Here is a 57,671-nt window from a genome sequence, read left to right on the forward strand (position 1 = left end):
GCAAGCGGTTGGCGCATGAACCCTGTAGTGCCGAGCCATGCTCGGCAGAAGCCTTCCCGGTAACGCCCCAGCCGAGCATGGCTCGGCACTACAAGGGTGCCGGTTTGACTCTCCGTCGGTTACGCACTAATGTATTAGCACGCTATTACATTGATACAAATGAAAACTCGTCAGGAAACCGAACGTGACAAGGCCGCCGATGCCGCTCTGAAGGCGCTGGCCCGGGCTTTTGCCGCCCTCGACAAGCCGCAGGAGGCGCAGGCTTTCCTGCGCGATCTGTGCACGCCAGCCGAGCTGGAAGCCATGGCAGACCGCTGGCGGGTAGTGCCGCTGCTGCGCAAGGGCGTGCCCTACCGTGAGATCTACGACTTGACCGGGGTGAGTGTCACCACCATCGGCCGGGTCGCGCGCTCGCTCGAGCATGGTGCCGGCGGCTATGCCGTCGCCATCGAACGCCTCGCTACGCGCAAAACCGAATCCAACTGAGATAACCCCATGAGTGCTTCAACCACCGCCCCGGCACGTGACCGGCTGCGTATCGCCATCCAGAAAAGCGGCCGCCTGGCCGACCCCGCGCGCAGCCTGCTGGCGGCCTGTGGCCTGAGCTGGCGGCAGAGCCGCGACAAGCTGTTCTGCTTTGGCGAATCGCTGCCGGTGGACCTGTTGCTGGTGCGCGATGACGACATCCCGGGCCTGATCGCCGACGGCGTCTGCGACCTTGGCGTGGTTGGCCTGAACGAACTGGACGAGCAGGCCAAGGCGCGCCGCCAGATCGGCCTGGCGGACGCCTACCAGCCGTTGCGTGGGCTTGGCTTCGGCTCCTGCCGGCTGATGATCGCGGTGCCGGAAGAATGGGATTGGCAGGGCGTGCAGATGCTGCAGGGCAAGCGCATCGCCACCAGCTATCCGGCCATCCTGGCCGCATGGCTGAAGGAAAAGGGCGTGGATGCGCAGGTCGTGGAGCTGTCCGGTTCGGTGGAAATCGCGCCGAAGCTGGGCACTGCCGAGCTGATCTGCGATCTGGTCTCCAGCGGTGCCACCCTGGCCGCCAACCAGCTCAAGCCGGTGGAAACGCTGCTCGAAAGCGAAGCCGTGCTGGCCGGTCCGGTCCGTGAGTTGGACGACGCCCGCGCGGGCCTGATGGCGATGCTGCTACGTCGCCTGGATGGCCTGAGCAAGGTGCAGGATCAGAAACTGCTGATGTTCAGCGCCAGCGAAGACCGCGTCGAAGAACTGGCCCGCCTGCTGCCCGACGCTGAGCCGCTGCTGAGGTTGCCGGGGCAGGGCGATGCGGTGCGCCTGCAGACCATGTGCAGCGGCGCGCTCAGCTGGCAGCGTCTGGAAGAGCTGGAACGTGCTGGCGCCCAAGGCCTGATGGTGCTGGCGGTGGAGAAGTCGCTGGTATGAACATTCTCGATTGGAACGCGCTCGACGCCGCTGCACAGGCGGGTGCATTGACCCGCCCGGTGCAGACCGTTGCCGCCCAGACCCGCGAGTCCGTCGCCGGCCTGATCGAGCAGGTACGCAGTCGTGGCGACGCGGCACTGCGTGAAATCACCGAGCGTTTTGACGGCATCGCGCCGGAGCGCTTTGAAGTCAGCGAGGCCGAATTTGCCGCCGCCGAACTGGCAGTACCGGCAGAATTGCGCATCGCCATGCAGCAGGCTGCCGATCGCATCGATCGCTTCCACCGCGCCGGCATGGCTCAGCCCTATAGCGTGGAAACCGCGCCGGGCGTGGTCTGCGAAAAAGTCATTCGCCCGATCTCACGCGTTGGCCTGTACGTGCCGGCGGGTAGCGCCCCGTTGCCGTCCACCGCGCTGATGCTGGGCGTGCCGGCCAAGCTGGCCGGCTGTCGCGAAGTGGTGCTGTGCACGCCGCCGCGCAAGGACGGCAGCGCTGATCCCGCCGTGCTGGTAGCCGCGCGCCTGACCGGGGTGCACCGCGTGTTCAAGATCGGTGGTGCGCAGGCCATCGCCGCCATGGCCTATGGCACCGAATCGATTCCGTCCTGCGACAAGCTGTTTGGGCCAGGCAATAGTTTTGTGACCGAAGCCAAGCAGCAGGTCGCCCAGGCCGGTGCTGCCGCCATCGACATGCCGGCCGGTCCGTCCGAAGTGCTGGTGATCGCCGATGCCGGCGCCAACGCCGCCTTCGTTGCCGCCGATCTGCTGTCACAGGCCGAACATGGCCCGGATTCGCAGGTGCTGCTGCTCTGCGACGATGCGGTGATGATTGCCGCTGTGCAGGACGAAGTGGAAGCGCAGGTCGCGCAGCTCGCGCGTGCGGACATCGCCCGTCAGGCACTGACGGCCTCGCTGCTGGTCAAGGTTGAATCCATCGCGCAGGCATTTGAAATCTCCAACCGGTATGCGCCTGAGCACCTGATCCTGGCCTTGCGCGAACCGCGCCAGTGGCTGGACAAGGTGGAAGCCGCCGGCTCGGTCTTCCTGGGTGATTACACGCCCGAGGCGCTGGGTGATTACTGCTCCGGCACCAACCACGTGCTGCCCACTGCGGGCGCTGCCCGCGCCTATAGCGGCGTCAGCGTGGCCAGTTACCAGAACCAGATCAGCGTGCAGGCGGCCAGCCAAGCAGGAATCGCTGCCATCGGCCCGTGTGCCTTGACCATGGCCCGCGCCGAAGGCTTGGGTGCGCATGCCAACGCAGTTGCACTGCGGTTGGGGGTTGCGCCGTGAGCAGCGTGCTTGATCTGGTCCGCGATGATCTGCGTGACTTCGGCGGTTACTCGTCTGCACGCAGCGCCAAGCTGCAAGGCGAAGTCTGGCTCAATGCCAATGAATCGGCCTGGGCCAATCCGGGCGATGCGCAGGCCAGTTGTCGCCGCTATCCCGATCCACAGCCGCAGGCGTTGCGCGAGCGGCTGGCCAGTCTTTATGGCTGCCAGTCCGAGCAGTTGTTGATTGGCCGCGGCAGCGACGAAGCCATCGATCTGCTGGTGCGCGCCCTGTGCGTGCCCGGCCGCGACGCGGTGCTGTATACGCCGCCGGTGTTCGGCATGTACGCGGTCAGTGCGCGGTTGCAGAATGCGCCGGCGCTGGAAGTTCCGCTGCTCGATACAGATGCAGGCTTGGTGCCGGATATCGACCGCATCATTGCTACGGCAAAAGAGGGCAAGGCCAAGCTGGTGTTCCTGTGTTCGCCGTCCAATCCGGGTGGATTGAGCATCAAGTTACACCAAGTCGAAAGCGTGGCCAAAGCCCTGCGCGGACAGGCCTTGGTGGTGGTGGATGAGGCCTATGCCGAATTTGCCGACGAAGCGTCCGCTACCACCTTGATGGCGCGGTTCGACAACATCGCCGTGCTGCGCACCTTGTCCAAGGCGCATGCGCTGGCGGCCGCGCGCATTGGTTGCGTGATTGCCGATGCGTCATTGATCAGCGTGCTACGCCGCTGCCAGGCGCCGTACCCGATCCCGACGCCGTGCTCGACGCTGGCGCTTGCCGGTTTGGACGATGATGCGCTGGTGCAGACCCGTGCGCGCATTGCCACCGTGCGCAACGAGCGCGACCGCCTGCGCATTGCCTTGTCGCTGCAGCGCTGTGTACGCCATGTTTACGGCTCGGATGCGAACTTCCTGCTGGTGCGTTTCAACGATGCCGAAGCGGCCTTCCAGGCTTTGCTGAAGGCCGGCGTGGTGGTGCGCGACCAACGCGCCGCACCGCAGTTGCACGACGCCCTGCGCATCACCCTGGGCACCCCTGAACAGAACGACCGCGTCCTTGACGCACTTGCCACGCTGGAGCCGTCCGCATGACCCCCATCCTGTTTGTCGATCGCGATGGCACCCTGATCGAGGAGCCGGCCGACTTCCAGATCGATGCCTACGAGAAGATCCGCTTCGTCAAGAACGTGATACCGGCGATGCTCAAGCTGCGCGATGCCGGCTATCAGTTCGTCATCGTCTCCAACCAGGACGGGCTGGGCAGCGAGGGCTATCCGCAGGCCAGCTTCGACGGCCCCAATGACCTGATGCTGCAGATCTTCGCCAGCCAGGGCATCACTTTCCGCGACGTGCTGATCGATCCGAGCTGGCCGCAGGACAACAGCCCCAACCGCAAGCCGGGCATCGGCATGATGGTGTCCTATCTGCAGGACCGCAGCATCGACTGGGCGCGCTCAGGGATGGTGGGCGACCGCCCAACCGACATCCAGTTCGCCGACAACATGAATATCCGCGGCTTCCAGCTGCGCACTGAACAGTTCGGCGGCGAGTGGGACTGGGACGCGATTGCGCATGAACTGGCCGACGCCCCGCGCCGCGCCACCGTGCAGCGCGATACCAAGGAAACCCAGATCCGCGTCTTCGTCGACCTGGACAAGGTGGCCAGCTCCCGGATCAACACCGGCCTGCCGTTCTTCGACCACATGCTGGATCAGATCGGCCGCCATGGCGGTTTCGCGGTGGAAGTGGAAGCCAAGGGCGATCTGCACATCGACGAGCACCACACCATCGAAGACACCGGTCTTGCGCTGGGCCAGGCATTGCGGGAAGCGCTGGGCGACAAGCGCGGCATCGGTCGCTATGGCTTTACCTTGCCGATGGACGAAACCTTGGCCAGTGCCGCGCTGGATTTCAGTGGCCGGCCGTATTTCGTGTTCGATGGTGAGTTCAAGCGCGAGCGGGTGGGCGACATGCCGACCGAGCTGGTGCCGCACTTCTTCCGTTCGCTGTGCGATGCCAGCGGGTTGAACCTCAACCTCAAGGTGGAAGGGGAAAACGACCACCACAAGGTGGAAGCCTGCTTCAAGGCACTTGCGCGCGCACTGCGCCAGGCCATCCGCAAGGAAGGCACCGAGCTGCCATCCACCAAGGGGGCCTTGTGAGCAAGGTCGGTCTGGTTGATGCCGGCGGCGCCAATCTTGGTTCGGTGCGCTATGCGTTGGGGCGGCTGCAGGTTGACGTGCAGATGGTCCGCGAAGCGGGTGATCTGGAAGGTCTGGAGCGGGTGATCCTGCCGGGCGTTGGCGCGGCTGCGGAAGGTATGCGCCGCCTGCACGCGCAGGGCCTGGTACAACCGCTGCGCGAGCTGCAGGTGCCGTTGATGGGCATTTGCCTGGGCATGCAGTTGCTGTTCGAGCGCTCGGAAGAGGGTGATGTCGAATGCCTTGGCCTGCTGCCGGGCATCGTCCGCCGCCTGCACCCGGGCGTGGGTGTGCGCGTGCCGCATATGGGCTGGAACAAGCTGCTGGCGCTGCGCGACTCGCCGCTGCTGGACGGGGTGCCGATTGGTTCCAGTGCCTACTTCGTGCATAGCTATGCAGCACCGGTTACCTCCGACACGGTTGCCGCCTGCCACCACGGCGGCCTGTTTACTGCGGTGGTACAGCGTGGCCGTTTGTGCGGCGCGCAGTTCCATCCCGAGCGTTCGGCTGGGCCGGGCGCTCGCATCCTGCAGAACTTTCTTGAGATCGCCGCATGAGCTTTACCGTTTACCCCGCGCTGGATATCCGTGACGGCCGTGTCGTACGCTTGCTGCAGGGCGATTACGCCAAGCAGACCACTTACGGTGACGACGCCTTGCCGCGTGCGCAGGCATTTGCCGCCACCGGCGCCAGCTGGATGCATCTGGTCGATCTGGATGCGGCCAAGGCCGGTGGCTACACCTTGGCCCCGCTGCTGCAGCAGATCGCCGCGACCACGCCGCTGAAGGTGCAGACCGGCGGCGGCGTGCGGGGCCGCGACGACGTCGCCCGCATCCTTGATGCCGGCGCCAGCCGCGTGGTGATCGGCTCGCTGGCGGTGCGTCAGCCTGAGCAGGTGCTGGCATGGCTGGCCGAGTTTGGCGCCGAGCAGCTGACCATCGCGCTGGATACCCGCCAGGGTGAAGACGGTGTCTGGCGCCTGCCGGTACACGGGTGGACCGAGACTGCCGACGTCACTCTGGATGAACTGGCCAGCCGCTATGCGCAGGCCGGCATGAAGCACCTGCTGTGCACCGATATCTCCCGTGACGGCATGCTGTCCGGCCCCAACATCGCGCTGTACGCCCATCTGGCCAAGCTGCTGCCCGGCGTTGCCGTGCAGGCCTCCGGCGGCGTGCGCGATGCTGCCGACATCCGCGCCGCAAAGGCCGCAGGCTGCGGTGGCGCGGTACTGGGCAAGGCGCTGCTGGAAGGGCACCTGCAACTGGACGAGGCCTTGTCATGTTGAGCCGCCGCATCATTCCCTGCCTGGACGTGCGCGAAGGGCGGGTGGTCAAAGGCGTCAAGTTCCGCGACCACATCGACATGGGCGACATTACCGAATTGGCACTGCGTTACCGTGATCAGGGCGCTGACGAGCTGGTGTTCTACGATATTTCCGCCAGCCCGGAAGGGCGCTCGGTGGACCGCGCCTGGATCGAGCGGGTCGCCCGGCTGATCGATATCCCGTTCTGCGTTGCCGGCGGCATCCGCGACGTGGAAACCGCGCGCGACATCCTCAATGCTGGTGCTGACAAGATTTCAATCAACACGCCGGCGCTGGAGCGCCCCCAGCTGATCGAAGAGTTGGCCGACGCTTTTGGCCAGCAATGCGTGGTGGTGGGCATCGACTCCATCCGCGAGCCCGATGGCCAGTGGCGGGTGCGTTCCTATACCGGTGACCCAGCCAAGACCCGCGCTGAGGCCCGGCTGACCCTGGACTGGGTGCGCGAGGTGCAGCAGCGCGGCGCAGGTGAAATCGTGCTGAACTGCATGGACAGCGATGGGGTCCGCAAGGGGTACGATATTGCCCAGTTGCGCCAGGCCCGGGCGCTGTGCACGGTTCCGCTGATCGCCTCTGGCGGCGCGGGCACGCCGCAGCATTTTGCCGATGTGTTCGAACAGGCTGACGTTGACGGGGCTTTGGCCGCCAGTGTGTTCCACTCCGGCGCGATTGCCATTCCGGAACTCAAGCAGTTCCTGCGCGAACAACAAATCGAGGTTAGGGATGTCTACTGAAGTCAAACCGGTCGATCCGACCGCACTGGACTGGGAAAAGGTCAATGGCCTGATGCCGGTCATCATCCAGGACGCGGCCACGCTGCGTGTGCTGATGCTGGGTTACATGGACCGCGAGGCGCTGGACAAGACCCGCACCAGCGGCAAGGTGACCTTCTTCAGCCGCACCAAGAAGCGCCTGTGGATGAAGGGCGAGACCTCCGGCAACCATCTGGACCTGGTGGACATCCGCAGCGACTGCGACAACGACACCTTGCTGTTGACCGTGCGCCCGCACGGCCCCACCTGCCACACTGGCAGCACCAGCTGCTTCAGCGCCGCGCCGGGCAATTTCCTGGGCGCGCTGGATGCACTGGTCAAGCAGCGCGAGCATGACCGGCCGATCAACAGCTACACCACCAAGTTGTTCGAGCAAGGCCCACGCCGTATCGCGCAGAAAGTGGGCGAGGAAGGCGTGGAAACCGCATTGGCCGGCGTCGTACAGCGTGACGACGAGTTGCTGGGCGAATCGGCCGACCTGCTGTTCCACCTGATCGTGTTGCTGCGCTCACGCGGTCTGTCGCTGGAAGACGCGGTAGCCGTGCTGGAAGCCCGCCACGCCAAGGCTGCCGAAAAAGCCGCCAGCTGATGTAGTGCCGAGCCATGCTCGGCAAGGGCTTGCCCAACACCGGCAACGCACCGTAGCCCGGGTAAGCGCAGCGCACCCGGGGCTCTCCTCGAACAGGCACCGTAGCCTGAGTAAGCACCGTAGCACCGTAGCCCGGGTAAGCGCAGCGCACCCGGGGTCTCCTCGAACAGCCCCCGGGTGCGCAGCGCTTACCCGGTCTACAGTGGTCGCAGCGCGTGATTCCTGCCGACCTTGGTTCGCCAGCTGGCGCAACCCCGCTGCCGCATCCCGGGGCGATAATGGGCACCTGCCCACCGCCGCCGAGGACCCCATGCGCCCATCCCTGCTGACCACCGTGCTGCTGGCCTGCGCGCCGTTCGCCGCGAGCGCGTCGTGCATCGAAGGCGCGGTCTTCCTCGACAGCAATGGCAATGGCCAGCGGGATGCAGGCGAAAAGCCCTTGGCGGATATCCGCATATCCGATGGCGAGCACATCGTCAGCACCGGCAAGGACGGTCGCTATCAGCTGCCCGCATCCAGCCATCCCAATGTGTTCCTCATCAAGCCGGCCGGCTATAGCGCGACCAAGCGCAGCGACGGCTTGCCGGATATCTGGCGTCGGCAGGCAGGCGAGGGCGACGCGCAGTGCCGCCCGTTCGCACTGACGCCGGACAAAAGCGCCCCGAGCAGCTTCCAGGCATTGCTGGTGGCCGACAGCCAGACCAGCAGCGCGCTGGACGTAAGCTACTTCGAGCGTGACATCATCGAACCGCTGCGCGGCAAGCACCAGGCACGTTTGGGCATGACCCTGGGCGATATCACCAACGACGATCCCAGTCTTTATCCAGCCTTGACCAAGGCAGTGACGTCACTGGGCGTGCCCTGGCTGCACGTGCCGGGCAACCACGACATGGACCTGGGCGCGAGTACTGATGCCAACTCGCTGGACAGCTACCACCGCGCGCTAGGCCCCGACACCTACGCGTGGGAAGAAGCGTCGATGGTGTTCATCGGCATGGACGACATTCTTGCCCAGCCGGGCCAGAAGCCGGCCTATATCGGCGGGCTGCGCGAGGACCAGTTCGCCTTCCTCGAGGCCTACCTGCCCACCATCCCGAAGGACAAACTGGTGGTGCTGGGCTTCCACATTCCCTTGTTCGATCACGTCTATCGGGCCGAAGACCGTGCGCGTCTTTTCAAATTGCTGGAACAGGTGCCGCACCCGCTGATCCTCAGTGGCCACACCCATAACCAGAGCCAGAAGTTCTGGGGCGTGCAGGACGGTTGGAGCGGCGCCAAGCCGTTGCACGAATACAACGTCGGCGCTGCCTGCGGCGCTTTTTGGTCCGGGGTGAAGGATGCGCAGGGCATTCCTGATACCACCATGGCCGACGGCACGCCCAATGGCTACGGCCTGCTCAACATCCGCCCGCAAGGCCAGTACAGTGTCGAGTATCGCGTCGCCCGCGCTCCGGCAGATCAGCAGATCGCCCTGCACGCGCCGAAGGTTCTGCGCCAGGGCGCCTACCCGGCCTGGGGCATCTACGCCAACGTGTTCATGGGCTACGAAGGTTTGCCGGTGGAGTTCCGCGTAGACGGCGGCGACTGGCAACCAATGAAGCAGGTGCTGCAGCCGGACCCGCGCCTGCTGGTCGAAAACATCGCCGACGATCTTGCCGCGAACCTGCGCGGCTACGACCGCTCGCCGGAGGCCGTGCCGTCCAGCCATCTGTGGCGTGCAGCATTGCCGACCAAGCTGGCTGAGGGCGAGCACGAAGTCGAAGTGCGCACACGATTGAACGACATCGAATACCGCAGCAAAGCCCAGTACCGCTTACAACAAGCAACGCCGTGATAAACGAAACCGTGTAAGAGCGGCGTAAGCCGCCAAGCGAGTACTTCGTCCAATCACGAGCCGGTCTGCCGCCATCGTTCCCGTTGCGGTCAGCAGGGCCAGGCCGCGCTCGTTGCCGCCAAGCGCGTTCGCCTATTTGTGATTGCCCGCGCCAGTGTCGGCTTCGGCCGGCGCTGCACGGGGCTGATGCACAAACGGATATGGCACCGGCTGCGTCTCAGGCAAGCTTGCACGCCATCGCCCCCACACCTGCGCGATGTCCTTGCCCATCTCGAACTGCGGCACCGACGGCCGCTCGCCTTCCTCGCGCTCACGTATGCGCACGGTGGTGGCGGCCATATCGAACGCCTGCGTCAGGTCGGTGGTGGCGTTCAACGCTTCTACCAGGAAGGCGCGTCCAAACCAGGTGGCGCTGTCCGTGTTGCCGCAGCCAAAGGAAGGCCGGTCGCGACGGGCAGCCGCAATCACCGCATGTTTTGGCGAGCGGAGTGCCTGGACGAACGCGCCGGAATAGCATGCAGATACGACGATCACGGCGTTGCCGATCCCAGCCTTGTCGAGCATGCGTGCCAACTCATCGGGTGCAAGATATTCCTCCTGTCCCGGGCCGGTATGCAGGTAGACGCTGTTGTCGTCCAGGCCATGGCTGCTGAGGTAGAGGAACAACACGTCCTCATTCGGGTCCAGCACTTTGCCCAACGCGTTGAGCGACTGGCCGATAGTCTGGCGGGTAGCCCGTGGCATCGCCGGATCGCCACCGGCAGTAGCCGGGTGGTTGATCAAGCTCAGCATGCGCCCCTCGGCGTTCCAGCGCTTCGCCGACAGCTGCTGCAGGTACAGCACCTCATTGCGGAACACGTCTTCATCCGCGTCGCCGGCTACGCCCAGGATGTACATATCCGGCGTGCCGGGCCGCTGGGTGGGGAGGCGTGATATTTCTGCGTCCAGCAACGCGGCTTGCTGGTTCGCCTGTTTGATGCTGGGTTGGGCAGATGCCGCGTTGCCGATCGTCACGGAAGCGAGCAGGGCAGTCGCAATAGCGGTAGTTCGCAAGCGTGATAACAAATTCAGGGCGAGCGTTGCCGAAGTGGACATGGTGGCATCCTTGCAAGGTTGATGAAGCGTTGCAGGCTGGCGGTCGCTATGCAACAGGACGATGCGGACAGGAGGGGGCGTTCCCAATTTCACGTAGATGCACGCCATACTGGTTTGGTGCGCGGTGTTCATCTCGCTGCTTGCCGATTTGCCCGTCTTGCTCCACGGGTGCGTCGAGATAGCATCAATCAGCTGGTTATTAAAGTCACTTTTGTCCTTGATGTTATCCGAGAAAACATGATTTTTCGTTGAGGTAAAAAATTTTCAGAGAAACTTCGCCAAATGGAACGATTGTTTGTCAGTGGTGAGCGTTTGCCGCCAGCGCCGCGGAAACGTGCATCGTTGCGATAAGCGTTCTGAAATGTCTTGCATAAAGCGAAGTGCATTTACAGCGAATCGGCCAAATTTGTGAGTGTTTAATTGTTCGTGTAGGGGCATGCTGGAAGCGTGAACCTTGTGAATTTGCGAAATGATATCTGCGGCTTTGATCATCAACAGCGTAAGCCGTATTGGCCGACGCCTTCAAGGATATTTGATTTGTGCTTGACGTCGCCCGCATTGGGGGCGGGGTTATTTTGTTTAGTTGGGTAGTAGATGGATCGTGTTCTTGGCTTTTTTTGTGCTTCTGGGGAGGCGATTGCGCGTTCTTTCGATGTGCGATCGAGACAAGCGGCGGCTGATAGAGTGAATGGATATTAATATCCGGCCGCTCATCACTCCTTCTGTTCGTTTCTGGGTGACAGACTAAGTTGGCTAGAAGCTTCTAGGCGATAAGTACTGTTCCGAACTGGCCCGCTAAGTACATTGCGAGACAGATAACGTTGGTGCCGTCTGCCAGGTTCTGGTCCGGTTTCATGGCCGGGAAGAGGGGGGCGGTTGCCTTGGCACAGAGGTTTGCACGGAACCTTTTTGTCATCGATTGCGATCCCAAGAATCCTCTAGTTGTGCGCGATCCAAAAGTTGCGCTCGATGTTGGGAGCAAATCAATGCAGGCGTAAGGGTCAAGGTGGAGCTACCTTCGCCGGGGAAAGAGCCAGTTTGGCTATGCGAAGGCGAGCCATGGCGGCTGGGCCAAGGATTCAGTGCGGAGGTCGATCCTGCTTATCGCCAGAGTTATGAACGTGTGAAGCGGCAGCTGTTGCCGAAGATTGGAGCAGTAAACTCCAGATCGGAAAGTTTCAGCTGGCAGAACAAATTCTTGGGTGAAAGTTCGGGCTTTCATCTGGCAATCAGTTATGTCGTCTCAATCGCGTCGATAGGGAATGTCCGATTTATTGATCGGCGCCTCTGTTGGATTAATTGTTCTCTTGGCTTCTTGGGCTGCATGTGAATCTGTATTTCTGTTTCCCTGTGATCCTTGGCTAAGTAATTCTTTTCGAGGTAATCGAACGTTGTAATAGCGGGCTAGCGAGGGATTTCGCGTGATTAAAAAAATGGATTTTTCTTGTCTTGATTTCAACGTTTTCAGCGGCATTTGGCGACGACCCGATCCGGGAGTTGGAAGGATCGTAATCTTTGGTTCAGTGATTGCAATCGGCCTTGGTTCTGGCATGGGCAGGGCAGCAGCTGCTTCGAGAACAGAAGCTATTGTTTATCACGACAACACAACCAAGTGGGTGCTGGGTCAAGTAGCCAGCAGAACCGTCAATGGGATTGTTGCTGAGCAGATTACCTACGACGCCACCACCGCGCTTCCGCTACAGTTCCGAGCGTTCGGCAAGCTCAAACAAACGCTGACCTATAACAGTGACGGCACAATGGCGACCTCCAAGGATGGCAACAACAACGTCACTAAGTTGTCCGGTTGGAAACGTGGCATCCCAAAGTTGATTGCGTTCGCCGACGGAAAGACGCGATCAGCGGTAGTGAATGACAAAGGCTGGATCACCCGGGTTACCGACGAGAACGGTTTTACAACCCATTACGGCTATGACGCCATGGGGCGTTTAGCCAGGACGACTTATCCTGCAGGAGACGCAGTTACTTGGAACATTACTGCCCAATCCTTCGCGCAGGTCTCAACCTCTGAGTACGGAATTCCCGCGGGTCACTGGCGACAGACAGTAAGGACCGGTGCTGGAACGAAGGTCAGCTACTTCGACGCGTTGTGGAGACCCTTGCTCGTGCGCGAATACGACAACGGCAATGTTGCCGGTACCCAGCGTTTTACAGGCTACGAGTACGATCACGAGGGCCGCGTCGTCTTCACCTCCTATCCCTCCGCGGCGAGTAATCCATATAAGGGAGTCTGGACCACGTATGACGCGCTCGGGCGAGTGCGCTCGGTTGCGCAAGATTCCGAACAGGGGCTGCTAAGCACTACTACGTCGTATTTGAGCAACACTTCCGGTGCGTATACGCTTGTCACCGTTCCCGGCGGTGGTCAGACCCGCACTTGGTACCAAATGTTCGACAAGCCCAGCTATGACGCACCGGTCAAGATTACCCATCCGAAAGGGGCTGTCACTAACATAAATCGCGACGTTTTAGGCAAGCCGACATCGATTATGCGCGGCAACAGCACAGGCTCGGTGCAGGTCACTCGCACTTATACCTACAACGCCAATCAAGAACTCTGCCGTGTGGTAGAACCAGAAACTGGCACCACTTTGATGGGCTATGACACCGGCGGCAACCTCACATGGTCAGCTAGCGGATTGGGCGCTACTTTCGCCTGCCACGCCACCGGCCAGACCACCGCCATTCTGGCGCGAACCGCTGCCCGCACCTATGACCTGCGCAATCGCCTCAAGACGCTGAAGTTTCCGGATGGCCGGGGCAACCAAACCTGGACTTACACTCCCGACGGCTTACCCAATATCGTGCTTGCCGATAATGACGGTACCAACCTGATCACCACCCGGTACACGTACAACAGTCGGCGCATGTTGACGGAGGAACGGATGCTATGGAACCGTATAAGCTGGCCTATCACTTACACCTACAACGCCAATGGTCACCTGAGCGCCGAGAAATATCCTAATGGGCAGAGTGTGGCGTTCGCACCCAATGCGCTTGGTCAACCCACCCGGGCGGGCACCTTTGCCACCGGGGTGAGCTACTACCCCAACGGTGCCATCAAGCAGTTCACCTACGGCAATGGCATCGTCCACACGATGACGCAGAACGCACGACAGCTGCCGATCCGCAGCACGGACTGCGTGGTGGTTGGCTGTACGGCGGCTGCCGACAAGCGATTGGACTTGAGCTACGGCTTTGACAAGAACGCAAACGTCAGCCAGATCACCGACCACATCTCTGGGCGTCAGAATCGCAGCATGGCGTATGACGGGTTGGATCGCCTGACCTCGACCACCTCCGCGATGTTCGGTACGGCCACTTATGCCTACGACGTGCTCGATAACCTGACACGGGTCAACGTTGCCGGGGGCAGTGCAGCCCGCAATCATTTCTATTGCTATGACGCCAAGTGGCAGCTGACCAATGTCAAAACGGGCAGCTGCAGTGGTGCCAGCGTGATTGGTCTGGGTTACGACGTACAGGGCAATCTCAACAACAAGAACGGCAAGGTCTTCAACTTCGACTTTGGCAACCGCTTGCGCGGTGTTAATGGCGTTGCCAGCTATGTCTACGATGCTGCGGGGCGGCGCGTTCGCGACTACACCACGGCGAGCAAGTACAGCCTGTACGCCCAAGACGGGCGCCTGATGTATACGAGCGACAATCGGTTGGGTGTCAGCACACAGTATGTCTACTTGGGAGGAAGCCTGGTCGCGTTCCGCGAAGCGGTAGGCACGGTCATCACGCCGAAGTACCAGCACACCGACGCACTGGGCAGCCCTATCGCGGTGACTGGTGCAAATAAGGCGATACTGGAACGCAGCGAGTACGAGCCGTATGGGCAGGTGGTAAACGCAACGGCGAAGGATGGCCCTGGATTCACGGGCCATGTGCTGGACGCGGCCACTGGCATGAACTACATGCAGCAGCGCTACTACGATCCGCAGATCGGCAGGTTCCTGTCGGTGGACCCGGTGACTCCGCACGATAACGGCGATATGCGCTTTTTCAATCGCTACGTCTATGCATTGAGCAATCCATATAAGTTCACCGATCCAGATGGCCGTTGCCCATTGCCAGGATATAGCCTTTGCGGAAAATCATTTGAAACTATAGTGGCCCAAAGCGGCCATGCTGAAGATTTTGGCCCCCCCGCGAGTGGTCCAGTCAGTGGCAGCGGTTGGGGGCGCCAGCTAAGCCATCCCTATGTTGTCGGTCGTGAGGGAACTATAGTGCCGCCGGGCCCGGGGGGCAGCAGGGGTAAAGCTATCGAAGATCGTATTCCCGCAATGCACACCATGGGAACAATGCACGACAAGTTCGTGGATTTCGCCACTGGGCTTGGGCTCCCTGACTCAGCGGTAAATATTCCTTCGATGGTGCCGGCTTATGGCCTGGCAGTTTCAGCGGAGACGATAAATAGTTCGGTGTCGATTCTTAATAGAACGTTTGGATCTGATATGCCCGAACCTTTCGTGCATTCTCATAGTGAATCTTTCGAAGATCAGCAAGAAGAGTTTTATAAAAAAACTCGCGAGAGGGACTCTTACTACAAATGAGAATAATATTAATCTTCTCTGTGTTCTTCTTTCTTTCTTTGGTGATTCAAGGGTGTGATTTGCTGGCCGCAAAGTATGTGGATGCGACGGAAGATGCTGGGGTGCGTGAGATTATTTCGACGAGTGGTAAGACAAAAGTCAATTTGCTGATGATGGGCGTTGACTCGTATCCATCAAAAAAGAAGGTTGTGTACTACGTTCTGGTTCCAGCACCAGGTTTCGTGGGTCCGGAGGTTCTCTCTAGCTCTGTTTTGCCAAGAGGGACAAGCATTCAGATAACGGGAGCACAAAGGTGTGTGAACTGTTCACCAAATCGTGTGAGACTCAGTTTGAAGGCTGACGGAATTGTTGCGGAAGAGCCGGTTTACATGGATGCCGAATGGATTGGTTTTATAGAGTAATAATCGCGGGGTAAGGGCGGACATGGCTGCATGCTGAGGTTGGCTTTCGAGCTATGAGAATTCGTAGCGTCGACTTTCCAGAATTGATGGTGCGCCAATTTTGAGTTTTTTGGTTATTGTCTGTGGGTTCTCAGCAAGAATTTCAATCTGACGTCGCATGCTCTCTAATTATTCGTCGCCAATGCTGACTAAAGTGCCGAACTAGGCGCAATTCGTCTGATCTCCTAGGCTCGGAATGCGGGCTGGTTACATGGCATGGCGCAGGTGGGATTTATGATTATTTGACTGCATGAGCAGCGAGTATGGGGTAATACTGCCATCTGATGAGCGACCTTCGGCGTGCGCGTGTGTCTATTTAAATAATGTTTGGCTGGAGATTTCTCGGGGCTTATTGTCGGTTTTTATACAGATCTCTGGTGATGTGGGTAAATGGTAGAGTCGTCAGTGCTATTTAATGACGAATCGTTTTTATATGTTGGTTGGCTATGGTCTAGATGAGATTGGAGAGTGCTGAGTGTTGGCGCTTTGGTAGCTTGATTGGAATCATTGAAGGGTGGGTGATGCGTAAATTCCTTTTCGCTTTATTCGTAATTTTTTCAATCTCCAAATCTAATGCTCAAGGTGTACATTCACCGTCGCTTGCGGCTGCTGACAGGATTCGTCATTCATCAATCGTCGCTCCAGTTGAGGGTAGCTTTGTGGGTGAGATGGTCAGCGACGGAAGTGGCGCGCTTGAGATAGTTCAAACAGATATAGATATTCCTGGGAACAACGCGATTCCGGTGCGTGTGAGTAGGCGTTTTATTCCAGGAAATTATGGAAAAACAAATATATTTGTGAATTGGGAGCTCGATTTGCCCCACGCGTATGGCGTTTTCTCTCGGCTGGCTCCCCCCACCGGCTGGGCGGTAGGCTGGCCCGCGCCAAATCGGTACAAGCGTTGTTCGCTCTTCAGTACTCCAGCAGGCATTTCCTTCCAAGGGGGGCAATGGGATGCCGACGAATACTGGAATGGGAATTTCATTCATGTGCCTGGATCCGGGGACCGTGAGCTTTTAGCAAGAGGTAAGTACTCCCATGTGCCAAGCGACGGTTTCTCCTATCCAATAGTGACTAAGGAAGGAGACGCGGTGCGGTGCGTTGCACTTTCGACAACAAGTGAAGCTGGCTCGCGAGGAGAAGGTTTTGAGGTCGTCTCGTCTGACGGATTGATCTACACGCTAAACCATATGGTGAGCAAAATTCATAGTACCCTAAAGAAATCAAATCCCCTGCCAAAGAATTTATTAGGGAGAGCGAGTCTCAATTCTGCCAATTTTGAAATCTCGCCTTTAGTTTCAAACAACTATGTGCTCGCCAGAGTGCAGGTAAAAATTTTCCCAACGAAGGTGAGCGACCAGTTCGGAAATTTCGTTGAATACAACTGGAGTTCAAAAAACCCGTCGCAACTTCTTAGCATTGTGGCAAGTGACGGTAGGGCTATTTATTTCAATTATGATGATGCAAAAGCCGATTATGTTTCGACAATCACGGACGGGTCTCGTGTTTGGTCCTATGTTTCTGATCATGGGGATGCGGGGTTCCCGGTAACTTATCCGGATGGATCAAGGTATTCATTCTCTTTGGAGGCTCTGCATCGAGCATCCGCGCGTCCAATTTTTGCTGGTTGTGATGAGCATCGTTTTACGCCGGGGAGCTTTGTTGGGACGGTAACGGGGCCATCCGGCGTGTCTGTCGAATTTACACTTTCAAAGATCGAGTTTGGAAGGTCTTGGGTGCCGCGCGGATGTAATATAGACGTTGATGGCAACGAAAGTATTAAAGAGCATTTCATCCATACTTCGCTGGCATTAGTAAAGAAAGTCGTAAAAGGGCCTGGCTTGGCCAAGGGTGGGTTGATTTGGAATTATGAGTATGGACCCGCAAATAATTGTTGGTCGCCGGGTGGTTTCGGCGTTGATGGAAATGCATGTACCGCAGCTTCGCCAACTACGCGCACAGTTTCGGTGGTGGATCCCCGGGGGGGCATAACTCGAAGAACTTTTAGTAATAGATTTAGGGGGAACGAAGGGTTGCTGCTTCGTGAGGAATATGGGGTGAGTGGTGCTGCTGTTCTAAGAACTGTAGAGTACACGTACGGAAGCGTCGAGGCGGCTCCTTATAGGGCCTATAACGGGATATCTATAAGGAATGTGGGTGATTACGACACTACAAGCTTCTTTCGGCCCATTTCAGAGGTGAGAACCAGTGAAAATGGGAGGGCGTATGTTTGGCGCGTAGCATCAGACTGCGACGGCAATTCTTACTGCTTTGATACAAGGGGTCGGCCGGTTAAGGTGGTTAAAGAGAGCTTTCGTTAGCAATGGCTTATTTTCTTTTTTAGGATTTCCTAGTCATTTGACTGTATGTAATATTTTTTTGATCGCCTTCTGGAGGGGCTGAATGAAGATTGGTTCGTGTCATCGGCCGACAGCGGAGCACAGGTCGATGAGTAGCTGCGCGAGAAATGTGCAAAGAGGCGTTTGGAATGGTCCGCTAGGGAATTCGCCCTGAAATACACGTCCCACGCGAATGCCAAGGTGTTGTAGAACGCCGAATTTTCTATTTTGAAATGCACCGGGAGGAGGCATCAGTCAGCCGGAAACGCTTTCAGCGCAGCCCACACGACCGGCTTTGCCCATTCGGGTACCTGCCCGAACTCTTCCTGTTCGGTCGGGCAGAGGATGCGTCCCCGGTGTACTTCCAGCGCCAGGATTGGCTCAACTTGGCCATCGGCATCCGGCGGGCGGCTGTTGTCGTAGACGTGCAGGGTGGTGAGGTGCGGCAGCAGGTCGATCAGGTTGGTGCGGGAGCTGTCGTAGCGATGGCGGATTTTTTCTTCGGGAATGTCATGCCCGCCGGCGGCGACACGTTCGGCTACGCGCTGGAGGTGCAGCTCGATGCTTTCCAGCCCGCAGAACCAGATGGTGACCTCATGCTGCTGGCAGGCCTCGCGGAGCAATTTGGGAATGGTGTTGGCCCCCAGCGTGGTTTCGAAGGCATAGTCCCGGTCGTTCGCCATGGCCTCTTGCAGGCGGCGTGTGCCTTCCTGCCAGGCGGCGGCATTGGCTTCGGGTAACGGCCAGCCGCGCTCCACCAACTGTCGGGTGAAGGCGTCCGGGTTGAACCAAGTGGCTCCGTCCTGCTGCAGCATCATGCCCAGCAGCGAGCTTTTGCCGGCGCCGTTGACGCCGGCCAACACCAGAATGCGCGCCACCGGTTAGAGCGACTTGCCGGGGGTGAGTTTGAGGCCGCGGCGGGCAGGGCGGTTCAACGCCTTGGCAAGGCTGTGGCCATCGTTGAGCACGGCCAGGTGGGCGTCGAATTCGGTTTGCAGCTGCTTGAGCGACTGGGCGCGCTGGGTGGCTTCGGAAGCGCTGGCGGCCTGGGTAACCAGGCGTTGGTATTCCTCGGCCGATACCACTACCGCCTGTGGGTGGTTGTGGTTGGTGACTACCACTGCGCCGAGTTTGGTGACCTTGCGCATCAGCTCCGGCCAGCCCTTGGCCTTGACGTCGCTGGCGGGCGTCTTTTCAAGCTGCTGCAGGGTGAGGGAGAGGTCCATGGTGGCGGTCCGTTGGTGGGTATTGGGAAAATATCCCAAATTGCCCTAAATGGGAAATTTTGGATATTTATTGTTCAGGTGGGGCGGAGTGTTGGTGGTGCGTTCGGGTTTGGAGGGGCTGTTGTTGGGGATTTTGGTTGCTCATGGCGGTCTTGTGGCTCGGGTTGCAGGTTCGGGCCCGAAGCGGGAAGCCGAAAGCGGCCCTCACCCCAACCCCTCTCCCGTGAACGGGAGAGGGGCTTAGTAAGAAGAGGCCCTCACCCCAACCCCTCTCCCGCAAGCGGGAGAGGGGCTTTAGAAAGCAGAACGCCCGGTGCAGTGCACCGGGCGTTCTGTTGTCTCAAGCATCAGCAGAGGCGTGGATCAGCCGCCGCGCGGGCCGCGGTTGCCGCCACCACCCGGACGACCGCCGCCACCGGGGCGGCCTGCGCCGCCAGGGCGGTTGCCACCCGGGCGTGGGCCGCCGGCCGGACGACCGCCCGGTCCACGGTTGCCGCCGCTCGGGCGATTGCCCGCCGGGCGTGCGCCGTACGGGCTGAAGCCCGGGTTGGCGTGGTCGGACGGGAAGCTCGGGGCGTTGCCCGGATGACCGTAGGGATGCTTGCGCTGCTGACCCTGGCCCTGACCGGCACCTTGGCCGCCGCCCTGCGAACGCCCCTGACCGGGGCCGCCACGGCCGGCACCAGCTGCGCCACCCGGGCGCGGCTTGCCGTACGGGCGTGCCTGGCCATCAGCGGCCGGGCCGCGGCCCGGACCCCGGTTGCCACCGGGGCCACGGCCTGCGCCGGGGCCTGCATTGCGGTGGCCGCTCGGGCCGGTGCTCACGCCGTCCGGCACGTACCAGGTACGGAACGCAGCGGGGTTGCCTTCCGGCAGGCTGCGGTCGCCGCTGGGCTTGCGCTGCTTGAACGGCTTTTGCGATTGCTTGGCCGCGGCTTCGCCGCTGACCGTCAGGCCGCCCTTGTTGAAGCCGCCGCCCTTGCCGCCACGGCCACGGCCGCGGTCTTCACGGACGTTGTCGAAGCGGCGCAGTTCGCGGCCTTCGTCAGCGGTGTTGTGGCCGTTGACGTAGGCGTTGCCGCGGCCGCCTTCGCGCGAGACGCGCAGGGCGGTCTTGGCGGCGCGACGCTGGCCGATCACCGGCTGCAGGGTCAGGGCCGACGGGGTGCCTTCTTCCAGCTTCAGCTGGGTGCGCAGCGCGTCGACCTGCTGCTCGGTTAATTCGGTGGACTGGCCACGCAGCAACTCGCGCGGCAGTTCGATCTTGCCGTAGCGGGTGCGCTTCAGGCGGCTGACCTGGCAGCCCTGTGATTCCCACAGGCGGCGCACTTCGCGGTTGCGGCCTTCCTTCACCACCACGCGGAACCAGTCGTGCGAGTCGGTGCCGCCAATGCGCTCGACTTCATCGAACTTGGCCGGGCCGTCTTCCAGCGCAACGCCACGGGCGAGGCGGTCGACGATGTTGTCCGGCACCTTCTCTTCGCCTTCCGGGGCACGCACGCGCACCACGTACTCGCGCTCCACCTCGAACGAGGGGTGCATCATCGCGTTGGCGAGTTCGCCGTCGGTGGTGGCCAGCAGCAGGCCGGTGGTGTTGATGTCCAAGCGGCCGATCGCGATCCAGCGTGCGCCCTTGAGCGGCGGCAGTGCTTCGAACACGGTCGGGCGGCCTTCGGGATCGTCACGCGTGGTGACTTCGCCTTCGGGCTTGTTGTAGATCAGTACGCGCGACGGGTCGGTCAGCGCGCTGGCCACGAAGCTGCGGCCATCCAGGTCAATCTTGTCGCCGCTCTTGATCGACTGGCCGGTCTGGGCGATTTCGCCATTGACCTTGACCAGGCCGTCGGCGATGCGCTGTTCCAGCGCACGGCGCGAGCCCAGCCCGGCCTGGGCCAGGACCTTGTGCAGGCGTTCTTCAAGCTTGGGCTGTTCGGTGCTGGCTTCGCGCTTGAGCGAGAGCTTGTTCAACGACAGCTTGCGGGGGGTGTCACTCATCTATTTGCTCCGGCCGGCGTTTTCTGCGTCGGCCTCAGGTTCGGGATCGGCTTCGTCAACAGCCACGGTCGTCGTCGCGACGGCGTTGTTTCCGGTGTCTTCCACTTCCGCCGCGCGCTCTCCCGGCGCGGCGTCGGGTTCGCCCGTGAGGGCGGTGTTGCTGGCCTGGTCATCGGAATCGTTCGACTCTGATGCGTCGGCGGTATCTGGGGTGCCATCCGCGTCGGCTGCGTCGCTTTCAGGCGTTGCAGCGCCGGCGGTGAGCGGGGCGGCCGGTTGGCCGTCGCCATCCAGCGGCAGTTGTGGCTCAAGTTCGCCGATGTCACGCAGCTCGGACAGGGGCGGCAGTTCGTCCAGGCGCTTGAGCCCAAAGTAATCCAGGAAGCCCTTGGTGGTGCCAAACAGGGCAGGCTTGCCAGGTACGTCGCGGTGGCCGATGACCCGGATCCATTCGCGCTCTTCCAGTGCCTGGATGATGTTGCTGCTTACTGCCACGCCGCGCACCTGCTCGATTTCGCCGCGGGTGATGGGCTGGCGGTACGCAATCAGCGCCAGGGTTTCCAAGGTGGCGCGGGTGTAGCGGGTCTTGCGCTCGGTCCACAGCCGGGACACCCAGCCGTGCACTTCATTGGTGATCTGGAAGCGGAAGCCGGAGGCAACCTCCACCAGTTCCACGCCGCGCCCGCTGCAGCCTTCGCGCAGCAACTCCAGTGCGCGCTCGATGCTGCCCGGCGGCGCCGGTTCGTCTTCGGGAAACAGACCCTGCAGTTGCGCCAGGGTCAGCGGCTGGCTGGAAGCCAGCAGCGCGCCTTCGACTATGCGGTTGATCAGCGGTTGATCCATGCGTCCTGTTGCTTGTTCAGGCGGGGTCGGTAGCGTCGGCATCATCGAACTCGCTGGAGAATGACAGCGGTGCGTTGGTGTTGCCGGCGGCGAGGGACTTCACGTAGATCGGGGCAAGCGGTGCTTCCTGCACGATGTCCAGCAATTGCTCCTTGGCCAGTTCCAGCATGGCCAGGAAGGTCACCAGCACGCCAAGTCGTCCCTCTTCGGCGGTGAACAATGTTTCAAAACGGTAGAACTTGCCGTCTTCCAGGCGGCTGAGCATTTCCCCCATGCGCTGGCGCACGCTCAGGGCTTCGCGCTTGATCGCGTGGCCGCTGAACAGCTCGGCGCGCTTGAGTACGTCATGCAGCGCCATCAGCATTTCCTTCAGTTCCACCGGCGGCGGCAGCTTGATCGCTGCGCGTTCGGGGACGAAGGCATGAGCCAGGCTGGTATCGCGGTCCTGGCGGGGCAGGGTGTCGATGTCCTCGGCAGCCTGCTTGAAACGTTCGTATTCCTGCAGCCTGCGCACCAGCTCGGCGCGCGGGTCGGCTTCCTCACCTTCCACGCTGGGGGGGCGTGGCAGCAGCATGCGTGACTTGATCTCGGCCAGCATCGCGGCCATGACCAGGTATTCGGCGGCCAGCTCGAAGCGCAGCTCCTGCATCACGTTGATGTATTCAACGTATTGCTTGGTGATCTCGGCGACCGGGATATCAAGGATGTCCAGGTTCTGCCGGCGGATCAGGTAAAGCAGCAGGTCAAGCGGGCCTTCAAAGGCGTCAAGTATGACTTCCAGCGCGTCCGGCGGGATGTACAGATCCTGCGGGATCTGCAATACCGGTTGACCATGCACCATCGCCAGCGGCATTTCCTGCTGCTGCGGAACGTGGGGCGGCGCTGGCGGGTTCGCGACGTGCGCGAGTTCGGAAGTCATCAGGTCGACATAGGTATTGCGAGCCTTACGCGCCCCGGGGTTACGGTCCGGGATGGTTCCTGCCCTGGTATTGCGATCCATGCGCGCTGGCCGGCGCGCTTCCACACATCAACAACACGGCGTGCCGCATTGGAGCGGCACATCATTACGAGGAGGTCGTCATACGCGGTCCGGGAGGGTGAGCCTCGGTAGCGCGACGGGGCGTTGGCCTGCCGTCGCACCGAGCCGCTACTGGCCGGCCGTGTGCAATGCGTAAAGAGTAATCGTCGCAGGCAGGCCATGTCCAGTCTTGTGACGCTAGACTGGACACCTTTCCATTCAGCGGACAGGAGAACAGGCCCGTGTGGTACGTGATTGAAGGCTACGACGGCGAGCAGGTGCTGGAAGCACGCCTGCAGGCCAGGGCGGCGCATCTGGGCCGTTTGACGACCCTGCTGGACCAGGGCAGGTTGCTCCTGGCCGGTCCATGTCCTGGCATTGACGCCGAAGACCCGGGCCCGGCCGGCTTCAGTGGCAGCGTGGTGATTGCCAGTTTCGAGGACCTGGCCGCAGCCCGGGCCTGGGCGGAGGAAGATCCCTATGTGGCTGCCGGCGTCTACACCCGGGTGGATGTACGCCCGTTCCGAAAGGTGTTGCCATGAGCCGCGTTGAACGGATCGAGCAGGCGTTGCAACAGGCGTTGGCGCCGCAACTGCTGCAGGTACGGGACGATAGCGCCCGGCATGCCGGCCACGAAGGCGCGCGCGATGGGCGCGGTCACTTCAAGGTAATGGTGGTCAGCGACCAGTTTGCCGGTAAGGCCCCGCTTGCGCGGCACCGCATCGTATATGCGGCATTGGGCGAGATGATGCAGACCGACATCCATGCCTTGTCGATCAAGGCGCTGACGCCCACCGAACAGGCCGCACTCAGCTGAACGACGGGGTTTCGCAAAAATGAATGGACAGGAATTGTCTGTTCAGGACATCCTGCGATAACAAACTCTTTACACAGTGTCCTGAAAACGTTTACAGTCGTGCCCGACCCCGAAACGCGGAGGGCACGGCGGTGGCGAAGTCGGCAATCACCATCAAGGATGTTGCCAGAGAGGCGAATGTCTCTGTCGCCACCGTGTCGCGGGCGCTCAATGGCCACGACAATGTCGCCGAGCCGGTGCGCAAGCTGGTGCGGGAAGTCGCCAAGCGACTGCGTTATACCCCGCATGCCGCCGCCCGCAGCCTGAGCAGCCGAAGTACCCAGACCCTTGGGGTGGTACTGCCCGACCTTTACGGCGAATTTTTTTCCGAACTGATGCGTGGTATCGACGGCGTGGCAACAGCCCATCGCTGGCATCTGCTCGTGTCCAGCTACCACGGTGACGCAGAGCAGCGTGGCGCGGTGTTGCAGGCCATGCGTGGCCGGGTGGATGGCGTGCTGGTGCTGTCACCGTATGCCAGTGACACCGACGTGCTGGTGGAAGACCTGCCGGTGGATATTCCCTGCGTCCTTATCAATACGCCGCTGATCGATGCGGCTCGGCCGGTTTTCAGTATCGACGACCACGCCGGAGCGATGGCAATGACCTCGCACCTGCTGGCATCGGGTTACCGCCATATTGCGTTTATCGGCGGCCCGGACCGCAACCATGATGCGCAGGAGCGCTTGCGTGGGTTCCGCGATGCGATGGCCGCATTTGGCGAGCAGGCCAAGGCCATCGAGCTGCCTGGCGCTTTCGATGAGGCGTCAGGACATCAGGCGGGCTTGGCCCTGCTGGCATTGCCGCAGTTGCCCGATGCGGTGTTCGCCGCCAACGACATGATGGCCCTTGGGTGCCTGTATGCATTCCAGCAGGCTGGTGTGCAGGTGCCCCAAAAAGTGGCACTTGCAGGGTTTGATGACATCCCTCTGGCGCGCTTTGTTCACCCGTCCTTGACAACGATGCAGGTGAGCATCGCAGGACTTGGTGAGCAGGCGATGACGCATCTGCTGCAGCTGATACAGGATCCAGAGTCGATGAACGCTCCTGGTCTGACGTTGGTTCCAAGCCTTGTCGTGCGTGATTCCACTACCACGCGCGACCCTTCTTGAATGCTGGACCCGGCGATAGACCGGGCTGACAAACAACCTTCACCGGCGCTACGCCGCCACCTTGGGAGAGGTGAAACATGAAAAAGATTTCAAGGACGTCCACGCCCACACGCAAGTTGCTCAGCTGCGCGTTGGCCAGCTGCCTGCTGCTGGGCGCAGCGCCTGCGTTCGCGCAGAGCACCGGTGCCACCATCCGCGGTCAGGTAATGGCTGACTCGGCGCCTGCCGCGCAGGCCCAGGTAACCGCGACGAACATGGCGACCGGTTTGACCCGCAGCGTGCAGAGCACGGCCAATGGCGGTTACTCGCTGGCTGGCCTGCCGCCGGGCACCTACAAGGTGGATGTCAACGCTGGCGGCAAGACCACCACCCAGAACATCACCGTAGCGGTGGGGCAGACCGCCACGGTCAACCTGGGTGTGGGTGGCGTGGCTGAAACCGCCGGTGGTGCGGCTACCACGCTCGATGCAGTGCAGGTGACTGCGCAGGCGGCGGTGGAGACCAAGACCTCGGAGGTTGCAACCTATATCACCCAAAAGCAGATGCAAGCGTTGCCGCAGAACTCGCGCAACTTCCTGGCATTCGCGGATGTGGTTCCTGGCGTGACCTTCAACACGGGCAATGAGGGTTCCACTTCCATTCGTAGCGGCGCGCAATTGTCCAACGGCGTCAACGTGTTTATCGATGGCGTAGGACAGAAGGACTACATCCTCAAAGGTGGCATCACCGGCCAGGATTCCAGTCGCGGCAACCCGTTTCCGCAGCTGGGCATTGCCGAGTACAAAGTGGTGACCTCCAACTACAAGGCCGAATACGACCAGCTGAGCAGTGCTGGTATTACGGCGGTCACGCGATCCGGTACCAACGAGTTCCATGGCGACTTCTTCTGGGACAACGTTGCCAGCGGCTGGGTGGCTGACACGTTGCGTGAGAAGGACGGCAGAGACACCAAGGCACGGACGCATGATGAGCAGTACGGTGTCGCCCTGGGCGGGCCCTTGATCAAGGACAAACTGCACTTCTTTGTGACTTATGAAGCAAAGGATCGCAGCGACTCGCGGCAAGTGATCCCGGGTCGGCAGTACTCGATCGAAGATCTGCCGGAGCGGTTCCAGGATGAGGCGCGTGCCACCAACAATGCCCCGTTCAAGGAAGACCTGTATTTCGGGAAGCTGAGCTGGACTCCGGGCGACGCGCATCTGGTCGAACTGACCATGAAGCGCCGCGAAGAAGATGAGGTTACCGGCGTCGGTGGAGTCAATCTTGCTTCCTACGGCACCTTGAAGACCGGTGAAGAAACGCGTATCGATCTGCGCCACCAGTTCAATGCAGAGAACTGGATGAACGATGCCCACATCACCTATGAGGATGCCAGTTTCGCCCCGCGCCCCATCACCATTGCCAATGGTTACAAGTTGTTTGTCCCGCGCCGTGGCGAAGAGGCAAACAATAATCCGGCAATGGAAGAAGTCATCAATCTGGGCGGTGGTGGCGATTACCAGGATAAATCCCAGAAGGGCTACTCTTTCCAGAATGACTTCACGTTCTTTGGCTGGGAAGGACACACCGTAAAGATGGGCCTGAAGTTCAAGGACATCGACTTGACGGCGTACGAGCAGAGTCCTTACTCGCCGCAGTATCGCTACGATCTGAATCGGAGCTTGGATATCCCGTACATGGTGCAGTTCACGGCGTCGGGCAACGGTTATCCGACAACGGTGGATTCCAGTGTCAAGCAGTTCGGTATCTATGTCCAGGACGATTGGGAGGTCAATGAACACCTGACCCTGAACCTTGGTGTCCGTTGGGATTACGAGACCAATCCGGCGTATGAAGATCATGTAACACCGGCAGGGTTGGTGAGTGCGTTGCAAGGTTGGTCGAACATCAATAATGCAAATGTTGACTACGACTACAACAACTACATCAGCAATGGTCATAACCGCAGCGCATTCAAGGATGGTTGGCAGCCGCGAGTTGGCTTCTCCTATGATCTCAATGGAGATCAACGCCACGTCTTCTTTGGCGGTGCTGGTCGTTCCTACAACCGCAATCAGTTCGACTTGCTGTCGTACGAAAAATACCGTCTTGCGTTCCAGCGCTACGAATATCAGTTCAATACGCCGGGGCATGCGTGTACGCCTTCGCCGGCGAGTAACTGCTATGACTTCGATCCGAGCATGATGGATCCCGCCGTACTGGCGCAGATGGCAGCGGCAAGTCCGAACAATGGCAGCGAGGTATTCCTGCTCAACAACAACATCAAGACGCCGTACTCCGACCAGTTCAGTCTGGGTATGCGTAACGCATTCTCGATGTTGGGCTATGAATGGAACTCGTCGGTGACATTGATGCACGTACTGAGTCACGACGGCATCCTGTGGACGATGGGTAACCGCTATGCAAACGGTGAGTTCCGCTCGAACCCGGCGATCAACTGGGGCGGGCAGCCCTGGGGCGAGCAGTTGCCGGGTTGGGGCCGTTTCTTCATCGGTAACAATGCTGTTGAAACCAGGTTGAATTCGGTGCTGCTGGCGTTGGACAAGCCTTACACGACGGAGTCGCATTGGGGCGTAAGCCTTGCGTATACCTACAGTGATGCCAAGGAGAACCGTAGCAATTCGGACATGTTCTCCTTCGACTATCCGAACCTGGACAACGTCGCCTTCACCCGAGCCCTGGGTATCCCGGAGCACCGTCTGGTTGCCACCGGCATCGTCGACATGTGGGGTATCACGGGTTCGGCGAAACTGGTATTGGAAAGCCCGAAGTCCGTGGAAGCCATCAACTGCTACTCGGTTTCCTCCCCCGGGGATTGTGCGTTTGATCCGTTCAAGCCCGACAAGACCATTGCCTACAAGCAGTTGGATATCGCGCTGCAGAAGGAATGGGACACGGGTACGGACCTGAAACTGCGGGTCCGCGGCGACGTGTTGAACGTCTTCAACTGGCGCAACGTTTTGTCCTCCGAGTATGCGAATTGGCGCGGAGACAATGGCGTTGCGGACGCTAATTACGGCAATCGCACTGGCGACGGGATCGCCCGGCCGACCCGTACCTTCAAGCTGTCGTTTGGCCTCACCTGGTAACCGAAGCCCCGGCCGGCCTGTGGTCGGCCGGGGCAGGGCGGTCAGTTTTGATCGCTTTGTTCTCACCGTTGAATGATGGATGTCGCCTTGAGCAAGTCACGTACCTCGCAATTGTTGGCCTGTTTCGTCGCCGGTATCGGGCTGGCGTTGTTGGGAGGCTGCGGCAAGGCGCCCGAGCCGCCGCTGCCAAAGGTGTTGCCGCAGGTGATCTTGATCGAAGCCAATCTGCCACCGCGGCCGATGAAGCCTGAGCTGCCGCCGTTGTTCGACGACATTGAGCGACGGACATTCCAGTTCTTCTGGGACACCACCAACGAACAGAACGGGCTTACACCTGATCGTTATCCATCGCGGCCATTTGCCAGTGTGGCATCGGTGGGTTACGCGCTGACCGCCTATCCGGTCGGTATCGAGAACGGTTGGGTCAGCCGCAGCCAGGCAGTGGACCGCACCTTGCTGACGCTCAAGTTCTTCCGTGACCTGCCCAGTGGTCCCCAGCGCACCGGCAAAGGCGCCTACAAGGGGTTTTACTACCATTTCCTGGATATGCAGCAGGGCCGGCGTTACGACAGCTGGGTAGAGCTTTCCAGCGTGGATACGGCCTTGTTGCTGATGGGCGTGTTGTTTGCGCAGTCGTACTACGACAAGGATGACCCGCGCGAGAAGGAAATCCGCGACATCGCCGATACCATCTACAAGCGTGTGGACTGGCCATGGCTGCAGCGCAACAAGCCGCTGATATCAATGGGCTGGTTCCCCGAGAGCGGCTTCATCCAGCACGACTGGATGGGCTACAACGAAGCCATGATGGTCTACATCCTGGCGCTTGGCTCGCCGACGCATCCGGTTGAGCCGGATGCGTGGACGGTGTGGACGCGTACCTACGACAACGATTGGGGTGTGTACCAGGGCCAGGAATACCTGTCGTTTGGTCCGTTGTTTGGCCACCAGTACAGCCATGTCTGGATCGATTTCCGCGACATCCAGGATCCGTACATGCGCGAGCGCGGGATCGACTATTTCCTCAACAGCCGGCGTGCGACGCTGGCCCAGCGCGAGTACGCCATCGAGAACCCGATGCAGTGGAAGGACTACGGCGAGAACGTCTGGGGTCTGACCGCCGGTGATGGTCCGCAGAACACCACCCAGGAATACAAGGGCGAGCAACGCCAGTTCCGCCACTATTCCTCGCGCGGTGCAGGTTTGCGCGAGAACTTCGACGACGGCACGATCGTGCCGTCGGCAGCGATATCGTCGTTGCCGTTCGCACCGGAAGTGGTGATCCCCACCACGGTGGAGATGCACAAACGCTATGGTGATTACCTGTATTCCAGCTATGGCTTCCTGGATTCGTTCAACCCCAGTTTCAACTACGACATTCCGCTCAAGACCGGCCGGCTGATTCCGGACCGTGGCTGGGTATCCAGTGACTACATCGCCATCGACCAGGGGCCGATACTGGCCGGCATCGCCAACTATCGCGATGAGTTCATCTGGAACGTGATGAAGAACAACCCCTATATCCGCAAGGGGCTGGAGCGGGCTGGGTTCACCGGCGGCTGGCTGGCGCCTGAGGGTAGCTTCCAGCCGCTGCAGAAGGACGAACAGGCCGCGTCGGCGCGCGCCTCGGGTATCGCTGAGTCGCGCGCGGCAGCTGCCGCCGAGCAGAAGGCGGCTGCCCAACCCACGGGCTCGCGGCCCCAGCAGCAGTGATCCGTTGATGATGCGCATGCTGGCCACCGTTGCGTTGATGCTGTTGCTGGCAGGCTGCAAGCCAGCGCCGCAGGGCACAACGCTGCGCTTCTGGGCGATGGGGCGCGAAGCCGAGGTCGTGGGTGAGCTGGTACGCGAGTTCGAGGCCGAAAACCCCGGCGTGCATGTCGAGATACAGAACATCCCGTGGACCGCAGCGCATGAAAAGCTGCTCGCCGCGTATGCCGCCGACGGTTTGCCGGATGTCTGCCAGCTGGGGAATACGTGGATTGCCGAGTTTGCCACGCTGCAGGCGCTGGAACCGTTGCAGCCCTATGTGGATGCATCGCACGAAGTGCAGCAGCGCGACTATTTCCAGGGCATCTGGGACACCAACGTTGTCGATGGACAGCTGGTTGGGGTGCCCTGGTATGTGGACACGCGCCTGTTGTTCTATCGCAAGGACCTGCTGCGGGAGGTGGGCCATCCGCAGCCGCCGCGCACCTGGGCGGAGTGGGAGCAGGTCAATGCGGCCCTGAAGGAGCACATGGGTGATCGTGGCTACCCCGTGTTGATGCCGCTCAATGAGTTCGAGCCACAGCTCTCCTTTGCCCTGCAGCAGGATGACCCTCTGCTGCGCGAGCACGATACCCGAGGCAACTTCAGCAGTCCGGGATTCCGGCGTACCCTGGCGTTCTACGACAATATGTTCCAGCAGGGCTGGGCGCCGAAGATGTCCGAAACCCAGATCTCCAATGTCTGGGACGAATTCTTCAAGGGCTTCACCGCTTTCTATCTGTCCGGTCCCTGGAACATCCGCGAGTTCCGCCAGCGTCAGCCAGCCGGACTTGAAGGCGAGTGGGGCACCACGCCGCTGCCCGGGCCTGATGGTCCCGGCGCAGGCATCGCTGGTGGTACCAGCTTGGTGGTATTGCGCTCCTCCAAACAGAAACAGGCTGCCTGGAAGCTCATTGAGTTCCTGTCGCGGCCAGCCATCCAGCAGCGCTTCTACACGATCATCGGCGACCTGCCGCCGCGGCGCAGCGCCTGGCAGTCACCAGAATTGACGGGTGACCCGTTGACAGCAGCGTTTGCCGATCAGCTCGAACGCGTCAAGCCCACCCCCAAGGTGCTGGAGTGGGAGCGTATCGCCCAGCAGATGCGTGTGGTGACCGAGCAGGTGGTACGCGGTGGCTTGCCTCAGGACAAGGCGGTGCATCAGTTGGATCAGCAAGTTGATGACATCCTGGCCAAGCGCCGCTGGATCGTCGAACAACAGGCTGGCGCTGCTGCCAATGGAGGCCAGCAATGAAGCAGCGGTCGCTGGCCGGTTGGATATTCGCCGCCCCTGCGTTGATCGTGATCGGCGTGTTTTTTGGTTTGCCAGTGCTGTCGGCCTTGGCACTGAGCCTGACCGACTTCGATCTTTATGCGCTGGCGGACAGCCACAACCTGCGCTTTGCCGGGCTCGACAACTACATCGATCTCCTGCAGACCCCGATGTTCTGGAAGTCGCTGGGCAACACGGCGTATTTCGTGGTGCTGGGCGTGCCGTTGTCGATCGCGCTTTCGTTGGGCGCGGCGTTGTTGTTGAATGCGCCGGCCGCCCGCTTCAAGGCCTTGTTTCGAACCGCGCTGTTCGCGCCGGTGGTGACCACGCTGGTGGCGGTGGCGGTGATCTGGCGCTATCTGTTCCATACCCGCTATGGGCTGGTGAACTGGGGGCTGGGGCAGGTAGGCATCAACCCGGTGGATTGGTTGGGTGACCCGCGTTGGGCCATGCCCACCATCATCCTGTTCGCTGTGTGGAAGAACTTTGGCTACAACATGGTGATCTTCCTTGCGGGCCTGCAGGCCATCCCCAAGGACCTGTACGAAGCAGCCCGCATCGACGGCGCCTCGCGTTGGCAGCAGTTCCTGCATATCACGCTGCCGATGCTCGGCCCGGTGTTGCTGGTGGTTGGGGTGATCACCGTTTCCGGGTACTTCCAGCTGTTTGCCGAGCCTTATGTGATGACCCGCGGTGATCCGCTGCAAAGCACGGTCAGCGTGCTGTATTTCATGTTCGAGGAAGGCTTCAAGTGGTGGAACCTGGGCCGCGCTTCGGCCGTGGCATTCCTGCTGTTCCTGATCATCCTGGCGGTGACCACCTTGATGCTGCGCGTTGGCAAGCGCAAGGAGCTGGTATGAGCCGTGAGATCGGGCAGTCGCGCTGGCACGGCTGGTGGGTAAACGGTGGGCTGGCTTTGCTGGCGGTGATCAGTCTGGCGCCGCTGGCGTGGATGGTGTCGGTGTCGTTCATGCCGACCGGGCAGGCTTCGCAATTTCCGCCGCCGCTGTTGCCATCACAGTCCACGCTTGCCAACTACCATGCGTTGTTTGCGCGCACCGGCATGGGCCGCAATTTCATCAATAGCCTGCTGGTGTCGGTGGGTATCACCCTGGGCTCGCTGCTGTTCAATACCTTGGCCGGCTATGCCTTTGCCAAGCTGCGCTTCGCCGGGCGCGAGCGGATATTCCAGACCTTGCTTGCCGCGTTGGTGATTCCTGCGCAGGTCGCCATGTTGCCGCTGTTCCTGCTGATGAAACAGCTGGGCCTGGTCAATACATTTGGTGGCGTGGTCGTGCCCGCATTGGCAAGCGTATTCGGCATTTTCCTGGTCCGGCAGTACGCACGGTCCATCCCGGATGAACTACTGGAGGCGGCGCGTATCGATGGTGCAAGCGAAGCGCGCATCTTCTTCCAGATCGTGCTGCCCATGCTCAAGCCGGTACTGGTGACGCTGGCCATCTTTACCTTCATGGGGGCGTGGAACGATTTCATGTGGCCCCTGATCGTGTTGACCGACCAGGACCACTACACATTGCCCGTTGCGCTGGCCAGCCTGTCGCGCGAGCACATCATGGATGTCGAGATGATGATGGCGGGTGCGGTGGTGACTGTCCTGCCGGTGTTGCTGCTGTTCCTGGTGTTGCAGCGTTATTACATCCAGGGTCTGTTGCTGGGCAGCGTCAAGGGCTGACCGGTTGTTTGCCGCTGCAACCAAGGGCGTTGCAGGCAGTACTTAATGCGAAAATCCGGCGTCTGTTGCCGGCAGTAATGGAAGCGAAAAATGATCAAGCGTTGCGTCGTGTTTGTAGTGGCAGGCCTGCTGGCCGGCATGGTCGCGCCTGCGCCCGCCGCCGTGCTTGCCAAGTTCGACGACGTCAACGCCTGGCAGTTGATCACGTCACCCCAGGTCAGCGGATCGCTGCGGCCGGTAAGCGGCAACAGCGGTCGCGCCCTGTGCCTGGATTACGACTTCCACGAAGTCTCGGGATACGCCGGTATCCGCCGCTCAGTCGACGTGACGTGGCCAGAGAATTACCAGGTGTCCTTCGACCTGCGTGGTGATTCGCCGGCGAACGACTTGCAGTTCAAGCTGGTTGACGCCAGCGGCGACAACGTGTGGTGGGTAAACAGCACCGGATACAACTTCCCGAAGAACTGGACCCGCGTCACCTATCGCAAGCGCCATATCGACAAGGCCTGGGGCCCGGAGCCGGACAAAACGCTGCGCCGCAGTGCCGCTGTGGAGTTCACCATCTACAGCAAGGTAGGCGGGCGCGGTACGGTCTGCTTCGATCAATTGACCCTGCAACCCCTGCCCAAGGAAGACACTTCGGCGCTCACTGCCAGCGTGATCGCCGACACCGCGACGGCGTTGCAGCAGCGCATTTCCGATGGCAAGCCGGATACGGTCTGGATCAGCGGTGGCGTCAAGCAGCAGACCATCAGCCTTGACCTGGGCAAAGTGCGCGAATTCGGTGGCGCGGTGGTGCAGTGGGTGCCTGGACTGGAGGCATCGCGCTATCTGGTGCAGGCCTCGCGCGATGGCCGCCAATGGCGAAAGCTGCGTGAGGTCTCCACCGGCACAGGCGGCAAGGACTGGCTGGCACTGCCGGAGACCGAAGCCCGTTACCTGCGATTCGATTTGATTGACGGTCCGAACTGGCGCTACGGCATACGTGACATCAGCTTGAAGCCGTTGGACTTCGCCGATACGCCGAATGATTTCATCCGCTCGATTGCCGGCGACCTGCCGCGTGGGGCCTTGCCGCGTGGCTTCAGTGGGGAGCAGAGCTATTGGACCCTGATGGGATTGGACGGCGGCACCGACCAGGCGCTGATCAGTGAGGATGGCGCGCTGGAGGCACAGGAGTCCGGCTTCAGCATCGAACCCTTCGTGTCCCTGGATGGCAAGTTGATCAGTTGGGCTGATGTAAAGACCGTGCAGGGCTTGCTGGATGGTTATCTGCCGATGCCGTCGGTGGACTGGCAGCACGAGAAGCTCGGGCTGCAGGTCAGTGGTTTCGTACAGGGGCGCCCCGGGCAGTCACAGCTGGTTGCGCGCTATCGATTGCACAACACCGACAAACAGGCACATGAGTACCAACTGGCCTTGGCCGTGCGGCCCTTCCAGGTCAATCCACCCACCCAGTTCCTCAACACGGTGGGTGGGGTAAGTCGTATCGAGGCACTGGCAATGCAGGGCCGGCAGGTCAACGTCAACGGGCAGGCGAGGGTGTACGCGACGCAGGCGCCGGATGCCGCGTTTGCAAGCAGTTTCGACGCCAAGCTCGACGTCATGCACCTGGCCGCCAAGCAATTGCCAACTACCCAGGAAGCCAATGATGCCGATGGGCTGGCGTCAGGTGCCCTTGTCTACAAATGGAAGCTGGAACCCGGCCAGAGTCGGGAGGTGGTATTGGTGTTGCCACAGTCCGGCAACTGGCAGATGCCGGAGCAGTTTGATGCTGACAAGGCGCAGCAGCAGGTGGCTGCGATGTGGCGACAGAAGCTGGACCAGGTGCAGTTGCAGCTGCCTGATGCGGGTCAGCCGCTGGCAAATACCTTGCGTACTGCGCTGGCACACATGCTGATCTCGCGCGTTGGCCCAAGCCTGCAGCCGGGCACGCGATCCTATGCACGCAGCTGGATCCGTGACGGCGCGATGATCTCCGAGGGCCTGCTACGCATGGGGCGTAGGGATGCAGTGCGGCAGTATGTGGACTGGTATGCGCCTTACCAGTTCGAGAGCGGCATGGTGCCGTGTTGTGTGGATGCACGTGGCAGCGATCCTGTCCCGGAGAACGACAGCCATGGCGAATTGATCTACGCCATCGCCGAGTATTGGCGGCACACCGGCGATCTGGAGTTCCTGCAGCGCATGTGGCCGCATGTGCAGGGCGCGTGGCGTTACATGGAGCAGCTGCGGTTGAGCGAGCGCACCGAGGAAAACCGTGCCCGTCACGCGGGCTTCTACGGGATGATGCCGGTGTCGATCAGTCACGAGGGTTATTCGGCCAAGCCCGTGCATTCGTACTGGGACGATTTCTGGGCGCTGCGCGGCTACAAGGATGCCGCTGACATCGCGGTGGCCTTGGGCCATGAAGAGGAAGCCGTGGCGATGGCGGAATCGCGCGATACCTTCCGCCAGGATCTCAATGACTCGCTGCTGGCGACGATGCAGGCGCACAACATCGACTTCCTGCCGGGGTCGGTCGAGCTGGGTGACTTCGATGCGACGTCCACGACCATCGCGTTGGCACCCGGCGGTGAACAGGGGCGGCTGCCACAGCCGGCGTTGAACAATACCTTCGAGCGCTATTGGACGCAGTTCGTCGAGCGCCGTGACGGCAAGCGCCAGTGGAAGGACTACACGCCGTATGAATGGCGCAACGTCGCCGCGTTTGTCCGCCTCGGCTGGCGCGAAAGGGCCTGGGAGGCTACCGAGTTCTTCTTCAAGGATCGCGCGCCGCCTGCCTGGAACCAGTGGGCCGAGGTGGTGTCATCAACGCCGCGAACGCCGTTCTTTGTCGGCGACTTGCCTCACGCCTGGGTGGCCTCGGACTTCGTGCGCTCGGCGCTGGACATGTTTGCCTATCAGCGGGAAGTGGATGACGCCATCGTATTGGCTGCCGGCGTGCCGGCGGCATGGTTGAGCGGCAAGGGTATCGCCGTGGATGGCCTGCATAGCGCGCACGGCACGGTGAAGTATTCCTTGGTGCGCAGTGACCGGCAGTTGAGCCTGCAGGTGCCTGAAGGCCTGCAGCTGCCGGCAGGCGGCCTGGTTTTGCCGTGGCCCTATGAGGGCAATCCGGGCAATGCGACGATCAATGGTGAGCCGGTGCAATGGGAAGGCAAGGAGCTACGCATCAGTAGCCTGCCGGCGAAGGTGGAGATCGAGATCCCTGCGGAGCTGCGCAGGAAGCGATAAAGCTGCGCCGGATTCGGATCCGTCCTGCGCTAAGTGGGCATGAGTTGCGAAGCGGGGGGCGCATTGGCGCAGAAGCCGGTCTGCATGGAACGGGCAAGCGCGGCACGGCGGTTGATTACATCAAGCTGATTTGCTGCTCTTGGTAAGGCCTTGCCGAGCATGGCTCGGCACTACCGGGACCCAGCGCGTTGGATCCAAACGTTGAGCTTGCCCACTTGTAGCCTGGGTAAGCGCAGCGCACCCGGGGAACAACCGATCCTGTTGGTCAGACAGAGCACCGTTGCTGCTCTCGGCAGGGCCTTTGCCGAGCATGGCTCGGCACTACAGGGAACCCAGCACGTCGGATCGAAACGTCGAGCGTCCCGACGTGTAGCCCGGGTGAGCGAAGCGCACCCGGGGATGGTCGAGGTGGAGCACCGTTGCTGCCCTCGGTAAGGCCCTTGCCGAGCATGGCTCGGCACTACAGGGCCCCGCGCGTCGGATCCAAACGTCGTGCTTGCCGACGTGTAGCCCGGGTAAGCGAAGCGCACCCGGGGAATGATCGACGTTGTTGATCAGGCTGAGCGCCGTTGCGGCTCTTGCCAAGGCCTTTGCCGAGCATGGCTCGGCACCATGCGATCAGGCGTTGCGGGCGGCGTTGACGATGGCCGCGGCGGCGGATGCCGACTTTTTCACTTCGTCCCACTGGCCGTTGCGGATCCATGCGTCCTGCACCATCCATGAGCCACCGATACAGACCACATTCTTCTGCGCGAGGTATTCACCTGCCGTGGCTTCGGTGATGCCGCCGGTCGGGCACAGCTTGAGCTCAGGAATCGGGCCAGCGACGCCCTTGATCATTGCCAGTCCACCGACGGCCGTCGCCGGGAACAGTTTGCAGATGCGAAAGCCACGGGCGAGCAGCGCCAGCAGCTCGGTCGGCGAGGCCGCGCCCGGGACCACCGGAAGCGCGGCTTCCGCCAGTGCGTCGGCCATGTGTGCCGGTGTGCCCGGGGTCACCAGGAAATCGGCACCGGCATCAATCGCCCGCTGCATCTGATCGACACTCAGTACCGTACCGGCGCCCACCACCACGTCCGGGAGCTCGCGCTTGAGCATGGCCAGCGCATCCATTGCCACCGGCGTGCGCAGGGTCAGTTCTATAGCCGGCAAGCCACCTTCGAGCAGCGCTGCACTGACGGCGCGCGCCTGGTCCAGGGTGTGCACGGTGACTACCGGCAGGATGCCGGCGGCCGTCAACAGCTGCTCGGCGCGGTCCTGGTATTGGGCAATGCTCATGGTGTCCTCTTGAATGATCTGCTCTTGAATGCGTCGGAGAAGGGATCGGGGGCAAGAATTGCGAGTTGCGAGGCGAAGCCTAAGGTTCTGCCCCAATCCCGAATCCCGAATCCCGAATCCCAAACCCTCAGGCGTCTTTGGCTTCGTGCGGTGCAGCCGCCGCTGCGGCATCGTGGCCCAGTTCGTACTCGGCGTCGTATTCCCACAGGCTGCCGTCCGGATGCATCGGACCGCAGGAGATCGACACCGCGCCCTGGTCGGCGGGGCCGACGATGCGGCGGTTCATCGCAAACAGGTTGCGTCCCATGTCGGTGCCCGCCGGTGCGGTGTTTGCAGCGATGCCACGTGCGGCCCATTCGGCGGCATCAACCAGCACTTCCAGGGTGCCGGCTTCGCCGTCCAGGCGGATGATGTCGCCTTCTCGAATGCGTGCGATGGGGCCACCGCGCGATGCTTCCGGGGTGACATGGATGGCGGCGGGAATCTTGCCGGAGGCACCGGACAGGCGGCCATCGGTGACCAGGGCCACGCGCCGGCCCTGATTCTGCAGCAGGCCCAGCAGCGGGGCGAGCGAATGTAGCTCGGGCATGCCGTTGGAACGTGGGCCCTGATAGCGGACCACGGCGACGAAGTCCTGCGGCAGCACGCCGGCGGCATGCAGTTTGTTCAGTGCCTGCGGGGCATCTACCACGACGGCGGGTGCCTCGATGGTGCGATATTGCGGTTTGACCGCCGACAGTTTGATCAGCGAGCGGCCGATATTGCCACGCAGCAGGCGCAGACCACCTTGGGCTTCGAATGGATTGGAGGCGGGCCGAACCACGTCCTCGTCGCCGCTGACGGCAGCTGCCGGGACATAGCTGACCTGGCCGTCGATAAGCCGCGGTTCCTGGGCGAAGGCGCGCATGCCGCCTTCGGCAATGGTGGCCAGGTCGTCGTGCATCAGGCCGGCGTCCATCAGTTCGCGGAATACGTAACCCGGGCCACCGGCTGCAGCAAAGCGGTTCACGTCGGCCTCGCCGTTCGGGTAGACGCGGGCCAGCAGCGGCACGATCTGCGAAAGTTCGTCCATGTCATCCCAGGTCAGCGAGATACCCGCGGCGCGGGCAACGGCGATCCAGTGGATGGTGTGGTTGGTGGAGCCGCCGGTCGCCATCAGCGCCACCACGGCGTTGACGATGGCGCGTTCGTCGATCAAGTGACCGAACGGGCGGAAGTCGTTGCCCAGCGCGCTGATTTCCAGCGCACGTGCGGTGGCGGCGCGGGTCAGTGCATCGCGTAGTGGCAGCTCCGGGTTGACGAAGGATGCACCCGGCAGCTGCACGCCCATGGCTTCCAGCAGCACCTGGTTGGAGTTGGCAGTGCCGTAGAACGTGCAGGTGCCTGGGGCGTGGTAGGAAGCCGACTCGGCTTCCAGCAGCTCCTCACGGCTGGCTTCGCCAGCTGCGTAGCGCTCGCGCACTTCGGCCTTCTTCTTGTTGGGAATGCCAGGCGTCATCGGACCGGCCGGCACGAATACGGCCGGCAGGTGGCCGAACGCCAGTGCGCCGATCAGCAGGCCCGGCACGATCTTGTCGCAGACGCCCAGATAGATGGTGGCATCGAACATGTCATGGCTCAGTCCGATTGCGGTGGACTGGGCAATGATGTCGCGCGAGAACAGTGACAGCTCCATGCCGCCGCGGCCTTGGGTGACGCCGTCACACATCGCCGGCACGCCGCCGGCGACCTGCGCCGTGGCGCCCAGCTCGCGTGCCGCGGCGCGGATCAGTTCCGGGTAGTGCTCGAAGGGTTGGTGTGCCGACAGCATGTCGTTGTAGGCGGTGATGATGCCCAGGTTGGGCGTCACATCGCCACGCAGGCGGTCCTTGTCGGTCGGCCCGCAGGCGGCAAATGCATGGGCAAGGTTGCCGCAGCTCAAGCGTGCGCGGAACGGACCTTCGCGCAGGGCTGCATCGATGCCCGCCAGATAGGCCGCGCGCGATTTTGCGCTGCGCTGGCGGATGCGTTCGGTGATGGCGTGGATTTTCGGATGCAGGCTCATTGGCACTCAGCTATGAAGTAGGGCGGGCAGGCGTCCGCCATGGTGCGGAAAGGCGGGGTCCGAGGTGTTACTCGCACCAATGCACGCGCAATGCGTTGCCTGGGGCGTTGATCGCCGCCAGTACGGGGTATTTCTGGACATCGTTGCTGGCCAGCGCTGCTTCCAGCACCTCCAGCTTCTGCTTGCCGCGCAGCAGCAACAGGCGATGGCGGATGGGTGCAAAGCCCGCCGGGGTAAGGGTGATACGCAGGTGCCAGTCCTTGGCCACCGGGCAACCGGTAGCGTCCAGTGCCGCATAGGGATGCGTGTTCTGCAGCGCCGCTGTCAGGTCCTTGGAGCCGGGGAACAACGAGGCGGTGTGGCCGTCATTGCCCATACCCAGGATCACCAGGCAGGGCGGCTGCGAGTTCTCGGCCAGCAGATTGGCGGTGTGCACGCAGTCGGCGATGGATTGCCCGACGCGCACCAGCGGATCGAAGTGTGCACCTTCGGCACGCTTGAGGAAGCTTTCGCGCACCAGCCACGCGTTGCTGTCGTGGTCCTGGGGTGATAGCCAGCGCTCGTCGGCCAGGCCGACTTCCACCCGGGCCCATTCCAGCGGGTGTTCGGTGAGGCGCTGGTAGGCGGGTGCCGGCGTGGTGCCGCCCGACAGCAACATGCGTGCACGCCCGTGGGCGGCGATGTCCTGTTCCAGATAGCGCGCCATCTCTTCGGCCACACCGTCAATCCAGGCCTCGTCGTCGGCATGGCGGATGAGGGTGACGCGGTCAGACAGGGCGCTCATGCGGTGGTTCCTCGGCTGGCCCGCTGCATGTCCAACGCATAAGCGGCGGCGCCCAGCAGGCCTGGGTTGGGATGGACGATGGCCATCGATGGAATCTGTGACATGGTCGCGCTGAAGCGACCCTTGCTTTCAAAGCGCTGGCGGAACCCGGAATGCTGCAACTGCTGCAGCAGGCGCGGCACAAGCCCGCCGGTCAGGAATACCCCGTCCCAGGCACCCTGCACCAGCACGGCATCACCGGCCACTGCGCCGAAGATTTCCATGAACACTTCAACGGCACGGATCGCGATCGCATCGCCTTCGGCAGCAGCGGCGGTAACGCCAGATGGTTGCAGCAGGCCCGGATCGGCACCGGCCATCTCGCTCAAGGCGCGATGGATGTTGACCAATCCCGGTCCACAGACAAGCCGTTCATTGGAAACACGACCGAACTGTGCGGAAAGAATTTCCAGGATGCGGATCTGTTCCGGTGAGGCCGGGGCGAAGCTGGCATGGCCACCTTCGGTCGCCAGCGGGTAGTTGCGGCCATCGCGGACCACCAATCCGCCTACGCCCAGGCCGGTGCCCGGGCCCAGGACGCAGTAGTTGCGTGCTTCGCCATGTGCGGCAGGTTGCCAGCTGGCGCCGCCTACCTGCACCACGTCATCGTTGCCAAGCAGTGCGATCGACATCGCCTGTGCGACGAAATCATTGATCAGGTGCAGTTGGCTGAAACCCAGTTGGCTGCAGGTCCGCGAGTTGGAAATGACCCAGGGATGATTGGTGATGCGTGCCTCGTCGCCGTCGACACGACCGGCAACGGCGAACACGCCACTGGTGGCGGCTGCATCTTGTTGCTGCAGGTAATGCGCGGCGGCGTCGGCCAGTGACGCGAACTGCGTCACCGGATACTCGTCGATGCTGGACTGGTCCAGCGGGGTGGCTGCGCTCAGGTCAGCCAGTGCGAAACGGGCGTTGGTGCCGCCGATGTCGGCGACCAGCACGCTTCCCGCATCCGGACTCACAGCGTCGGCTCCGCGCCGTCATCGGTGGCCAGGGCGGCGGGCAGGAAGTGGTCTGAATGTTGCGGGCCCCAGCTGCCGGCCGGGTAGGGCTCCATGGGCAGGTCGGCGGCTTTCCATGCATCGCTGATGCTGTCGATCCAGGCCCAGGCCGCGCGCACTTCGTCGTCACGCACAAACAGCGCGTGGTTGCCGTTGAAGGCGTCCAGGAACAGGCGTTCGTAGGCGATGCGGCGGTGCAGGCCGGTGGGGACAGACAGTTCCAGTTCCAGCGGTTGCAGTTCCAGTGCGCCCCATTCCGGGCCTGCCAGCGAGCTCATCAGGCCCAGCTGGATGTTTTCCTGCGGCTGCAGCTGGAACGTCAGGCGGTTGGGGGTGGCGTTCTTGCGGTCGGGGCGTTCGAACAGCCAATGCGTCACCGGCTTGAGGTTGACCTCGACGCGGGTGGTGCGTTCTGGCAGGCGCTTGCCGGTGACCAGATGGAACGGCACGCCCGCCCAGCGCCAGTTGTCGATATGCGCGGTGACGCCGACGAAGGTTTCTGCCTCGCTACCTTCCGGCGGCTGGTAGGCCTGCGCCGGTTGCCCGTTGATGGTGCCGGCGGTGTAGCGGCCGCGCACGCTGTCCTTGGCCGCATGCTTGGCATCGAGCGGGCGCAGCGCACGCAGCACCTTTACCTTCTCGTCGCGGATGCGATCAGCTTCCAGCGATGCCGGCGGTTCCATTGCCACCAGGCACAACAGCTGCAGGATATGGCTCTGCACCATGTCGCGCAGCGCGCCAGAGCGTGAGTAATACGAGTCGCGGCCGTCAACGCCGTCGCTCTCGGCTACAAGGATGTGCACCGACTCGATGTAGTTGCGGTTCCAGACTGCCTCGAGCAGGGTGTTGCCGAAGCGCAGCGCCATCAGGTTCTGCACGGCGGCCTTGCCCAGGTAATGGTCAAGACGGAAAACGCGGTCTTCGTCGATCAGCTTGCCGATGGACTGCAGGATCTCCTCGGCACTGTCGCTGTCCGAGCCGATCGGCTTTTCCAGCATCAGCCGATTGGGCGCCGCCAGCGCGCCACCTTGGGCGAGGCCTTCGCAGGTGGAAATGTACAGGCCCGGCGGGATGGCCAGGTAGCTGACGCACTTGCGGTGCACCAGGTCCTTGACGGCTTCGGCGACCGAGGCGGGGTCGCGCAGGTCCACCGAGCGGTAGTCGATGCGTCGCAGCAGGTTGTTGATGTCGTCCTGGCTGGCCTGCGGCATGGCCTGCTCCAGGCGCGGGCGCAGGATGTCATGGAATTTCGGGGTGTCGTGCGGCGACAGCGCCAGTGCACGGACACGGAAATCCTCGGGAAGCAGGCCGTCACCCAGCAAGCGCAGCAGGGACGGGAACAAATAACGCTGGGCCAGATCGCCTGTGGCACCGAACAGGAAAAGGGTGTCGTGCATTGTTCGAGTTTCGTGTGCGGATGACATCGTTGTCAATTATTTGTATTCGGGGCTTTCGCCCAGGCTGGGCGGGTGCCTGGCGGGTGCCGGCTGTTGCCAGACGGCAGGCTGACCCGTGGCAACGCGGCATCGATCCGAAGCGGGTATTCCCGGGATCCGGAAGCGGAGATGGCATGCCACCAAGGGAGTATGGATGGTGCCATATGAATATGCTTAACGTGCGTGTGGTTTCGGATGTATACGATTGCAGCATGGTGTTCGGTGCTGGCCTGGCCAGCTGTTTGCCGCCCGGCGTGGGCATGTTGATGAGGTGGTGTTGATGGCCAAGGTCCAGTTCGATGGCGTACGGAAGGTGTATGACAACGGCCAGGTGGCCGTGCACGGTGCCAGTTTCGAGATCGCCGATGGCGAGCTGATGGTGCTGGTGGGGCCATCGGGCTGCGGCAAGTCCACGCTGCTGCGCATGGTCGCCGGACTGGAGGAAATAAGTGCGGGCACCCTGCGCATCGGCGAGCGGGTGGTGAACGATGTGGCGCCCAAGGACCGCGACATCGCGATGGTGTTCCAGAACTACGCGCTGTATCCACACATGACGGTGGCCGACAATCTTGCCTTCGGGCTGAAGCTGCGCGGCCATGACAAGGCCGAGGTGCAACGCCGGGTGCAGGGCGCTGCCGAAGCATTGGGCTTGACCTCGATGCTGGACAAGTTGCCGCGTGCGATGTCCGGCGGCCAGCGTCAGCGCGTGGCGCTGGGCCGGGCATTGGTGCGCGAGCCGTCGGTGTTCCTGCTGGATGAGCCACTTTCCAACCTTGATGCGAAGCTGCGCCATTCGGTGCGTACGGAAATTGCCCAGCTGCACCGCAAGCTCGGCACCACCATGATCTACGTCACCCATGACCAGGTTGAGGCAATGACACTGGGTCAGCGGATCGTTGTGCTCAATGAAGGGCAGATCCAGCAGATCGACGCGCCGATGGCGCTGTACGAGCGGCCTGCCAATCTCTTCGTTGCCGGGTTCCTGGGGAGTCCCGCCATGAATGTGCTGCGCGGTGGATTGCAGCGTGGCGCTGCCGGGCTTGCCTTGCTGCTGCCGGAGGGCGAGGAAGTGCCGCTAGATGGGGCCGCGATCGATCCGGCCTGGCTGGGAGGCGAGCTGGTGGTCGGGGTGCGCCCCGAGCACCTGCAGCCGGGGCAGGGCGCGGCGTCATTCAAGGCGCGTATTGAGGGTATCGAGCCGGTCGGCAACGAAATCTTCGTCAACCTGCGTTTTGGAACGCAGGCGCTGGTGATGCGGGTACCGCCGCAGATCCTGCCGGCAGTGGGTGATGACATATCGGTGGAGGTGCTGCCGGCTGCGCTGCATTTCTTCGATGCGGCCAGGGGTGAGCGCATCGAGGCGCAGCGCCAGGCAGCCTGAGTCCCGCAGTGCCGAGCCATGCTCGGCAAGGGCCTGTCAAGCAATGCGGCAGGCCAAGCGCCCGCGCTACAAGCAGCAGACCAACGCGAACCCAACCTGTAGTGCCGAGCCATGCTCGGCAAGGGCTTGCCAGGCAATGCCGCAGCGGATCATGGAACCGTTTCGCCTACAGGCACGGTAAGCCAGTGGCTCAGCGGGCCAAGCCGTCCAGCAATGGAATGATCCGCGTGCCGGCTTCGCCGACCTGTAGATCGCCTTCCGGCAATTCCAGCGGCAGTACCGCCAGTGCCAACGTTCCAGCTGCACTGGCGATGCTGCCTACGGTGCTGCCAGCCTGCTGAACGCCGTCGCCGGCATTGACTGTACCGGTGCATTCCAGCAGGGCCAGCGAGCGCTTGGCCTTGCCGAGGAAATGGGTGCGGGCCACGATTTCCTGCCCGGGGTAACAGCCTTTCTTGACGCTGTAAGCAGACAGTCGGTCCAGCCCGAGCTGTTGCGGCGTCCACTGCTCGCGCTGGGCGTCGACCAGACGCGGCAGGCCCAGGCGCAGATCGCTCTGGCGCCACGCGAGCTCTTCTTCGGCATTCGCGACGTCAGCGGGTGCGCCAATATGCAGGCTGCGGGGCAGGGCAGTGCTGCCGACATCCAGCTCGATCGTCCCGTCTTCGAGCACCACCACGGCGGCGCCTTGTGCGCAAACCGGCGCATGCAGCGCGCCATTCACGTGTTTGTCCGCGGCGTGTGAAATCACGACCTTGCGGCGGAACACGAAGCGCCGAAGCTGCTCGGCCATCGCCTCGGCGCCACCATCGTGACAGACCAGCAGCAGGTTGCCGGCATCCACCCGTACGAGCTGGAAGATAGACAGCACGCGGCCCTTGGCCGTCAGCCAGGCGCTCCATTGCCAGTGGCCATCGGCCAGCGACAGCACGTCGTTGGCGAATTGGGCTTGGGTAAAAGCGACTGAATCGGGCCCGGAAAGGCTGATCACCTGAGCCTGGGCGAGTGTGCGGAAACCGTTGAAAGTGGGGGCGAGGTTGTCAGACACGTGGCTGAGGACTAAAATTTGTGCGTTGCGAGACCGACAATGATAGGCCAAACAACCCCCACTCCCGAGTCCGAAGCTGAAGCCCCGCTGCCCCCCGACAAGCAACCGCTTGCCGAGGCCGTACCGGAGCAGAAGGAAATAGGCGGCCGCGGCGGACTTGATCCGGTGCGGTATGGCGATTGGGAGAAAAACGGGCGCTGCATCGATTTCTGAGCAGCGTTGAGCCAACGCGGCATTGAGCCGCCCAGCCGAGATACGAGTCAGCGAATGGCGAACAGACCCCGCCCCCTTTCTCCGCACCTGCAGGTGTATCGCTGGCAGATCCAGATGGCCACCTCGATCCTGCATCGAGTAACCGGCATCATTCTGACTGTCGGTTCCCTGATCATCGCGGGCGGTTTGCTCGCCCTGATGATGGGCCCTGAGTCCTGGAACTGCTTCACCACCCACGCCAGCGCCTGGTACGGCAAGGTGATCCTGTTCGGTTGGACCTGGTGCTTCGCCTACCACCTGTGCAACGGCATCCGCCACATCGTGCAGGACTTCGCCATCGGCTATGCCAAGCCGACCTTCATCCGCAGCAGCTGGATCTCGGTGATCGCATCGCTGGTGATCACTGCGCTGATCTGGGCCTACGTCTGCATGGGAGCGACCGCATGAGCAAGTTCCGTACACCGCTCAAGAATGCACGCGGCCTTGGCAGCTCCAAGTCCGGCACCGAGCACTTCATCCATCAGCGTCTGACGGCGACCGCACTGGTTGCGTTGACCATCTGGTTCCTGTGCCTGGTGCTGAGCCTTATCGGTGCCGATTACGTCACCGCGGTTGAAGCGGTGTCCAAGCCGTGGAATGCGATCCTGCTGGTTGGCTTCCTGGTGGCCATGTTCTGGCACGCCCAGCTCGGCCTGCAGGTGGTCCTTGAGGACTACATCCACAATTCGCTGATGGCCCTTGCGCTGCAGACCACGGTCAAGTTTGTCGCCGTGCTCGGCGCGCTCGTCAGCATCTTCGCGGTCGCCCGCATCGCGCTTGGGAATTGATACATGTCCGCTTACAACATCACTGAACACAAGGTCGACATGGTGGTCGTCGGCGCCGGCGGCGCTGGCCTGCGTGCGACCTTCGGCCTGGCCCAGAAGGGCCTGCAGACCGTCTGCATCACCAAGGTCTTCCCGACCCGCTCGCATACCGTGGCAGCGCAGGGCGGCATTTCCGCCGCACTGGCCAACATGGGTGAGGACGACTGGCGCTACCACTTCTACGACACCATCAAGGGTTCGGATTGGCTGGGCGACCAGGACGCCATCGAGTACATGTGCCGCGAGGCCATCCCGGCCATCATCGAGCTGGAACACTACGGCGTTCCGTTCTCGCGCACCGAAGAAGGCAAGATCTACCAGCGTCCGTTCGGTGGCATGACCACCAAGTACGGTGAAGGCCCGTCCGCGCAGCGTACCTGCGCCGCCGCCGACCGTACCGGCCACGCCATCCTGCATACCCTGTACCAGCAGTCGCTGGCGCACAACGCGCAGTTCATGATCGAGTACTTCGCACTCGACCTGATCTTCGACGACGAAGGCGTCTGCCGCGGCGTGCTCGCCCTGGACATGGCCGAAGGCACCCTGCACCTGTTCCGTTCGCAGGGCGTGGTGCTGGCAACCGGCGGTTACGGCCGAGCCTACTTCAGCGCCACCTCGGCGCACACCTGTACCGGTGACGGCGGTGGCCTGGTGGCCCGTGCCGGCCTGCCGCTGCAGGACATGGAGTTCGTGCAGTTCCACCCGACCGGCATCTATGGTGCCGGCTGCCTGATCACCGAAGGTGTGCGAGGCGAGGGCGGTATCCTGCGCAACAGCAGTGGCGAGCGTTTCATGGAACGCTACGCACCGCATTACAAGGATCTGGCTTCGCGTGACGTGGTGTCGCGTTCGATGACCATCGAAATCCGCGAAGGCCGCGGCGTTGGCGAGCACAAGGATCACATCCTGCTCGACCTGACCCACCTTGGCCCGGGCGTGATCGACAAGAAGCTGCCGGGTATTGCCGAAAGCGCACGCATCTTTGCTGGCGTCGACGTGCACAAGCAGCCGATTCCGGTCATCCCGACCGTGCACTACAACATGGGTGGCATCCCGACCAATTACCACGGTGAAGTGGTGCGCAAGGTCGGTGACAACCCCGATGCAGTGGTGCCGGGCCTGTACGCCATCGGCGAAGCAGCCTGCGTGTCGGTGCATGGTGCCAATCGCCTGGGTTCGAACTCGCTGCTTGACCTGGTGGTGTTCGGTCGTGCGGTGGCCAATCGCTGCGCCGAGACGATCAAGCCGGGTGCATCGCACAAGACCCTGCCGTCCGATGCCTGCGACAAGGCGCTGGGCCTGCTGGACAAGCTGCGCCACGCCAACGGCGACACCCCGACGTCGGTCATCCGTGACCGCATGCAGCGCACGATGCAGGCTGATGCCGCCGTGTTCCGCACCAGCAAGACGCTGGAAGAGGGCTGCCAGAAGATGGCCGAAGTGTTTGACTCGTTCCAGGACGTCAAGGTATCCGACCGTTCGCTGGTCTGGAACTCGGACCTGATCGAAACCTACGAGCTGAACAACCTGTTGCTCAACGCCGTTGCCACCATCAACTCGGCCGAACAGCGCAAGGAAAGCCGTGGTGCGCACGCGCACGAAGACTTCCCGGACCGCGACGACGTCAACTGGCAGAAGCACACGCTGGTCACCGTCGACGACAAGGGCAAGTGCAGCTTCGATTACCGCCCGGTGCACATGTACACGCTCAGCGATGACGTGTCCGTGGTGCCGCCGAAGCCGCGCGTCTACTGATCCGGGGACTTTACGAACATGGCTGAATTTTCTCTTCCCAAGAACTCCCAGGTCACCAAGGGCAAGCACTTCCCGGCCCAGGGCGGTTCGAAGAACACGCGTACTTTCAAGATCTACCGCTGGAGCCCGGATGGCGACCAGAACCCGCGTACCGACACCTACGAGATCGATCTCGATGCGTGCGGCCCGATGGTTCTGGACGCGCTGATCAAGATCAAGAACGAGATTGATCCGACGCTGACCTTCCGCCGCTCCTGCCGCGAAGGCATCTGCGGTTCGTGCGCGATGAACATCGACGGTACCAATACCCTGGCCTGCACCCGTGCGATTTCCGATTGCGCCAAGGCTGAGGTGCCGATCTACCCGTTGCCGCACATGGACGTTGTCAAGGATCTGGTCCCGGACCTGACCCACTTCTATGCGCAGTACGCATCGATCAAGCCGTGGATCCGCACCCAGACCCCGGCACCGCCGGATCGCGAACGCCTGCAGTCGCCGGAAGACCGTGAAAAGCTGGACGGCCTGTACGAGTGCATCCTGTGCGCCTGCTGCTCGACCAGCTGCCCGAGCTACTGGTGGAACGGCGAGCGTTACCTGGGCCCGGCGATCCTGCTGCAGGCTTATCGCTGGATCATCGATTCGCGTGATGAAGACACCGGCGCACGCCTGGACGATCTGGAAGATCCGTTCAAGCTGTACCGCTGCCACACCATCATGAACTGCGCACGTACCTGCCCGAAGGGCTTGAACCCGGCACTGGCAATCGCCGAGATCAAGAAGCTGATGATGGCGCGCCGCGCTTGATGCGTTATGCCTTCTCCCTTCGGGAGAAGGTGCCCCGCAGGGGCGGATGAGGGTAGGGGCGCAGCCTGCTGCCATCGAGTTCGCGGGAGCTTCGCTCCAACCCTCACCCCAACCCCTCTCCCGGCGGGAGAGGGGCTTTGGTATCCGAAGCCATGCAGACCGAAGACGAAATCCTGTTGAAGAAGCTGCGCTGGCGCTGCCGGCGCGGCATGCGTGAGCTGGATCAGCTGTTCGGTCGCTATCTGGACCGTCGTTGGCGGGATGCCCCGGCAGGCGAGCGCGCGATTTTCCTGCAATTGCTGGAAACCGAGGACGATAAATTGTGGCGTTGGTCCATGGGCTACGAGGCCTGTCCCGATGCGCCGCAGGCAGAACTTCTCCACTACATCCGCTCCCTTCCGGTGTGAGTGGCGCCCCTCGCGCTGGCTGAGCTGCGCGCTGTCAGGGCTTTCCGTATTGGCCGCCGTTGCCGTCCTTAACTGTGAGCTGGCACTGCATTGGGCGTGGCCATTGGCCGGTGCGGTATTCGCTTATGGCGTTTGACGGGTGCGAATGGAAGCCCGCAGATCCCCTTGCCCGATTCTGGTTCCGGCGGCCCCGGCAGTGCCGTGCATCGGCGGCATGCCGGTGGAAGCACTGCAACTGCTGGAGCGTGGCCCCTTGCTGGTGCTGCGCTGGTGGCAGGGGCGTTGCCGGCGGCAACTGCTGTTCTGGCCCGATACCTTGCCGCGCGCCCTGCGACGTGAACTGCGACTGGCCGTTCAAGCCCATTCCGTTTCCCGAAGGGCGGCGTAGGTGGCACCATAGCGGCAACTTCCGGGCTCAAACGCATGTTCAAACCCTTACCTGTCGCAATCGGATTGCGCTATCTGCGAGCCAAGCGCCGCAACGGCTTCATTTCTTTCATCTCGATGGCATCGATACTCGGCATTGCGCTGGGTGTGACGGTGCTGATCACCACGCTGGCGGTGATGAGTGGTTTCCAGAAGGAAATCCGCGACCGCTTGCTGCAGATGTCCGCCCACGCCACGGTCAGCGCCGATGGCGAGCCAATGGCGAACTGGCAGCATGCCATCGACGTTGCGGTGAAGGATCCGCGCGTAGCTGGCGCGGCGCCCTACATTGAGATCCAGGGCATGTTGTCCGGTGCGCGCGTACAGGGCGCGATCGTGCAGGGCATCGACCCGGCGCAGGAGTCCAAGGTGTCGGTGCTGGCCGACAAGATGACCAAGGGCTCGCTGGATGACCTCAAACCGGGCGAATTCAATATCGTGCTCGGCAAGGAATTGGCGATCTGGTTGGGCGTTGATGTGGGCGATAACGTGGTCGCCACCTTGGCCGAAGTGCAGGGCACGCCGATGGGGGCCATGCCCCGGGTCAAGCGCTTCACCGTCAGCGGCATCTTCGAGGCGGGCTCCAATGAAGTCGACCGCGGCGTGGCCTTCACCAACATGCAGGATATGGAACGCGTGCTGCGCATGGACGGCGTGACCGGGGTGCGCCTGAAAATGCATGACATGGACCAGGCCTATACCGTGGCGCGCGACCTGGCGCTCAACCTCAACGGTTACTACAGGGTCAGCGACTGGACCCAGGAAAACGCCAATCTCTACCATTCGCTGCGGATGGAGAAGACGGTGATGGGCATCCTGCTGTCGCTGATCATCGCGATGGGTGCTTTCAACCTGGTGTCGTCGCAGGTGATGCTCGTCACCGACAAGCAAGCGGATATTGCCATCCTGCGCACGCTCGGTCTGACCCCGGGTGGGGTGATGCAGGTGTTCATGGTGCAGGGCACCTTGATCGGCGTATTCGGCACCATTGCCGGCGTGATCGGCGGGGTCGCCTTGACCCTCAATCTCGAGCGCATCCTTGGGCTGATCGAGGCAACCTTCAACATCAAGCTGCTGCCGGAAGATGTCTATTACATCACCGGCCTGCCGACCGACATGCAGACCAGCGATATCGTCACCATCACCGTGGTGGCATTGCTGATGAGCTTTGCTGCGACCTTGTACCCGGCCTGGCGTGCGGCCCGCACCCAGCCGGCGGAGGCGCTGCGCTATGAATGAGAAGCGAGTAATGGAATCGGTAATCCGCGCAGAAGGACTGGGCAAGACCTACGCCGAAGGCAAGATGCATACGCCCGTGTTCGACGGGCTGGACCTGGACGTGGCCGCTGGCGAGACCGTGGCCATCGTTGGCGCATCGGGCGCGGGCAAGAGCACCTTGCTGCATCTGCTGGGTGGGCTGGATATCCCCACGGCCGGCGAGGTCTATGTCGCCGGTCAGCGCATGTCGGCGCTATCCGACACCGAGCGTGGGCGCCTGCGTAACCGCTCATTGGGCTTCGTCTACCAGTTCCACCACCTGCTGCCGGAGTTCACTGCGTTGGAAAACGTGATGATGCCGGTGATGCTCGGCGGCAGTGACGCGGCGGGGGCCAGCCAACGTGCCAAGGCGCTGCTGGAATCGGTTGGTCTTGGGCATCGCCTTGAGCACAAGCCCGGGGAGCTGTCCGGCGGCGAGCGGCAGCGCGCCGCGGTCGCACGTGCGCTGGTCAACCAGCCCGCCTGTGTGCTGGGTGACGAGCCCACCGGTAACCTGGACGACAAGACCGCAGCGACGGTTTTCGAGCTGATGCTGGAACTCAACCGTGCCCAACGCACCAGCCTTGTGCTGGTTACCCATGACCGGGGGCTGGCCCGCAAGCTGGACCGGGTGCTGGAGTTGCGACAGGGGCGCTTGTACCAGTTGGCCGCCAGCGACGTCTGAGTCGACACGGCTGCTAAATGCCTTTTTCGGCCTCTCCACATCCGCCTTGTTCAGGTGGATGATGGGGCATGGGTACGGTTGTCCCTTCAATCACTCCGAGGAGAGGTGCCATGAAAAAGTTACTGGTCGCGGCGACGTTGGCTGCCACATTGGTGGGCTGTGCGACAGCGGGGAAGTTGAGCAGCGACGAGCGCTTGCAGCTTTACCGTAGTCACGCCGGTGCGCCGGTGAACAGCTTCAAGTACTTCGGTTCACTCAATGGTTGGACAGAGCTGGGCGACAGTGCGCTGGCGGTATGGACCAAGCCGAGCGAAGCATGGCTGCTGAGCCTGAGTGGCCCCTGCATGGATCTGTCTTACGCACCGGCCATCAGCGTTACCAACATGATGGGCCAGGTGTCGGCGCGTTTTGACCGGGTGATTGTGTTGGGCGGCGGACCGGTAGGGCATGTGCCTTGCCGTATCGAAACCATCCAGCCGCTGGATGTAAAGGCGCTGAAAGCGTCGGAGAAAGAGCTGCGCGAGGCCAAGATTGCCGAGCGAGCCGCAGATCAGGCGGGCGGCGAATAGATCGCTGCTGCATGTAGTGCCGAGCCATGCTCGGCAGAGGCGATACCGGTGAAGCCCTGCCGAGCATGGCTCGGCACTACAGTCTGGCGTCAGTGAGCTTCCGGCGCCACGTAACCGGCCGGCTTTTCCGCGCCACCGGAGAACAGGTACTTCACCAACTCTTCCTCAAGGAAGGCGCGGTGCTTGGGGTCGCGCGGCGACAAACGGTTCTCGTTGATCAGCATGGTCTGGTGCGCCAGCCATGCGGCCCAGGCCTGCTTGCCGATATTGGCGAAGATGCGCTGGCCCAGTTCGCCCGGGTAAGGCACGAAATCCAGACCCTCGGTTTCGCGTTGTTCGTATTGGCAGAAGACGGAGCGGGGCATGGTGAAATCCTGTCGAATCAGTGCGCCGGATGACGTTCCAGCAGTTTGCGGATGGGCGCGGGCAGGCCGAGTGCGGCGAGCTCGCTGCGTGCCACCCAACGTAGATCGGCATTGTCACCGACCTTGGCCTTGAGTGCGACCTTGCGCAGGCGCAAGGGCTGCAGATGCAGGCGGTAGTGACTGAAGGTGTGCACGATCAGCGGCAGTTCTTCGGCGTTGTCGTAGTTGCCCTTGATGGTGTTGGCGAACCAGTCACGCAACGCGCTGTCGGTGTCGGCCTGCGGAAGGGTCCACAGCGAGGCCCAGATGCCGGTCGGTGGGCGCTTGAGCAACAGGATGCGCCCCTCGGAGTCCTCCAGCAGCAAGGCGCTGGCCTCACGCTCGGGCAGTACCTTGCTCGGCTTCGGGGTTGGCAATGAATCAACCCGGCCCTGCGCATGTGCGCTGCAGCTGCTCTGCAGCGGGCACAGGATGCAGGCCGGCTTGGCGCGGGTGCACAGGGTCGCGCCGAAATCCATCTGTGCCTGGGTGTAATCGGCCATGCGACCGGCCGGCACCTGCGCGACATGGGCGTGAGCCTGCGCCCAGAGCTGCTTTTCGATGGCCGGCAAGCCGGGGAAGCCGGCAATGCCGTGATAACGCGTCAGCACGCGTTTGACGTTGCCATCGAGAATCGCAAACGGGTCATTCCAGGCCTGGCTGAGGATGGCGCCAGCCGTGCTGCGGCCGATGCCGGGCAGGGCAAGCAGCGCATCGAAATCACGCGGCAGTTCGCCAGCATGCAGTTCAACGCATTGCTTGGCCGCCGCATGCAGGTTGCGCGCACGGGCGTAGTAGCCCAGCCCGGCCCAATGTGCCATCAGCGTGTCATTGTCGGTGGCAGCGAGATCGCGCAGCGTCGGGAACGACTGCACGAAGCGCAGGAAGTACGGGATGACCGTAGCGACCTGGGTCTGCTGCAACATGATTTCCGACAGCCAGACGCGATACGGCGAGCGCGGATGCTGCCAGGGCAGATCATGGCGGCCGTGCTGGTCGAACCAGGTGAGGAGTTGGCTGGGGAAGTTGGGCATGGGCTCGCGAAGGCTTGCGATTGCGCGTTTCCCTTCTCCCGCTTGCGGGAGAAGGTGCCCCGAAAGGGGCGGATGAGGAGAGCTTTTGATTCTGCTCGTAGAGCTTGCCCTCACCCCAACCCCTCTCCCGTAAACGGGAGAGGGGCTTCAGATCAAGCGCCCAGCGCTTGCGGCAGCAGCGCGTCGACGAAGGCCTCCGGGTCAAACACGCGCAGATCTTCCGGGCGTTCGCCGATGCCGGCGAAGCGGATCGGAATGCCGAACTCGCGGGCCAGCGCAAATACCACGCCGCCCTTGGCGGTGCCGTCCAGCTTGGTCACGACCAGGCCGGTGACGCCGGCGGCAGCATGGAACTGACGCAGCTGCGACAGCGCGTTCTGGCCGGTGGTGCCGTCGATGACCATCAATACTTCATGCGGAGCGGTTTCATCGATCTTGCCAAGAACCCGACGGATCTTGCTCAGCTCGTTCATCAGGCCGGTCTGGGTGTGCAGGCGGCCAGCGGTATCGGCGATCAACACGCTGGTGCCGCGCGCCTTGCCGGCCTGCAGCGCGTCAAAAGCGACCGAGGCGGCGTCGGCATTCTGGCCCTGGGCCACCACGCTCACACCATTGCGTTCGCCCCAGATCTGCAACTGGGCGACAGCGGCGGCGCGGAAAGTGTCGCCGGCGGCCAGCATCAGGCTATGGCCCTGATCCTTGAAGCGCTTGGCCAGCTTGCCGATGGTAGTGGTCTTGCCGACCCCGTTGACGCCAACGGTGAGGATCACGAACGGCTTGGCATTGGTGTCGATCAGCAGCGGCTTGGCGACCGGTTGCAGCATTGCGATCAGGTCGGCGCGCAGCGCGGCCAGCAACGCGTTGGCGTCGGCGAACTCGCGCGACTTCATGCGCTTGCGCAGATCTTCGACCAGCGCCGTGGTGGCAGGTACGCCGACATCAGCGGTGATCAGTGCGGTCTCGATCTCGTCGAGCAGATCGTCGTCGAGCTTGGGGTTGCGCGAGAACAGACCGCCGAAGCTGCGGGCGAACGTGCTGTTGCGCAGACGATCGCGCCAACCGACCTTTCCTGCCGGTGCAGCGGGAGCGGCATTGGCGGGGATCAGTGCTGCGTCTGAATCGGTTGAACTGGAGGCGCTGGCTTCGACTGCGACGGGAGCCGGTGCCGGAGTGGCGGTTGGCAGTGCAACCGGAGCTGCAGTTACAGGGGCAGCACTGGGTTCTGTTGCCCGCGCCGCGATTTCGTCGGCTGCAGGCGAAGGGGTTTCGACGGTCGGTGCTATGTAAGCGGGGGCCGGCTCGGTCGCAGGCACGGCTTCCGCTACGACGGTCGGTTCCACAACCGGCGCAGGCGTCGTTGCCAGGTCAGTTGTTGGCTCGACAGCTGCTGCGGGGGCATCGCTCGCTTGGACCGGCGCTTCTGCGGCTTCGGTCGGCTCAGGTTCTGCCGGCAGCGGCGATTGCGCTGACGGTGCCTGCGGGAAGGCGGCGGCCAGTTCCTCGATGCTCAGCGTGGACGGCTTTGCGGGCAGTTGGGCGTCGTCGGTCTTTTTGCGGCGAAAAAAGCTGAACATGGAGGAAAAAGGCCTGAAATCAGATGGCTATGTTACCACCGGCGGTCAGGTGGCCGGCGGTGCGACGCGCGCCCGCATTGTGTTTCGAAGCCCCTCTCCCGTTCACGGGTGAGAGGGGAAGTTTGCGAGCCACCGGTTCGCTTCCCCTCGAACGCCCTTGCGCCAGCGCAAGGGCCGGGGCGCGGGGGGGAGGGCAGCTTTTGGGGCTTTACCGGGAAAGCTTCTGCCGAGCATGGCTCGGCACTACATGCCCCTCTCCCGTTCACGGGAGAGGGGTTGGGGTGAGGGCGGCTTCTGGGGTTTACCGGGAAAGCTTCTGCCGAGCATGGCTCGGCACTACATGCCCTCTCCCGTGCATGATCGTCAGGTCGACAGCTCCAGCAGCAGCTTGTTCAAGCGGCGTACGTAGCCGGCCGGGTCCTTCAGACTGTCGCCGGCGGCCAACGCGGCCTGGTCGAACAGCACATGGGCAAGGTCGTTGAAGCGGTTCATGTCCGGCTCGGCGTCGAGCTTTTCAATCAGCGGATGGCTCGGGTTGAACTCGAATACCGGCTTGCTGTCCGGCACCTTCTGGCCGCTGGCTTCCAGGATCTGGCGCATCTGCAGGCCCAGGTCCTGTTCGCCGATGGCCAGGATCGCCGGGGAATCGGTCAGCCGGTGCGAGACGCGCACCTCGGCCACTTCTTCACCCAATGCGGTCTTCAAGCGGGTGGCCAGGCCTTCCTTGGTCTTGGCGACTTCTTCCTGGGCCTTCTTGTCTTCCTCGCTTTCCAGCTTGCCCAGGTCCAGATCGCCACGGGCGACATCGACAAAGGACTTGCCGTCGAATTCGTTGAGGTAGCTCATCAGCCACTCATCGATGCGATCGGTCATCAGCAGCACTTCGATGCCCTTCTTGCGGAATACCTCCAGATGCGGGCTGTCCTTGACCTGCTGGAAGCTCTCGCCGGTCAGGTAATAGATCTTGTCCTGACCTTCGATCATGCGGCCGATATAGTCGGCCAAGGCAACGCTTTGTTCGCCGCTGCCCTCATGGGTGGAGGCAAAGCGCAGCAGGCCGGCGACCTTTTCACGATTGCCGTAGTCCTCGGCCGGGCCTTCCTTCAGCACCTGCCCGAAGTTCTTCCAGAAGCCTGCGTAGTCTTCCGGCTTGTCCTTGGCCAGCTTCTCCAGCATGTCCAGCGAACGCTTGGTCAGCGCCGACTTCATCGAGTCGATCACCGGGCCGGACTGCAGGATCTCGCGCGACACATTCAGCGGCAGGTCGTTGGAATCGACAACGCCCTTGATGAAACGCAGGTACAGCGGCAGGAACTGCTCGGCCTGGTCCATGATGAAAACGCGCTGCACATAGAGCTTCAGGCCCTTGGGTGCATCGCGGTGGTACAGGTCGAACGGTGCGCGGCCCGGCGTGTACAGCAGCGAGGTGTATTCCAGCTTGCCCTCGACCTTGTTGTGGGTCCAGGCCAGCGGGTCGGTCGGGTCATGCGCGATGTGCTTGTAGAACTCCTTGTACTCCTCGTCGGTGATCTCGGACTTGGGGCGGGTCCACAGCGCGTTGGCGCGGTTGACGGTTTCCCACTCCGGGGTAGCCGGCTTGTCGGCTTCCTCGCCGTGATGTTCCTTCTGCAGCTCGATCGGCAGGCCGATATGGTCGGAATACTTCTTGATCAGGCTGCGCAGCTGCCAGCCATCGGTATAGCTGTCTTCGCCTTCCTTCAGGTGCAGCACGATGCGGGTGCCGCGCTCGGGCTTGTCGATGGTCTCGACCTCGAACTCGCCTTCGCCCCTGGACGACCAATGCACGCCTTCGCTGGCCGGCAGGCCCGCGCGGCGACTGTAGACGTCGACCTGGTCGGCGACGATGAAGGCCGAGTAGAAGCCCACGCCGAACTGGCCGATCAGGTTGGAGTCCTTCTTCTGGTCGCCGGACAGGTTCTTCAGGAACTCGGCGGTGCCGGACTTGGCGATGGTGCCCAGGTGCGCAATGGCCTCATCGCGGCTCAGGCCGATACCGTTGTCGTCGATGGACAGGGTGCGCGCGGCCGGGTCGGCCTCGATGCGGATGCGCAGCGGCGCGCCGCCTTCGAGCAGCTCGGGCTGGGTCAGCGCTTCGAAACGCAGCTTGTCGGCGGCGTCGGCGGCATTGGACACCAGCTCGCGCAGGAAGATTTCCTTGTTCGAGTACAGCGAATGGATCATCAGGTGCAGCAGCTGCTTCACCTCGGTCTGGAAACCGCGGGTCTCTTTCTGGTTCGGTGCGTTCATCGGTCGGGGATGCTCCGTGGCTGACGGGCCGCGCATGGCGCGGCGGCTGCCTGCAGGAATAGGGGTGAATGGGCGCTTTTCAAGATGGGCAGGGCGCTGGTCTATCATTTGTGTCTCCCCAGTAATTCTTCAAAGCGCCCAGATGTCCCGTATTCATTGTGTGTCAGCGTGTCGCCCGACCGAGCGCGCCGCGTGAGCCGGACCGGCAACAAGCCCGGCGCGGCCATGGGCCAGGTCCGCATCATCGGTGGCCGCTGGCGCAATACGCGCTTGCAGGTGCCGCAATTGGATGGCCTGCGCCCGACCAGTGATCGGGTTCGGGAAACCCTGTTCAACTGGCTGATGCCCAAGCTGCCGGGGGCACGGGTACTCGACCTGTTTGCAGGGAGTGGCGCCCTGGGGCTGGAGGCAGTCTCGCGTGGAGCGGCATCGGCGCAGTTGGT

The 57,671-nt window shown here is 62.1% G+C and carries 50 protein-coding genes (1 of these 50 running past the window's edge); 34 read left to right on the forward strand and 16 right to left on the reverse strand.

All coding sequences use genetic code 11. The features are described 5' to 3' along the window. Positions 1-159: 159 nt before the first annotated feature. The 10 genes from RT460_RS04870 to RT460_RS04915 all read left to right on the forward strand — a co-directional run bounded on the left by RT460_RS04870 (position 160) and on the right by RT460_RS04915 (position 9,407). A complete protein-coding gene (locus tag RT460_RS04870) occupies positions 160-486 on the forward strand; it encodes a YerC/YecD family TrpR-related protein (protein WP_057630904.1) in 327 nt (108 codons plus the stop codon). 9 nt (positions 487-495) lie between these two features. After that, the gene (gene hisG / locus RT460_RS04875) at positions 496-1,407 is read left to right on the forward strand and encodes an ATP phosphoribosyltransferase (protein ID WP_313317507.1); all 912 of its coding nucleotides are present in this window, start codon (positions 496-498) and stop codon (positions 1,405-1,407) included. Next, on the forward strand, positions 1,404-2,699 hold the full coding sequence (gene hisD, locus RT460_RS04880; protein WP_313317508.1) for a histidinol dehydrogenase: 1,296 nt from the start codon (positions 1,404-1,406) through the stop codon (positions 2,697-2,699). The genes hisG and hisD overlap by 4 nt, the downstream gene beginning before the upstream one ends. Continuing rightward, positions 2,696-3,778, forward strand: coding sequence for a histidinol-phosphate transaminase (gene hisC / locus RT460_RS04885; RefSeq protein WP_313317509.1), 1,083 nt, complete (start codon positions 2,696-2,698; stop codon positions 3,776-3,778). The genes hisD and hisC overlap by 4 nt, the downstream gene beginning before the upstream one ends. Further along, positions 3,775-4,848, forward strand: a complete 1,074-nt coding sequence (gene hisB, locus RT460_RS04890) for a bifunctional histidinol-phosphatase/imidazoleglycerol-phosphate dehydratase HisB (protein ID WP_313317510.1) — start codon at positions 3,775-3,777, stop codon at positions 4,846-4,848. Before hisC ends, hisB begins: the two co-directional genes overlap by 4 nt. Beyond that, positions 4,845-5,444: an imidazole glycerol phosphate synthase subunit HisH gene (gene hisH, locus RT460_RS04895; protein WP_313317511.1), complete on the forward strand. Its 600-nt coding sequence runs from the start codon at positions 4,845-4,847 to the stop codon at positions 5,442-5,444. The genes hisB and hisH overlap by 4 nt, the downstream gene beginning before the upstream one ends. Beyond that, entirely contained in the window at positions 5,441-6,175 is a 735-nt protein-coding gene (hisA, locus tag RT460_RS04900; RefSeq protein ID WP_313317512.1) for a 1-(5-phosphoribosyl)-5-[(5-phosphoribosylamino)methylideneamino]imidazole-4-carboxamide isomerase, read from the forward strand. Before hisH ends, hisA begins: the two co-directional genes overlap by 4 nt. Then, complete coding sequence (hisF, locus tag RT460_RS04905; RefSeq protein WP_313317515.1) at positions 6,169-6,945, forward strand: imidazole glycerol phosphate synthase subunit HisF; 777 nt, start codon at positions 6,169-6,171, stop codon at positions 6,943-6,945. The genes hisA and hisF overlap by 7 nt, the downstream gene beginning before the upstream one ends. Beyond that, a complete protein-coding gene (gene hisIE / locus RT460_RS04910; protein ID WP_313317516.1) occupies positions 6,935-7,573 on the forward strand; it encodes a bifunctional phosphoribosyl-AMP cyclohydrolase/phosphoribosyl-ATP diphosphatase HisIE in 639 nt (212 codons plus the stop codon). Before hisF ends, hisIE begins: the two co-directional genes overlap by 11 nt. Before the next feature lie 310 nt (positions 7,574-7,883). Continuing rightward, positions 7,884-9,407: a calcineurin-like phosphoesterase C-terminal domain-containing protein gene (locus RT460_RS04915; RefSeq protein ID WP_313317517.1), complete on the forward strand. Its 1,524-nt coding sequence runs from the start codon at positions 7,884-7,886 to the stop codon at positions 9,405-9,407. A gap of 132 nt (positions 9,408-9,539) precedes the next feature. Here RT460_RS04915 and RT460_RS04920 read toward each other — a convergent pair whose 3' ends face one another. Beyond that, positions 9,540-10,502: a C13 family peptidase gene (locus RT460_RS04920; protein ID WP_313317519.1), complete on the reverse strand. Its 963-nt coding sequence runs from the start codon at positions 10,500-10,502 to the stop codon at positions 9,540-9,542. Positions 10,503-11,923: 1,421 nt separating this feature from the next. On the opposite strand from RT460_RS04920, the gene RT460_RS04925 reads away from it, so the two are divergent. From RT460_RS04925 to RT460_RS04935, 3 genes are all read left to right on the forward strand, one after another. Further along, positions 11,924-15,082, forward strand: a complete 3,159-nt coding sequence (locus tag RT460_RS04925) for an RHS repeat-associated core domain-containing protein (RefSeq protein ID WP_313317520.1) — start codon at positions 11,924-11,926, stop codon at positions 15,080-15,082. Next, positions 15,079-15,483, forward strand: a complete 405-nt coding sequence (locus RT460_RS04930) for a hypothetical protein (RefSeq protein WP_313317521.1) — start codon at positions 15,079-15,081, stop codon at positions 15,481-15,483. Before RT460_RS04925 ends, RT460_RS04930 begins: the two co-directional genes overlap by 4 nt. Positions 15,484-16,043: 560 nt before the next feature. Continuing rightward, complete coding sequence (locus RT460_RS04935; protein WP_313317522.1) at positions 16,044-17,843, forward strand: hypothetical protein; 1,800 nt, start codon at positions 16,044-16,046, stop codon at positions 17,841-17,843. 269 nt (positions 17,844-18,112) lie between these two features. On the opposite strand, the gene RT460_RS04940 is transcribed toward RT460_RS04935, so the two are convergent. From RT460_RS04940 to RT460_RS04960, 5 genes are all read right to left on the reverse strand, one after another. Continuing rightward, a complete protein-coding gene (locus RT460_RS04940) occupies positions 18,113-18,739 on the reverse strand; it encodes an AAA family ATPase (protein WP_313317523.1) in 627 nt (208 codons plus the stop codon). 3 nt (positions 18,740-18,742) lie between these two features. Next, entirely contained in the window at positions 18,743-19,087 is a 345-nt protein-coding gene (locus tag RT460_RS04945; protein WP_313317524.1) for a type II toxin-antitoxin system prevent-host-death family antitoxin, read from the reverse strand. 363 nt (positions 19,088-19,450) lie between these two features. After that, a complete protein-coding gene (locus RT460_RS04950; protein WP_313317525.1) occupies positions 19,451-21,082 on the reverse strand; it encodes a pseudouridine synthase in 1,632 nt (543 codons plus the stop codon). After that, entirely contained in the window at positions 21,083-21,925 is an 843-nt protein-coding gene (scpB, locus tag RT460_RS04955; RefSeq protein WP_313317526.1) for an SMC-Scp complex subunit ScpB, read from the reverse strand. It lies immediately after the preceding gene. 16 nt (positions 21,926-21,941) lie between these two features. Continuing rightward, on the reverse strand, positions 21,942-22,844 hold the full coding sequence (locus tag RT460_RS04960; RefSeq protein WP_313317527.1) for a ScpA family protein: 903 nt from the start codon (positions 22,842-22,844) through the stop codon (positions 21,942-21,944). A gap of 341 nt (positions 22,845-23,185) precedes the next feature. On the opposite strand from RT460_RS04960, the gene RT460_RS04965 reads away from it, so the two are divergent. The 9 genes from RT460_RS04965 to RT460_RS05005 all read left to right on the forward strand — a co-directional run bounded on the left by RT460_RS04965 (position 23,186) and on the right by RT460_RS05005 (position 35,952). Then, on the forward strand, positions 23,186-23,485 hold the full coding sequence (locus RT460_RS04965; protein WP_313317528.1) for a YciI family protein: 300 nt from the start codon (positions 23,186-23,188) through the stop codon (positions 23,483-23,485). Next, complete coding sequence (locus RT460_RS04970) at positions 23,482-23,760, forward strand: BolA family protein (RefSeq protein WP_313317529.1); 279 nt, start codon at positions 23,482-23,484, stop codon at positions 23,758-23,760. The genes RT460_RS04965 and RT460_RS04970 overlap by 4 nt, the downstream gene beginning before the upstream one ends. Before the next feature lie 131 nt (positions 23,761-23,891). Next, positions 23,892-24,911: a LacI family DNA-binding transcriptional regulator gene (locus RT460_RS04975; RefSeq protein ID WP_313317530.1), complete on the forward strand. Its 1,020-nt coding sequence runs from the start codon at positions 23,892-23,894 to the stop codon at positions 24,909-24,911. Positions 24,912-24,988: 77 nt separating this feature from the next. Next, on the forward strand, positions 24,989-28,000 hold the full coding sequence (locus RT460_RS04980) for a TonB-dependent receptor (RefSeq protein WP_313317531.1): 3,012 nt from the start codon (positions 24,989-24,991) through the stop codon (positions 27,998-28,000). A 75-nt stretch (positions 28,001-28,075) separates the two neighbouring features. Then, positions 28,076-29,713 (forward strand): glucoamylase family protein, encoded by a 1,638-nt coding sequence (locus tag RT460_RS04985; RefSeq protein ID WP_313317533.1) that lies wholly within the window; start codon positions 28,076-28,078, stop codon positions 29,711-29,713. Positions 29,714-29,729: 16 nt separating this feature from the next. Continuing rightward, complete coding sequence (locus RT460_RS04990) at positions 29,730-31,004, forward strand: sugar ABC transporter substrate-binding protein (RefSeq protein ID WP_313317534.1); 1,275 nt, start codon at positions 29,730-29,732, stop codon at positions 31,002-31,004. Further along, the gene (locus RT460_RS04995; protein ID WP_313317535.1) at positions 31,001-31,882 is read left to right on the forward strand and encodes a sugar ABC transporter permease; all 882 of its coding nucleotides are present in this window, start codon (positions 31,001-31,003) and stop codon (positions 31,880-31,882) included. Before RT460_RS04990 ends, RT460_RS04995 begins: the two co-directional genes overlap by 4 nt. Then, complete coding sequence (locus RT460_RS05000; RefSeq protein ID WP_313317537.1) at positions 31,879-32,715, forward strand: carbohydrate ABC transporter permease; 837 nt, start codon at positions 31,879-31,881, stop codon at positions 32,713-32,715. The genes RT460_RS04995 and RT460_RS05000 overlap by 4 nt, the downstream gene beginning before the upstream one ends. 138 nt (positions 32,716-32,853) lie before the next feature. After that, the gene (locus RT460_RS05005; protein ID WP_313317574.1) at positions 32,854-35,952 is read left to right on the forward strand and encodes a discoidin domain-containing protein; all 3,099 of its coding nucleotides are present in this window, start codon (positions 32,854-32,856) and stop codon (positions 35,950-35,952) included. Between the two features lie 618 nt (positions 35,953-36,570). On the opposite strand, the gene eda is transcribed toward RT460_RS05005, so the two are convergent. The 5 genes from eda to zwf all read right to left on the reverse strand — a co-directional run bounded on the left by eda (position 36,571) and on the right by zwf (position 42,525). Then, the gene (eda, locus tag RT460_RS05010; RefSeq protein ID WP_313317538.1) at positions 36,571-37,230 is read right to left on the reverse strand and encodes a bifunctional 4-hydroxy-2-oxoglutarate aldolase/2-dehydro-3-deoxy-phosphogluconate aldolase; all 660 of its coding nucleotides are present in this window, start codon (positions 37,228-37,230) and stop codon (positions 36,571-36,573) included. Positions 37,231-37,357: 127 nt separating this feature from the next. Further along, positions 37,358-39,274 (reverse strand): phosphogluconate dehydratase, encoded by a 1,917-nt coding sequence (edd, locus tag RT460_RS05015; RefSeq protein WP_313317539.1) that lies wholly within the window; start codon positions 39,272-39,274, stop codon positions 37,358-37,360. Positions 39,275-39,341: 67 nt separating this feature from the next. Continuing rightward, positions 39,342-40,058 (reverse strand): 6-phosphogluconolactonase, encoded by a 717-nt coding sequence (gene pgl, locus RT460_RS05020; RefSeq protein ID WP_313317540.1) that lies wholly within the window; start codon positions 40,056-40,058, stop codon positions 39,342-39,344. Beyond that, positions 40,055-41,041, reverse strand: coding sequence for a glucokinase (glk, locus tag RT460_RS05025; protein WP_313317541.1), 987 nt, complete (start codon positions 41,039-41,041; stop codon positions 40,055-40,057). Before glk ends, pgl begins: the two co-directional genes overlap by 4 nt. Before the next feature lie 17 nt (positions 41,042-41,058). Next, positions 41,059-42,525, reverse strand: a complete 1,467-nt coding sequence (gene zwf, locus RT460_RS05030) for a glucose-6-phosphate dehydrogenase (protein WP_313317542.1) — start codon at positions 42,523-42,525, stop codon at positions 41,059-41,061. Positions 42,526-42,817: 292 nt separating this feature from the next. Here zwf and ugpC point away from each other — a divergent pair, with 292 nt between their 5' ends. Continuing rightward, positions 42,818-43,918, forward strand: coding sequence for a sn-glycerol-3-phosphate ABC transporter ATP-binding protein UgpC (ugpC, locus tag RT460_RS05035; protein ID WP_313317543.1), 1,101 nt, complete (start codon positions 42,818-42,820; stop codon positions 43,916-43,918). 190 nt (positions 43,919-44,108) lie between these two features. Here the strand turns inward: ugpC and RT460_RS05040 are convergent, their stop codons facing one another. Next, positions 44,109-44,966 carry a folate-binding protein gene (locus tag RT460_RS05040; RefSeq protein WP_313317544.1) on the reverse strand — a complete coding sequence of 286 codons (858 nt, stop codon included), beginning with the start codon at positions 44,964-44,966 and terminating at the stop codon, positions 44,109-44,111. Positions 44,967-45,005: 39 nt separating this feature from the next. Between RT460_RS05040 and RT460_RS05045 the strand changes: the two genes are divergently transcribed. The 10 genes from RT460_RS05045 (at position 45,006) to RT460_RS05090 (ending at position 51,948) form a co-directional block, all read left to right on the forward strand. Beyond that, a complete protein-coding gene (locus RT460_RS05045; RefSeq protein WP_313317545.1) occupies positions 45,006-45,179 on the forward strand; it encodes a DUF1674 domain-containing protein in 174 nt (57 codons plus the stop codon). Between the two features lie 54 nt (positions 45,180-45,233). After that, a complete protein-coding gene (sdhC, locus tag RT460_RS05050) occupies positions 45,234-45,626 on the forward strand; it encodes a succinate dehydrogenase, cytochrome b556 subunit (protein ID WP_313317546.1) in 393 nt (130 codons plus the stop codon). Beyond that, on the forward strand, positions 45,623-46,006 hold the full coding sequence (sdhD, locus tag RT460_RS05055; protein WP_313317547.1) for a succinate dehydrogenase, hydrophobic membrane anchor protein: 384 nt from the start codon (positions 45,623-45,625) through the stop codon (positions 46,004-46,006). The genes sdhC and sdhD overlap by 4 nt, the downstream gene beginning before the upstream one ends. Positions 46,007-46,009: 3 nt before the next feature. Further along, the gene (gene sdhA, locus RT460_RS05060) at positions 46,010-47,800 is read left to right on the forward strand and encodes a succinate dehydrogenase flavoprotein subunit (RefSeq protein ID WP_313317548.1); all 1,791 of its coding nucleotides are present in this window, start codon (positions 46,010-46,012) and stop codon (positions 47,798-47,800) included. Between the two features lie 18 nt (positions 47,801-47,818). After that, positions 47,819-48,604, forward strand: a complete 786-nt coding sequence (locus tag RT460_RS05065) for a succinate dehydrogenase iron-sulfur subunit (protein ID WP_313317549.1) — start codon at positions 47,819-47,821, stop codon at positions 48,602-48,604. Between the two features lie 152 nt (positions 48,605-48,756). Beyond that, complete coding sequence (locus tag RT460_RS05070) at positions 48,757-49,011, forward strand: succinate dehydrogenase assembly factor 2 (protein WP_313317550.1); 255 nt, start codon at positions 48,757-48,759, stop codon at positions 49,009-49,011. 214 nt (positions 49,012-49,225) lie between these two features. Further along, on the forward strand, positions 49,226-49,399 hold the full coding sequence (locus tag RT460_RS05075) for a hypothetical protein (RefSeq protein ID WP_313317551.1): 174 nt from the start codon (positions 49,226-49,228) through the stop codon (positions 49,397-49,399). 35 nt (positions 49,400-49,434) lie between these two features. After that, entirely contained in the window at positions 49,435-50,676 is a 1,242-nt protein-coding gene (locus tag RT460_RS05080; RefSeq protein WP_313317552.1) for a lipoprotein-releasing ABC transporter permease subunit, read from the forward strand. Continuing rightward, positions 50,669-51,379 (forward strand): lipoprotein-releasing ABC transporter ATP-binding protein LolD, encoded by a 711-nt coding sequence (gene lolD, locus RT460_RS05085; RefSeq protein WP_313317553.1) that lies wholly within the window; start codon positions 50,669-50,671, stop codon positions 51,377-51,379. The genes RT460_RS05080 and lolD overlap by 8 nt, the downstream gene beginning before the upstream one ends. A 110-nt stretch (positions 51,380-51,489) precedes the next feature. Then, complete coding sequence (locus RT460_RS05090; protein ID WP_313317554.1) at positions 51,490-51,948, forward strand: DUF6491 family protein; 459 nt, start codon at positions 51,490-51,492, stop codon at positions 51,946-51,948. Between the two features lie 89 nt (positions 51,949-52,037). On the opposite strand, the gene RT460_RS05095 is transcribed toward RT460_RS05090, so the two are convergent. The 4 genes from RT460_RS05095 to htpG all read right to left on the reverse strand — a co-directional run bounded on the left by RT460_RS05095 (position 52,038) and on the right by htpG (position 57,228). Beyond that, positions 52,038-52,313, reverse strand: a complete 276-nt coding sequence (locus tag RT460_RS05095; protein ID WP_057626035.1) for an oxidative damage protection protein — start codon at positions 52,311-52,313, stop codon at positions 52,038-52,040. 17 nt (positions 52,314-52,330) lie between these two features. Continuing rightward, on the reverse strand, positions 52,331-53,386 hold the full coding sequence (gene mutY, locus RT460_RS05100) for an A/G-specific adenine glycosylase (protein WP_313317555.1): 1,056 nt from the start codon (positions 53,384-53,386) through the stop codon (positions 52,331-52,333). A 152-nt stretch (positions 53,387-53,538) separates the two neighbouring features. After that, positions 53,539-54,960, reverse strand: a complete 1,422-nt coding sequence (gene ftsY / locus RT460_RS05105) for a signal recognition particle-docking protein FtsY (protein ID WP_313317556.1) — start codon at positions 54,958-54,960, stop codon at positions 53,539-53,541. Between the two features lie 363 nt (positions 54,961-55,323). Then, positions 55,324-57,228, reverse strand: a complete 1,905-nt coding sequence (htpG, locus tag RT460_RS05110) for a molecular chaperone HtpG (protein ID WP_313317557.1) — start codon at positions 57,226-57,228, stop codon at positions 55,324-55,326. A 225-nt stretch (positions 57,229-57,453) separates the two neighbouring features. Here htpG and rsmD point away from each other — a divergent pair, with 225 nt between their 5' ends. Then, positions 57,454-57,671 carry the 5' end (the start) of a 16S rRNA (guanine(966)-N(2))-methyltransferase RsmD gene (gene rsmD, locus RT460_RS05115; protein ID WP_313317575.1) on the forward strand. 370 nt of this gene lie beyond the right edge of the window, so 218 of the gene's 588 nt are visible here — the first part of the coding sequence; it begins with the start codon at positions 57,454-57,456; its stop codon lies beyond the right edge, outside the window.

Origin of the sequence: Stenotrophomonas sp., assembly GCF_032061965.1 — a bacterium.
Taxonomy (GTDB): Bacteria; Pseudomonadota; Gammaproteobacteria; order Xanthomonadales; family Xanthomonadaceae; genus Stenotrophomonas.

Excerpts from the sequence above, each read along its gene's own strand:
- RT460_RS04870 (WP_057630904.1), top strand. The coding sequence starts at position 160 with ATGAAAACTCGTCAGGAAACCGAACGTGACAAGGCCGCCGATGCCGCT.
- hisG (WP_313317507.1), top strand. The coding sequence starts at position 496 with ATGAGTGCTTCAACCACCGCCCCGGCACGTGACCGGCTGCGTATCGCC.
- hisD (WP_313317508.1), top strand. The coding sequence starts at position 1,404 with ATGAACATTCTCGATTGGAACGCGCTCGACGCCGCTGCACAGGCGGGT.
- hisB (WP_313317510.1), top strand. The coding sequence starts at position 3,775 with ATGACCCCCATCCTGTTTGTCGATCGCGATGGCACCCTGATCGAGGAG.
- hisA (WP_313317512.1), top strand. The coding sequence starts at position 5,441 with ATGAGCTTTACCGTTTACCCCGCGCTGGATATCCGTGACGGCCGTGTC.
- hisF (WP_313317515.1), top strand. The coding sequence starts at position 6,169 with ATGTTGAGCCGCCGCATCATTCCCTGCCTGGACGTGCGCGAAGGGCGG.
- hisIE (WP_313317516.1), top strand. The coding sequence starts at position 6,935 with ATGTCTACTGAAGTCAAACCGGTCGATCCGACCGCACTGGACTGGGAA.
- RT460_RS04915 (WP_313317517.1), top strand. The coding sequence starts at position 7,884 with ATGCGCCCATCCCTGCTGACCACCGTGCTGCTGGCCTGCGCGCCGTTC.
- RT460_RS04920 (WP_313317519.1), bottom strand. The coding sequence starts at position 10,502 with ATGTCCACTTCGGCAACGCTCGCCCTGAATTTGTTATCACGCTTGCGA.
- RT460_RS04930 (WP_313317521.1), top strand. The coding sequence starts at position 15,079 with ATGAGAATAATATTAATCTTCTCTGTGTTCTTCTTTCTTTCTTTGGTG.
- RT460_RS04935 (WP_313317522.1), top strand. The coding sequence starts at position 16,044 with ATGCGTAAATTCCTTTTCGCTTTATTCGTAATTTTTTCAATCTCCAAA.
- RT460_RS04945 (WP_313317524.1), bottom strand. The coding sequence starts at position 19,087 with ATGGACCTCTCCCTCACCCTGCAGCAGCTTGAAAAGACGCCCGCCAGC.
- RT460_RS04950 (WP_313317525.1), bottom strand. The coding sequence starts at position 21,082 with ATGAGTGACACCCCCCGCAAGCTGTCGTTGAACAAGCTCTCGCTCAAG.
- scpB (WP_313317526.1), bottom strand. The coding sequence starts at position 21,925 with ATGGATCAACCGCTGATCAACCGCATAGTCGAAGGCGCGCTGCTGGCT.
- RT460_RS04960 (WP_313317527.1), bottom strand. The coding sequence starts at position 22,844 with ATGACTTCCGAACTCGCGCACGTCGCGAACCCGCCAGCGCCGCCCCAC.
- RT460_RS04970 (WP_313317529.1), top strand. The coding sequence starts at position 23,482 with ATGAGCCGCGTTGAACGGATCGAGCAGGCGTTGCAACAGGCGTTGGCG.
- RT460_RS04980 (WP_313317531.1), top strand. The coding sequence starts at position 24,989 with ATGAAAAAGATTTCAAGGACGTCCACGCCCACACGCAAGTTGCTCAGC.
- RT460_RS04985 (WP_313317533.1), top strand. The coding sequence starts at position 28,076 with ATGGATGTCGCCTTGAGCAAGTCACGTACCTCGCAATTGTTGGCCTGT.
- RT460_RS04990 (WP_313317534.1), top strand. The coding sequence starts at position 29,730 with ATGCTGGCCACCGTTGCGTTGATGCTGTTGCTGGCAGGCTGCAAGCCA.
- RT460_RS04995 (WP_313317535.1), top strand. The coding sequence starts at position 31,001 with ATGAAGCAGCGGTCGCTGGCCGGTTGGATATTCGCCGCCCCTGCGTTG.
- RT460_RS05000 (WP_313317537.1), top strand. The coding sequence starts at position 31,879 with ATGAGCCGTGAGATCGGGCAGTCGCGCTGGCACGGCTGGTGGGTAAAC.
- RT460_RS05005 (WP_313317574.1), top strand. The coding sequence starts at position 32,854 with ATGGTCGCGCCTGCGCCCGCCGCCGTGCTTGCCAAGTTCGACGACGTC.
- eda (WP_313317538.1), bottom strand. The coding sequence starts at position 37,230 with ATGAGCATTGCCCAATACCAGGACCGCGCCGAGCAGCTGTTGACGGCC.
- edd (WP_313317539.1), bottom strand. The coding sequence starts at position 39,274 with ATGAGCCTGCATCCGAAAATCCACGCCATCACCGAACGCATCCGCCAG.
- pgl (WP_313317540.1), bottom strand. The coding sequence starts at position 40,058 with ATGAGCGCCCTGTCTGACCGCGTCACCCTCATCCGCCATGCCGACGAC.
- zwf (WP_313317542.1), bottom strand. The coding sequence starts at position 42,525 with ATGTCATCCGCACACGAAACTCGAACAATGCACGACACCCTTTTCCTG.
- ugpC (WP_313317543.1), top strand. The coding sequence starts at position 42,818 with ATGGCCAAGGTCCAGTTCGATGGCGTACGGAAGGTGTATGACAACGGC.
- RT460_RS05045 (WP_313317545.1), top strand. The coding sequence starts at position 45,006 with ATGATAGGCCAAACAACCCCCACTCCCGAGTCCGAAGCTGAAGCCCCG.
- sdhC (WP_313317546.1), top strand. The coding sequence starts at position 45,234 with ATGGCGAACAGACCCCGCCCCCTTTCTCCGCACCTGCAGGTGTATCGC.
- sdhD (WP_313317547.1), top strand. The coding sequence starts at position 45,623 with ATGAGCAAGTTCCGTACACCGCTCAAGAATGCACGCGGCCTTGGCAGC.
- sdhA (WP_313317548.1), top strand. The coding sequence starts at position 46,010 with ATGTCCGCTTACAACATCACTGAACACAAGGTCGACATGGTGGTCGTC.
- RT460_RS05065 (WP_313317549.1), top strand. The coding sequence starts at position 47,819 with ATGGCTGAATTTTCTCTTCCCAAGAACTCCCAGGTCACCAAGGGCAAG.
- RT460_RS05070 (WP_313317550.1), top strand. The coding sequence starts at position 48,757 with ATGCAGACCGAAGACGAAATCCTGTTGAAGAAGCTGCGCTGGCGCTGC.
- RT460_RS05075 (WP_313317551.1), top strand. The coding sequence starts at position 49,226 with ATGCCGGTGGAAGCACTGCAACTGCTGGAGCGTGGCCCCTTGCTGGTG.
- RT460_RS05080 (WP_313317552.1), top strand. The coding sequence starts at position 49,435 with ATGTTCAAACCCTTACCTGTCGCAATCGGATTGCGCTATCTGCGAGCC.
- lolD (WP_313317553.1), top strand. The coding sequence starts at position 50,669 with ATGAATGAGAAGCGAGTAATGGAATCGGTAATCCGCGCAGAAGGACTG.
- RT460_RS05090 (WP_313317554.1), top strand. The coding sequence starts at position 51,490 with ATGAAAAAGTTACTGGTCGCGGCGACGTTGGCTGCCACATTGGTGGGC.
- RT460_RS05095 (WP_057626035.1), bottom strand. The coding sequence starts at position 52,313 with ATGCCCCGCTCCGTCTTCTGCCAATACGAACAACGCGAAACCGAGGGT.
- mutY (WP_313317555.1), bottom strand. The coding sequence starts at position 53,386 with ATGCCCAACTTCCCCAGCCAACTCCTCACCTGGTTCGACCAGCACGGC.
- ftsY (WP_313317556.1), bottom strand. The coding sequence starts at position 54,960 with ATGTTCAGCTTTTTTCGCCGCAAAAAGACCGACGACGCCCAACTGCCC.
- htpG (WP_313317557.1), bottom strand. The coding sequence starts at position 57,228 with ATGAACGCACCGAACCAGAAAGAGACCCGCGGTTTCCAGACCGAGGTG.